This window comes from Amycolatopsis sp. cmx-11-12 (assembly GCF_046269425.1).
In the GTDB taxonomy this organism is placed as follows: Bacteria; Actinomycetota; Actinomycetes; order Mycobacteriales; family Pseudonocardiaceae; genus Amycolatopsis.
On the sequence record NZ_JADNQM010000037.1, the window covers coordinates 1 to 57,671 of the forward strand.

The following is a 57,671-nucleotide window of genomic DNA, read 5'->3' on the forward strand; positions in this document are numbered from 1 at the left end:
TCGCCCGCGACCGAGCCCACGACTCCAAGACCGCCCGATCCTCACCACTGATCACCAAACCCGACGAAGGCATGACCCATCATCGCAAACCCACGACCGTAAACCAACTAACGACGCGCGACACTAGGTGGGTGGCTCTGGCGGCGGGGAGCCACCACCTCGCGGTCTCAGATGTAGCCGTTCGCCTCCATCGCGGCGACGACGGTGCGGAATCCGGCGATGTTGGCGCCGCTGACGTAGTCGCCGGACAGTCCGTGTTCCTCGGCGGTGCCGAGGCATTCGGTATGGATGTCTTCCATGACCTTCCGGAGAGTCCGGTCCGTCTTGTCGAAGGTCCAACGGTCGCGTGCGGCGTTCTGCCTCATCTCCAGTGCGGAGGTGGCCACGCCGCCCGCGTTGGCTGCCTTGCCCGGCGCCAACGCGACGCCCGCTTCGCGGAAGATCTGCACCGCGGCGGGAGTGCAGGGCATGTTGGCGCCCTCGGCGACCGCTCGGACGTCGTTCTTGACCAGTCTGAGCGCGGCCTGTTCGTCGAGTTCGTTCTGAGTGGCACAGGGAAGCGCGACGTCGCAAGGCACGTCCCAAGGTGACTCGCCAGTGAAGAATCGCGCGGACGGTACGTGTTCCACGTAAGCGGACAACCGTTCGCGGCGGGCGACCTTGAGGTCTCGGAGCACCTCGAGGTCGATCCCGGCCGGGTCGTGGACATAGCCGCCCGAGTCCGAGCACACGACGGGTACCGCACCGAGTTCGCGGAGTTTGGCGATCGCGTGGAAGGCGACGTTTCCGGATCCGGACACCACGGCCGTGTAGCCGTCAAGGGACTCTCCTCTGGCTGCCAGCATCGCCTGAAGGAAGTACACGGTGCCGTACCCGGTTGCTTCCGGGCGGGCGGGGATCCCACCGAGCAAGGGATCCTTGCCCGTCAGCGTGCCGGAGTCGTAGCGATTGGTCAGGCGCTTGTACTGACCGAACAAGTAGCCGATCTCGCGTGAGCCGACGCCGATGTCGCCGGCGGGTACGTCGGTGGCGGGACCAATGTGCCGGTGGAGTTCGGTCATGAATGCCTGGCAGAAGCTCATGATCTCGGTATCGCTGCGGCCGGACGGGTCGAAATCGGATCCGCCTTTGCCCGCACCGATACCGAGGCCGGTGAGAGCGTTCTTGAAGATCTGCTCGAAGGCCAGGAACTTGATCGTGCCGAGTGCGACGTCGCGATGGAACCGCAGTCCGCCTTTGTAAGGCCCCAGCGCGGAGTTGAAGCCGACCCGGAAGCCGCGGTTGACCTGGACACGCCTGGAGTCGTCGGTCCAGACGACACGGAACATCAGTTGCCGCTCCGGCTCGCACAGCCGTTCAAGAACCGCCGCGTCGCGCAGTTCGGGGCTGCGGCGCAGCGCGGGCTGGATGGCGTCGAGGACTTCGTAGACGGCCTGGTGGAATTCGGGTTCGGCCGGGTTCTTCCGGACGATCGCCTCGTACAACGTGCTCGAAACGCTGTCCAGGGTCATGACTGTGCCTCCACGTCAGGGCAGGATGGGCGGGTGGTAGGGCAAGGTCGCCGACAGCAACGTCAGCAGTCCGAGCACGATCGGGAACAACGCGATGAGGTAGACGAACGTGTAGCCGACGATGTCGCGTGCCTTGAGGGAAAGAACCCCGAGTAAGGGCAACATCCAGAAGGGGTTGATCAGATTGGGCAGCGCCTCGCTGGCGTTGTAGATCTGAACCGTCCAGCCGAGGTGCACGTGCGCGTCGTTCGCGGCCTGCATCACATACGGCGCCTCGATGATCCATTTACCGCCGCCTGAGGGGATCACGAAGCCGAGCACCACCGAGTAGACGCCGATCAACAGCGGAAACGTGGTGTCGTTGCCCGCGGAGGTGAAGATCGCGGCGAGGTGATGGGAGATCGACGTGCCGGCACTGTCGGTCGCCTTGGTCATGATCGCGGCGATACCGGCGTAGAACGGGAACTGGATGAGGACACCGCCGGTGGCGGGGACTGCTTTGGTGACCGCCGAAAGGAATCGGCGGGGGCGCCAATGCAGCAGCAGGCCGAGCGTGAGGAACAGCAGGTTGTAGGTGTTGAGGCCGGAGATCGCGACGATGGGGTCGTTGTCGGCGAACTCCTGAACGGCCCAGCCTCCGACCAGGGCGACGACAACGATCGTCAGCAGCGGGCTGTACTCGAGCCATTCGCCGGGGCGTGACCGCGGAGTGTCGTCCTCGACGGGATCACGCGGGTCGATGCCCAGATCCGCCGCGGTGCGAGCGGCCGAGGCACGAGGAGCCGTCAGGAACGCGACGATCACGCACACGACCACGATGACCGCGGCGAGCAGGAGGGACTGCCAGGTGAAGATGGTCTCTCGGAAGGGGATGACGCCGGTGACCGGTAGCAGCGATTTGGGGATACTGGCGGGGTTGGCCTGGAGTTGCGCGGCAGAGGAGCTGAGACCCAGTGCCCAGCTCCCGCCGAGGCCGAGATAGGCGGCGGCGGACGCGGCCCGATAGTCCATGCGCAGGTCGTGCCGTTCCGCGAGCCGCCGCACCAGAAGCGCGCTGAAAATGAGGCTGAACCCCCAGTTCAGGAGCGCTGACAGCAGGCTGACCGCGGCGACCATGGCGATGGCCGCGCGCGGGTTGCCGGGGACTTGGGCCAGCCGGGTGATGGCTTTGCGGACCGGCCCGGCGGTGGCGACGACGTAACCGCCGATGGCGACCATGGCCATCTGCATGGTGAAGGGGATCAGATCCCAGAACCCGTCCCCGAACACGGTCGCGACCTTGGCGGGTGACGAACCGATCCCCATCGCGGCGACAGCGACGACCGCGACGGTGAGCAGCGCGAAGACGAGTGTGTTGGGGAACCACTTTTCAGACCACGCCGCACTGCGGGTGGCGATGCGTGCCAGACGGCCGCGGGGCGGCTCGGTGATGAATGGTGAATCGGACGATGTCATGCGGAGCTCCCAGAGGGTCAGCCTGCTGGCTGGACACGGCTGCGATGGACGAGGGCTGCGGCCGCCAAGTCGGCCAGCGCTGTTCCCACTGCCTTGAACACGGTGATCTGGTGGTCGTCCCTGCGGCCGAGTGCTTCTCGTCGGCAGAGCTGCGGGAGGGTGCCCGCGACGGCATCGCGGGTGATGATGCCGTCGAGGAGGGGCTGGGTGAGGTCGCCGGACTCGTCGAGTGCGATTTCGCTGTCGATGTACAGCGTTCCGCGGGTCAGGCAGGTGTCGTCGGCTTCGCGCATGTCCCGGCGGAAGCTGCCGACGAGGTCGAGATGCGTGCCAGGGGTCAGCAGCTCACCTCGGATGATCGGGCTGGTGGCGAGGGTGGCGCACGAGATCACGTCGGCCCGGGGGATCGCCGTGTCGAGGTCGTCGGCGATATGGGCGTCCACACCGGACTCCTGGAGCCTGGTGACCAGTGCGGCGGCGGCTTCGCGACGCTGGTCGTGCACGAGGACGGTGCGGATGCCGAGTACGGCCGCGTGGGCCTCGGCGGCGAGCGATCCGACATGGCCGGCGCCGACCACGAGGTGAACGCGGCTGTCCGGACGAGCGAGGTAAGAGGAGGCGAGTGCCGCGGTGGCGACCGTGCGCCGACGAGTCAGTTCGTTCCCGTCGATGACCCCGAGGTGTTCCCCGGTGTCCGCACTGGCGAGAACGTAAGCCGAGGACAGCGCGGGGCGGCCCCTCGCACTGTTTTCGGGGAAGACGTTCACCAGCTTGACTCCGAGCAGGCCACCTGGGCGCCAGGAAGGCATCAGCAGCAACGTGGAGCCCGCTGTCTCGTCGATCTGGTGGTGATGGCGTGGGGGCGTGGTGGCACCGCGAGCAAGACCCTCGCGAAGGGCGGGAATCAGCGCGCCGAACGGCAATGCGGCGGCGGTTTCCTCGGCGGAGACGGTGTACACGGTGGTCCTTTCTCGTTCACGCGTCGAGCACAAGGTCTGAGGTCGGCACGGATTGGCAGGTGAGGCAGTGGTCGTCAGGGAGATCCTCGGATGGCGTGACTAGATGCGAGACCGTCCCGTCGAGCACCGGGACCGAACAGCTCTCGCACTGGCCGACGCGACAGCCGCTCGGCATCGAGATCCCGCTCTTCTCGGCCAGGTGCAGCAGCGTGCCGTCGGACTTGGCCCAGGTGACCTCGCGTCCGGTACGGGCGAACCGCACGATCGCGGTGGCGTCATCGGGAATCCGTATCGGCGCGGGTCGCGCGTGGAACTTCTCACTGAAGACGTCGAACCGTGGGACTCCTCGCGAGACGAGCCCGGAGGTCACCTCGTCAAGCATGGTCTCGGGTCCGCACAGGTAGAAGCGCGCACGCTTGCGGATCAGTGCGGCATCGACACTTTCGGCCGAAATCCGCCCACGTGCTTCATATCGGTCTCCCGGGGCAGGCCGGCTGTAGTGGTCGACGACGTGGACTGTGGGGAGTACCGCGGCAAGTGCGGCGAGCCGCTCACGGAACGCGTGGTTCGCGCTGTCCCGGTTGCCGTAGTGAAGGACGACCTCGGGTGCGGTCGCAGGCAGCTCGGTGAGGGTTTCGAGGTAGCTCAGGAACGGAGTGATGCCGATACCGGCGGCCAGGAGCACGATCGGTCGCGTATGGACGAGTGGGATGGCGAAGCCACCGGATGGTGGAGTCACCAGCACCCTTTCACCGGGACGCAGCCGCTCGTGGACAGTCGGCGAGAATCGGCCGCCGTCGACCCGTCGTACTGCGAGCGCGTACGTGGTTCGTGCTCCCGTCGCGGCCCCGATGAGGGAATAACTACGGGTGAGGCCGGGATCATCGCGCCAGGCGACCGTTACGTGCTGCCCGGCGCGGAACGCCGGCAGCGGGCCGTCATCGGCGGGACGCAGTTCGACGGACATGATCTCGTCCGTTTCGAAGGCGGTGTTCTCGACCACGAATTCACGCTGGGCCGTCCAGGGCGCGAGCTCGTCCGCTTGGATGTCGCAGAAAGTCGAGCGCATGCCCACGGAGCCACTGATCGGGTCGCGTGCCTCGTCGCCGATCAGCAGGTTGTAGTTGGTGCCGCCGTCGTCGAGTGGGTCCGAGCCCGGCAATGCCAGGTCGGGCGCGGGTTGCCACCAGCCGTATTCGGCGACGACGACGTCGCGGTGAAGCGCCGGGTCGATCCGCGCCCGCATCCGGATGGTGGCTCGCGAGGTCGTGATGCCGATCCATTGCCCGTCCACGATCCCGCGGTCGTGGGCGAGCTCGGTGCTCAGCTCGACGGTCGGTTCGGGAAAACGCTTCCGTAGCGAAGAAATCCCGTGGTGCTGGCTATGGCAGAAGTAGCCGTTCTTGGCGCAGGTGAGCACGAGCGGATACCGGGAATCGGGTGCCGGCGGGTGCGCGTCCGGAACGGGTGACTGCCCGTACTCGTCGAGCCGCTCGGAGTACAGCTCGACCCGGCGCGTGGGCGTGGCGAACCCTGCCACGGACCCATCCTCCGATTCCTCGGCGTACTTGCGGTGGCGGGTCCTCAGCGGCAGGTCGATTCCGCCGGACCGGTGACGGAGTTCTTCGACGGTGACGCCGAGCGGGCTGAGCTGGTGGTTCCAGCCGTCCTCGACGTGGCCGCCGAAGAAATCGTCCTCGAAGCCAAGCCGTACCGCCAGGTCGAAGACGATTTCTGTGTCCGAACGCGATTCGCCGACAGGGGCGGTCATCTGTGGTCGCAGCTGGACTCGTTCCTGAGCAGCGCGAGTGATCTCGAAGCCCACCTTGATCGCCTCGTGTTCCCAAGGCGTCTGCACAGGGAGAAGAAGGTCCGCGAACCGCGAGGTGGGGTTCTCGAAAAGGTCGAGGTGAACGCCGAAGTCCAGGCTGCGTAACGCTTCCGCGGTCCGCCGTGGATCAGGTTGCGACAGCAGGAGATTTCCGCCGAACGAAACCAGTGCGCGTACCGGGTAGGGCTCACCTTCGAGGACCGCGTGACAGAAGTCGCGTGCGGTGATCCAGCCTTGTGCCGGCGGGCCCAGCGGGAACCGGCCCAGCCCCAGAGCCTTGGCTCGTTGCGGCTCGCCGAGCTGATCGGGCGAGGTCACCGGGTTGACGGGAAGCTTGGGCAGGATCACGTTACCGCCCGGGACATCGAAGCTGCCGGTGAGCGCGTAGAGCGTGGCGATCGCTCGCTCGGTTTGCGTGGCGTTCGTGTGTTGGCCGACGCCGGACCACGCGGCGTAGGAAACCGACTGAGCAGTGGCGAGTTCCGCGGCGAAGGCTTCGATAGCGGCCGGGTCGACCGTGGTCACGGCCGCGGTCCGGTCCAGCGACCAGGCACTGCACGCCTGGGCGTAGTGGTCGAACGCGGGCACGCAGTCCACCGGCCCGGTCCGGGTGGCCACTCGTCGACGTCCGGTCAGAGCGAAACGCTCCGGTACGGCGGCCGCCTGCGTGGTGTCGAACGGTTCGGGGCGTCCCGACAGTTCGTCCCAAACCACATAGCCGGACAGCTCGGGATCGACGTCCTTCGCCTGGAGGAATCTGCCGGTGTCGATCCGGACCAGCAGCGGTCCGTTGGTCCACGCCCGCACGAACGCCTCGTCGTGACCTCGCGTGGAGAGTAACTGCCCGGCGACTCCGAGGGCGAGGGCGCCGTCGGTACCGGGCCGGACTCGCAGCCAATGGTCGGCTTGGAGCGCGCTCGTGGACCGTCGAGGGTCGATCACGACGAGTTTCGCCCCTCGGGCGCGTGCTTCAGCCAGCGCCGCGGATTGAGCCAGCCAGGACTTCGCCGGGTTGTGACCCCACAGGACAGCGAGATCGGTACTCGCGTAGTCCGGGACCGGCAGTCCGCTGCCGAACGTGAAGGCGTGCGCGAAGTCCTTGTGCCAGTTGCAGATCTCAGTCGAGTACAGCGTGTTCGGGCTGCCGAAGCGCCGGATGAACCGTTCCACCCAGTCGATCGAATCCGACATCGGTGTTCCGCTGGGGGAGGTCACCGAGAAGGCGACCGCCTCGGCTCCATCGCGTGCTCGGATCGTGCCCAGCCGTTCTTCGACCTCGGCCAGGGCTTCCTCCCAGCCGATCTCTCGCCAGCGCGGGTCGGGATCGGATTTGGGGGTGGTCCGCCGCAGAGGACTGCGCAAACGTTCGGTGGAGTGCACGAGTTCGGGAGCCGCCCTGCCCTTGGGACAAAGGGCGGCCCCGGTGGGGTGGGCGGGATCCGGCCGGGCACTGACGAGCAAGCCGCTGTCGACCGTGTAGACCGCACCGCACCGCGAGCGGCACAACGTGCAGTAACCCCGCAGGTCAGACGCCTTTGCCATAAGTTACTCCTTAGTAACCGGCTACCGGTTACCGTTCACCGGTAACGAGTAAGATGCGCCAAGAGGATGCGGAAGTCAAGCTCTGTGGAATGAAGGGGGTGGGGTCTTGACGGAGAACGGAGTGGTTCGCCTGCAGCACACGAGCCTGCGGGACCAGGTTCTGGAGGTGGTTCGACAGGCGATGGTGTCCGGTGAGATCCGGCCTGGTGACATCTACTCCGCGGCCGCGCTGGCGACGCGACTGGGCGTGTCCAGCAGCCCGGTGCGGGAAGCGTTGTTGACGCTGGTGAACCAGGGGCTGATGGAACCTGTGCGGAACCGGGGCTACCGGGTCGTCGCGATGGAGGAGCAAGACCTCGACGAGATCTACGAGATGCGTCAGCTCCTCGAGGTGCCGGGCACGTTGTCCGCGGCGGCGAAGGCGGGTCCGGCTGACCTTGAGCGCCTCGGCGACCTGGCCGGAGAGATCGAGCGCGCCGCTCGCGAGGGTGATGTCGCCAGTTTCCTTGAAGCGGACAGGCGGTTCCACTTGGCCCTTCTCTCGCTCGCGGGCAACCGCCGGCTACTGGAGAGCATCGCCAACCTGCGCGACCAGACCCGGCTGTACGGCCTGGAGAAGCTGGCGGAAAGCGGCAGGCTCACCGGAGCGGCCGGTGAGCATCGGGAGATCCTCGCCGCGATCGCCGCGCAGGACTGGGACGCCTTGGAGAACCTGATGCACACCCACTTGCGGCACACCCGCGCCGACTGGGCGGCCGGGTGACGCACGTGTGACGTGCCGAACGAAGTCGGCACGCCGGCTCTAGGGGCAACTGGCTCCGGAATGTCACTGAAGCCTCAGAAGCACCGTCAGCCACGATGATGGCGCGTGAAGGCCCCTTCCTTGCGCCTAGTGTCGTGCACCGGAAGTTCGTGCGTCGGATCAAACCCCGCACTCGTGTGCTCGGAGCCGTATCTCGCGTGCTCAGAGGCGGATCTCGCGAGTTCGGCCTCCCAGCACGCGAGATCCGCCTCCAAGCACGCGAGTCACGGCTCTGAGCACGCGAGTTCGGCGAACGGGATCACCGTGCCTGGCCGCGTACTCACGACACGAACTTCGGACTCAGGACCCTAGGTACAGGAAGGGGTCCTTCATGTACTTCAGGCGAAAGTGGGGTGAACCGTCCGGAGGTCGGCGTGCGTTAGCTCCGGTGAAACGGTTGGAGGTTGTCCGTGCCCATCAAGGTCGATCGCAGCGACTTCGGCGACGTGCCGGAGTGGGCGCGAACGCTCCTTGAAGTGCTCGGCGTCTCGTGGCCCGCCGCCAACCAGCACAAGTTCCGCAAGTCGGCGGAGCTCTACGACGATCTCACCGGCAAGCTGACCGACCTGCCGAATTCGATCCACCGGGTCAAGCGGGGGATCGACGAGAGGCTGTCGATGCCCCAGGCCGGTGAGGCGTTCGACGCCAGTATGAAGCCGCTCACCAACGGTTCGCCGAACCTGATGGACGAGCTGGCGACCGGCACGAAAGGCATCGCCGACGGCTGCCGCAAGATCGCGTTGGACGTCGAGTACGCCAAGTATTCCGCGATCGGCCAGCTTTTCCTGCTCGCCTACGAGATCGCGATGGAGTACGCCCTCGCGTCCGTCACCGCCGGGGGGTCGCTCGCGAACCTCACCTGGCATTACGCCCTCACCCGCGGCTATCTGCTCACCCTGTTCAAGATGCTCGTACGGGCGATCGTGTTCGAGACGTTCATCGGGATCACCGGCGGGCTGCTCATCGACGCCGCCGTCCAGCGGCTCCAGAAGGAACGCACCGAGTGGGACGACGATGCCACCACGCAGACGCTGATCTCGGGCGCGGTCGGCGGGGTGCTCGGCGGCGCCGTCGGCGAGCTCGGCGAGAAGCTGGGCCGCAAGATCGCCGGGCTGCTGGGCCGGGACTTCGGCAAGATCGCCACCGACGACCTGATGAAGCTGGTCAAGGATCTCAAGCTGCCGGGTGGCGGAGACCTCCCCGACAACTGGCTGCGCGACGTCGGCCGGACCTTGACCGACCGGGCGGGCAGGCAGCTCAGCGATCCGGCGTCGGCGTTCACGAAGCGGTCGGTCAACGGTTTCAGCGACGAGATGGCCGACCGCTTCGGTAAAGCGTTCGGCAAGACCCTCGGCGACGACGCGGCCCGGCAACTCGGCCGCGATTACGCGCGCACGTTCGTGGACAACTGGAGCAAACACGGCCTCGACGGAACGGGGGCGTTCAACGGCAGCCTGCACCGGGTGCTCGATCCGTTCAGCGACAAACTCGGCAAGGACGTCGTGCGCACGTTCGCCGACGACGTGCCGGATGTGCTGTCCCGCAACGTGGGTGACCGCCTCGGCGGCAACCTGGCGGCGAAGGCCTTCGAGTTCAGCACCGTTTTCCTTTTCGAGGGCGTGTCCGGGGTGATGACCCAGGCGGCCATGGCGGCGATCACCGGCGATTCCGTGTCCGCGGAAGAGTTCGGGATGGGGTTCGTCGGCGGCGTGGTCGGCGGGGCCGTCAGCCACAAGATCGAAGGGATCGGGGAGAAGGGGCTCGACGCGGCGGTCACCTCCATCAAGGAGAAGTTCGGGAGCATGTTCGACGGCGGGAGCCCGTCCGGCACCGTCCCGGCAGGGCTCTCACTGGACACCAAGAGCGGGTCGGACGCCGTCACGGTGCCGACGGGAACCACTACAACGGCCACTCCCGAAGCCAAAGCCGCTCCCGAAGCCAAGTCCTCCACGGAGACGAAGTCCACTTCGGACAGTAAATCGGACGTCAAGACGAGTTCGGCGGCCAAAACGACCGCGGACGTCAAGCCGACGGAGTCGAAGACCGGGCCCGCGACCGTGCGGACCACCTCAGACGCCAAGTCCGCCCAGCCGGACGAGGAACGCCCGCGCACTCGCCCGTCCCCGCTGCGCACCACTTCCACGGAAAGCCAGGCCGCGCCGATCGCGCCCGTCCAGGTCGAAACAACAGTGGCCGAAACAACAGTGGCCGAAACAACAGTGGCCGAAACAACAGTGGCCGAGACGACCACTACCGAAACAACCACCACCGAGACGACGACGATCGAGCCGGAGCGGGTCGCCGTCACCACCGAATCGGTCGCCGAAATCCCGGCGAACGACGCTCCCGTCGAAACGCAGGCGGAACCGCTCGTCACCGAGCAGGCCGAGATCGTCACTGAAATCACCGAGACCGAGCAGACCACCGAGACCACCGAGACCACCGAGACCACCGAGAACGACGAGACCGAGGAGGTCCTGAAACTCGCGGACCTGCCGCCGTTCCTCGCGGACGGCCAGGCCATCGGGTCCGCGCCGGTGCTCGACGTCGAAGGGGTCGGCGAACTCCGCGACGAGCTGGCCCGGCTCGTACCCGGCGCCACCCCGGATCAGCTCGACGCGATCGGGAACGCCGTTAGCGACGACTTCGAATCGGTGTTGAGCGGTCTGCACTTCCCCGTCCGCACAGCCAAGGGCTGGCGCGAGATCCGGGTGCGGGCCGCCCTGCGCGGCGACCCGGTGAGCGAGCCGCGGGAGAAGACCAAGGCGGATCTCACGGTCCAGGGCGGCACGTCGACCGCGGAGAACCTCGCCGTCCTCCACGCCGGTGACCTCGGGATGACCGGCACGGTGCAGGCGCCGGTCGGTCCGTATCTCACGGTCGGCGGCAAGGCCGCGCTGGCCGCCCCCGGTACGGCGCAAGTCGTCGCGATGTCCACTGTGGACCAGCGCGCGATCCGGTCCGGTGAGGGCTCCCGGCAGGTCGCCATGGCCGTCGAGTTCACCGTCAGCGTCCACGACCGGGCAGGCGCCGAGATCGGCAGGCCGAAACAGGTTCCGGGCCGGGTCACCCTGCGGGTCCCGGACGATCTGGTCCGGCTCACCCCACCGTCCGGGCTGACCGCGAAGAACCTGGACGCCGACGTTGGGAGCAAACTCCAGAATCCGGTGCCCGAGGCGGTCACCGACCTGGGGGAGGTGTTCTCCAAGGCCGCCGGCCTGCTGCACGGGTCGGTCACCGAGTTCGGTGCCCCGGGCCGTGACGCGTTGCGCGCGTTCCTCGGGACCGCGAGCCTGCGCGAGAACTTCGGCGCCATGCTGGAAGGCTGGGTCGGTTCGGCCGCGCTGCTCAGCGCGGACGGCGGACGGGTGGCCGCGGTTCGGATGAAGGCCGTGCTGACCAAGGCCGAACTCGTCGGCCCCACGACCGAGACACAGTTGCGGCTGCACGAGTCCGCGACCACCAGTTCCTCCCTTTCCGCCTCCACCAGGCGCGGGTTCGACGCCTCGGTCGCGTTCGGCTACGGGGCGGGTGTCGCGGGGGCGCGCGTCGCGGGCGGTCTCGGTACCGGCTTCTCCTCGCGGAACGTGGACACGGCCGTGTCCGGCCGGTCCTCGACCGTGAAGTCGGGGATCCAGCTCAAGGGGGACATCGGGCTCTACCGGTTCGATGCCACGATCGTGGTGCAAGGCCTGGACGGTGAGGAAGTCACGACCACGGCGGCCGTCTACGCCAGGGTGGGGATGGCGGAGGCCGCGGCGCGGGGACTGCCTGTGCCGGAGGGCACCGGTTCCGGGCTCACGGGGGCGTCGGAGAAGAAGTTCCCGCCCGCGCATCTGGCGTCGGGGCTCGCGGCGGGCAATGTGCGGGTGGGCGAGTTCGACGGCGCCGAGAAGGTGCTCACGGAGATTCGCGGCAAGCTCCGGAAAGCGGGCCGGTACGCGGATCTGCTGCCCGGCTGGGGCGGCGAAGAGGACGGTGTCGCGGCGAAACCCGCGAACGCGGCGCGGACGCTGGAGATGCTGGCCAACGAGCACCGGTTGCAGGCCGCGTTGTCCCCGTTGGCCTTGCGTAACCGGATGGACGCTTTGCTGGGCGCCGGGGTGTCGGTGACGCTCAAACGCCAAGGAGCTTTCCGGCAGGACTACGTCACCGTCACGGTCCGGCTGGAGTCGAAGTCGGCCGAGCATGTCGGACGGACGAAGGGCCGGGTGGTCCGCAACGCCACCACGTCCGGTCCGGCGCTGGGCGCGTCCTCCGCGTCGAACAAGGGCTGGACCGCAGGGCCGGAGGGCAAGGTGACCTTCGGGGCGGTGGGGACGGCCGCGGTGAAGTACGGCCGTGGCGGCGGTACCCGCACCGGAGCGGGACCGGTGGTCGAATCGACCTATTTGAACATCGGTAGCCCGGATTCGGAGGTCTTCGAGCACAAGGGCCGGTTCGTCGTCTCCATCACCGGTTTCTCCCGTTCGCAGGCGATGGTCCGGCAGCTGCTGCCGGGTCTGCCGGGGACCCAGGTCCCGGACGTCCGGTCGATCTGGACGACCCCCGACGAATCGGACGAGTACCTGCTCCCGGCGACCTTCACCCTGTCGATGTCGGACAGTGTGACGCTGCCCGCCGACCCGGCACGGTTCGCGCCCGGTGCCCCGAAGGTGCGAACGCTCGACCCGCCGCGGTCGATCACCGGTCACCTCCAGGCACTCGCGCGGCCCGAGGTGAGCGAATGGGTCGGCGTGGAGACCATCGTGTACACCGAGCACGTCAGCGCGGCGGCGATGGACGCGCTGGTGGAGGCCTCGGACGGCGACCGCGCGCTCACCCTTCCCGGCAGTGACGCGTGGACCAGCGTCCAGGCGATGCTGAGCAACCAGAACATCAAGGCGGCGTTGCGGTCGTTCACCCGCGGTGCGCTGAGCACCGACCTCGTCTATTCCCGGCGGCTGGCCGACCGCGTCGGCAGGCTGGGTGTCGTCGCGCGGCTGAGCAACCCCACCTTCGTCCGGGTGGCCGACGACGCGGGCGCGGAACGTTCCACCTCGGGTGGCTACCGGTTCGAGAGCGGCAAGAGCAAGAGCAGCGGCCCCGCGGTGACCGTCGGTGTGGCGGGGACCGGTTCGGCGAGCGGCGATCCCGACAGCTCCGGCACCGGTGGCGTGTCCGGCAAACCGTGGGCGAAGACGACCACCACGGGCGACGTTCTCGACATCTCCGCGACCGTCGACCGCAACGTGACCACGGCGGCCGGTACGCCGCGGGTGCTGGCGCGGTTCGACATCGCCTTCACGGTGCTCGCGGAGTCGCGGCAGCAGACCGCCGTGGTGCGCCCCGACGCCAGGGGCGCCGCCCGGTTCGTGGACCTTCCCGGCGCGGCCTTCGTGTGGCTCACCGAAGAACAGGCCCGCGAATACGGTCTTCTGCCCGCCAAGCCGACGGGTGCCCGCGTGCGGGAAGAGCGGCTCGCGGCGCCCTTGACGCTGCCGACGGGGAAACCGGGCGCGCTGGGGCTCGGCGCCGTCGAGCGGCTGCCCGACCTGTCCGGTCTGGTGCCGGAGCTGTCCGCGCGGCTGGCCGAGGCCAAGGTGCCGCTGCTGCCCGGCGTCTTCTTGAACGACGCGATGAACAACTGGGCGAGGCTGACCGACCTCGTCTCGCCGGACGGCGTGCAGGGGCTGGTGGACAGCGCGCTGGACGGCGGCATCCCGCTGCACGCGCATCTGCCGAAACTGTTCACCGACAGCGGTTACCAGGTGCTGCTGACCGCGCGCACCCTTGGCGAGCCGCGGTTCCGCGAGGTCGTCAACGACGGCCGGACCGTCGAGCACAGCACCGCGCGCGCGATCCGGACCACCACGACGGACGGTACGGCCACGTCGTGGTCGGTCGCGTTCCGCGCGGGCGGGCAGGAGAAGTTCCGCGATCCCGGTGGCGCGACGGTGACTTCGGTCGGCGGCGCGATCACCGGCGGTGTCGGCGCCATCAAGATGACCAGCACCAGCGAGGTCGCCTCCAAACAGGAAACGCTGCTGCGGACCGGTACCGGACCCGCCGCGCGGTTCGACGTCCCGATCGAGTTCACGCTCGAGATCCGGCGCGGCGGCGAAACCGTGGCGTCCGCCAAGACCGGCGAGCGGACACTCGGCGTCCGGCTGCTGGCCGACAACCTGACCGCGGACACGAAGGCCGACAAGAAGAAGCCGTTACCTGACAACGATTCCGGGCCGTCCCGGCGGTCGCCGGACGACGCTTCCCCTGCCGCGTTGCGGAAATGGCGACAGGGCAGCGTGGCGAAGCTGCCGGAAATGGCGTCGGTCGAATCCGTGCGCGCCGCCGCGCGGCTGCGCGAACTCGTGCGGGACACGCTCACCGTGGCCGGCGCGGACGGCGGGATCACCGGCTACGGCACGGGCACGATCAACGCCCTCTGGTCGACACTGAGTCCTCAGGTGCTGCAAGCGTTCCTGCCGTCGATGACGACGGCGAGCCTGCCCGTGCCGGCCTTGCGCGAAGCGGCCGTGCTGCGGGGCAAGCGCGCGAACGTCGAGGTGCACGCGCGTCTCACCACACCCCGCCTGGTCGCGCTGAGCGACGGCGTCAACCTGGAGAACCCGAAGAACGCGACGGTGGCGCGGTCCGCGGAGCGGAAGGTGGTCGAGGTCGGCGAAGTGGCCGTCGCCGGACCCTCGGCCATGCCCGTCAACGAACAGGCCAACATCGGAGGCCTCGTCAGCGGCGTGGAGACGCGCTGGACAGGTGAGCCCGCCGACGCCACGGTCGACGGCACGACCGTGTCCGCCATCGCGAACCTCAAACCGGTCGGCCGCACCGCGCTGGTGCGGTTCGACGTGGACTACCGGATCGTGGTCGAGGTCGGCGGCCGCACCGAAGTCGTGGACCTCTCGGTGCCCGCTTCCGCGGACGTGCGGATGCCGATCGCCGATCTGACCGACCTCCCTGGGCAGAAGGTGCCGCGCGTACTGAAGTCACGTCAGGCGAGGGTCGCCAGGACGGCGAAGGCCTGGCGGGACGCCGAGGTCGGCGCGGAACGCCATCGCTACCAGGCCGAGCAGCTGGTCAAGCAACTCGGTGTCGGCATCGACTGGCGCGCCACGGTCGACGCGGCGCGGGTCCGGCGTCCCGGCACACTGGAGGAACGGCACCACAGTTTCGCCCGCGAGACCGAGAAAGCCTTGCGGGAGGCCGAAACCCTCGCCGAAGCCGCGCGACTTCAGCTCGACCGGGTGACCGCGGCCGACGACGCCGCCGAGGCCCTGCGGTCCGGTCTGGAGACCGATCTCGACGACCTCGCCCGTGGCGCGCGGGACGCGGCCCGGACGTTCCAGGTGCTCTCGTCCGAACTCGCCGCGGCCAAGCAGCGCCTCGACGTCGCCGACGGCTTGGACGCCAGGCTCATGGCGTACGACGAAGTACAGACGCTGACCCGGGACCGTGCCGAGGCGAAGCAGCGCCGGAACCTGTACCGGGACGTCCTCCAGGAGCAGCGGCAGACGCTGGCCGACGCGGACGCCGCCGTCACGGAGGCCCGGGAGCAGCGCGCCGCCGCGACCGACGAAGTGGCCGCGTCCCAGGCGGTCCTGCAAGCGGCGTGGCTCGATTTCGCCGACACGAAACAAGACGCGTGGTGGCTGGCGAAGGGCGCGCTGGACGCCGAGTTCACCCGGCTGGCGGCATTGCCGCGGTCTCCCGAGGACGAGGCGTGGCGGCACAGCCGGGCCACCGACGCGCCCTGGTTCACCGTGGCGAATCCGCTCGACCCGGCGCAATGGGAGCCGAAGCGGGCGACGACGCCGAGGCGGGCGGTGTCGACCGAGACCGCCGACGTGCTGACCACGCTGCTCACTGAGGACGCCAAACGGTACGACGGGGTGATCCGGTACGGCGTCAGCCGGTTCGAGGTCGGCGGACGCGGCGTCGCCGAGTTCACCGTGCCGATCAACCTCGTGCCCGGCCCCGGTGTCACCGGCGAACAGCTCGCGCGGCTGCGCGAGCGGGCCCGCGCCGGCATCGAGGCACTGGTCAACAAGCGCTACGGCCTGCCGAACGGCGACCAGTTGCACGTCCGCGTCGAGTTCACCGACGACCGGCTCACCGACGACGACGGGGCGCTCCGGTACCGCGCGTACGACGTGGTCGTCCGTGACGACGAACGCACGACCCAGACCACCTGGCGATCCGACGCCACGCAGGAGGAACTGGCCCACGAACTGCTGCACTACCTCGGAGCCGCCGACGAGGAACACGACCGGGACCGGGTCTTCCTGAGCCGCGAGGACGACGGCACCTCCGGTGTCGTCACCGGCGACGGCAGCGTCATGGGCGCCGACGTCGTCAAACCCGGTGTGACACCGAAGCTGCTGCCTCGCCACACCTGGATGATCCAGCACGTCCTGCGGAGCCAGCTGGGGCCGGGGGCCCGCCTCGCCGACCCCGGGCAGGACGCGCTCCCCGGTGTCCCGCGACCCGTCGAGACCGAGCAGGGCCCCGGACTCACCGATGTCCAGCGGGAAACCCTGACCCGGGAGCGCCGTGAGGTCGTCCAGGTCGGTGGTGACACCGTCGCGTCGAATCTGGTCGAGGCGATCGTCCAGACGTCGGCGCCCGATTCCCCTTCGCGTCAAAAGGAATTGCGGGACCTCGGAGCGTCTCTGCGCCACGCCACGCCGAAGGAGGTGGCCTTCGCGCTGGACGTCCGGTTGCGGGTGCTGACCGAACGCGGGACGACGATCCGCCTCGGCCCCGCCTACGGCGATCCGGTGCGCGTGGTCCTGTCGTCTTCGGCCGACTTCCTGGCGACCCGTCGCGTCGCCACGCCAGTGCACACCGGTCTCACCAGCGAACAGCGGGATGCCTTGACCCGGCTGGGGAAAGCGGTCGTGCCGGTCGGCGGCGAGCCGGTCACCGGGAATCTGGTGGCGGCCATCGCCGCCACCGTCGCGCCGGGTTCGCCGACGCGGCAAGCGGAGCTGAGGGCGCTCGGGGCGACCTTGCGGAACGCGACCGCCGAGGAGGTCGCCGAAGTGCTGGACGTCCGGCTGCACGTGCTGGGCGAGGACGGCGAGGACACCGATTTCGGTCCCGCCGGCAGCCGTCCGGTCCGTGTCGTCCTGACGCCGACGGGTGATTTCCAGGCGACTCGCGACGCCGAGACGAGGCCGTCGACCAGGCCCGTCCCGAACCGGCCCACGGCCGAGGTGGCCGCGCCCGCTGAGCCCGAGGTACCGAACACCACCGAATCGGAACAGATTCCGGCCGAGGGAAGTGAGCAGCCGCAGGAATTCGTCGCGCTGGGCTTCCGCGACCGGCCGACGAACTTCCGGCTTGACGAAGCCGCGTCCGTGGCCATGACGGGCGCGAACAACGAGGTCGTCGGGACTTCGTTCCCCAGCAAGAAAGGCGACGAGCGCGTCGCCAATATGTGGGCGTCGAGGAGCACGACCCGGCCCGTCCGGGAGTACAACGTCCTCATTCCAGCTCCTGCGCAGTCGCCGGAAGCACAGCCGGTTCCGTCGGCAGCGCAGCCGGTCAAGTCGGTCACCCGGCAGGCCCCTTGGGCTACCGAGGACGCCGCCAGGCAGCCGATCTTCGTCTACCTGCATTCCGGTCCCGAAAAGTTCAAGATCAAGCTGGCAGGCCGCACCCTCCCCGTCCGAGTCGAGGGTGGCGTCCTCGCAGAGCTGGTCCTCGACGACGCCGGTTTCCGGCAGGCGATCGAGGACCGGCCCGAGGCGCCGATCGTGTTGCTGGCCTGTGAATCCGGCAAGCGCAACGAGCCGGGCGGAGGTGGCTACGACTTCCGCCGGGTGCTGCGGGAGCGGGGCTACCACAGGACTGTTTTCGCGCCCACCGAGACGATCAACCTCGTCCCCGTGCTCGCCGACATCAACGTGGACAAGGAAGGCGTGTTCGTCGAGATCGCCGAACACCCGCACGAGGTGGACGAGCCGATCATTCCGGCCGTTGACACCACGGAGGCGAGTGCTCCGGTCGTTGACACCGTGGTCAGCTTCGCCAAGAGGTCACGGGTACTGGACGCGGACGCCCAGTCAGCGGCCGAGCGATTCGCCGCGTGGGCATCCGCGGCGGCCGACGCGATCGTGTCGCGCAACCCGCAGGCACAGCCCTCCATCCGGCTCACCGGCCATGGCAACGCACTCGTCGGCGGCTCCGACACGGCACTCGCCAGGGCGAACGCGGTGGCGGAGGTGCTGCGGCCGCTGCTGACCGGGTCACCCTTGACGATCGTCCCCGTCGCCGCCGACCGGAACAGCGTCCCGCCGCTGGTCTCGGCCGACCCGGCGGCGCGGCGGCGCAGCGTGACCATGGCGCTCGTCGAGAACGCCGACGACACCGTTCCTCAGCTCGGGTTCCAGCCTGGCGAAACGGTGACGTCCTGGCTTTCCCGGAAGGCGACGCTGTTCGGTCAACCCGCGGACCTCTGGGCGTCGTCCCCGCTGGTCGCCTGCATCGAGCTGCACCGTCAGGTCGGTACGTCGCGGGTGCAGACGATTCTGATGCGGCTGTCGGTCGATCCCGGCACTCCGGCGCCGAGGCGCGCCCAGCTCGTCGGTGCCCGGGGCCACGCCTGGGTCGAGTTCGTGTTGCCGGGCCACGACAACGAAGCGATCGGCTTCCACCGGACGGGAGTGCGGTTCCAGGACGTCGGCCACACCGCCGCCGCGAGCTACGAGGTGTGGATCTCGGCCGAGGACGCGGTGCTGGCCTTGGATCATTCGCTGCGCCATCTCGGGGTCGAGCACCGGACACTCTCGTTCAACGCGATGCATTTCGCCCGGGGGCTGGTCGAACGCGTCTCCGGCGAGCCCGCCCCGTCGGCGGGCTGGCTGGCGACCGGGCCCGGCGACCTCGGCAAACGGCTGCGCGAGATGATCGGTGCCGCCGGGCCGACGGCCGACATCGGCCCGCTGGACCCGTACGTGGACGTTCTCTTCACCTCCGGCGCGGATGCCGTCGAGGGAGTCGCCCTCGGTGAGCTGCGGAGGTTCGTGCGTTCGGTCGTGGACGAGATGGGCACTCCGCCGCCTGCCGGTGCACGGATCGAGATCGTCGTGAAGCGCGGGCAGGACACCGCTCTGGCCGAGCGCCGGGAGCGGAGCCTGGCGGCCGCGCTGAACACCGTCCTGCGGGCGGCCGAGGCGGACCACGGCGTCGACCTCGGTCACCTGCGCGTCGTGACCCGGTCCCAGCAGGACGACACGAGAGCCGAGTCGGCGACCCTCGGTTTCGTGCGGACACCACCGGCGGACGGCACGATCCCGGCCGGGATGACGGTCAAGAGCTGGCTGAACGACCGGGTGCCGGGAACGCAGGTGCGGCAACGTACGGCTACGCAGTACCTCATGACGTCCGATCTTCTCGACGCCCTCGACCGGATGCGGCTCTTGAACGCGGATCGGCCGGTCTTCCGGTTCCTGGTGAAAACCCGGCACCGAGACCTGAGTGTTCAGTACACCGGCCACGCGTGGATCGAGATCCACGACCCCTTCGGCGGCGAAACACTCATCGACTTCGCGCCGGAGAATCCTCCCTCGCCGCCGTGGGCGACGGTACCGGGCACGGTCTACGCGGGCCGGGCGCGCGACAAGCCCACCACGTACAGCGCCGAATACCTGGCGAGCGCGAACGACATCATCCGTGGGCTGGAGCGGGTGATCGCTCTCTCGGACCGGCAGTACAAGCTGATGAGCAGCAACTGCACGACCTTCGTGCAGGACGTGTACTCGGCCGTCTTCGGGGCACCCGCTCCCAACGCGGGCCGATGGGTGCAGGGGCCGACCGATCTCGAGCGCACGCTCCGCCGCCATTCGTCGCACATCACGGCCCGGCCGTCCGATGTGCCGTTCCCCACCGCGCCCGCCCCGGCCGCCCAGCCGCGTCGCGCCGACCCGGTGCCCGCCGCGAGCATCGTGGCGGGCTACCACGCGAGCACCGCCGACCTGCCGCATTTCCGCTTGTCCGACAACGACTTCGACACCGCGCTTGCCGAGTTCTCCAGGCTGGCGGGCACGGGTGACCTCTCGTTGCCTTCCGGTCCCCGGTTCGGTGACTCGTTGATCCGGCTGAACGACGCGCTCGCGGCGGTGGACGCACAGGCCGATGTGGCGGCGTCGGCCGCGGAGAAGTCGCTGCTGAAGCTGCGCGCACGCCGGGCGCGGGCGCTGGCGAACGACGCCGTACTGCTGTCCGCGACGGTGCCGACGCGCGACACGGCTCTGGAACCGCTTTCACCACAACGAGTCCAGCGGATGCTGACCGAGGTCGCCGCGATCCTCCACAGTGGACGAGACCCGTTCACCGATGCGGGTTCCCCGTGGCACGGTCTCGACTACGACCGGAACGCCCCGTTGCCGCGCAGGCTGGTCGAACTCGTCCTGATGGACACCCCGCCGGCCGTGGCCGGGGCCCTGTGCGACGATCCGCTGTTCCAGGATCTGCTGACCGACCCGGAGGCGCTGGCCGACGCGCTGTTCACCGCGGCAGGCGGTCTTCCGGCGGCGTTCGCGGCGGCGGCGCTGGACGAGAACGGTGTCCCGCCGTCGGCGACCCTGACCAGGGTGCGCGGTGCGGTCGTCCGGCGGCTGGGGACGGCCGACCTGGACGTGGTGACCGAACTGGCGGCCGTCGAGAACGCGGGACGGGCGCTGGAGAACACGAACGCCTCGCACGACGAGCTGGCGGCGCTCGGCGACCGGTGGGGTACCGCCATGCGGGCGCTCACCGGCGACGGGTCGGGCGCGGTCGCGCTGCTGCTCGCCGCGCCGGTGCCCGCCGATCCGGAGCTGCGGATCGCGGTCGGCGGGGCACCGCGTCGTCCGGTGGCCCGCCCGGCAGGCAGGTCGTGGTCGCGGGAAGACGCGCGACGGATCTGGTGGCAGACGGCGGATCCGGCCGTGACCGTCGATCACGTCGTCACGAACCCGGTGTCCCGCCAGGACGTTCTCGAGTCCGTCCGGCAGACCCCGGCTGTCCGTGTCCGGTCCGAAGACGGTGGGCTGAGCCGGAAGAAACGGCCGTGGCAGGCGACGATCGGCTACGACCTGCGCCGGTTCGAGGTCGCCCGTGACGGCGAGCCACCCACGCGGGTGCGGCTGCACACTGTCCGGCTGAGGCTGGACGACCCTGGACGGTCCGAAGTGGACACCGCGGCCTTCAAGGCCAAGGTCGAGTCCTCTGTGGACACTTACTTCAATCAGGGTCACCGGCTCCCTGACGGCGACCAACTGCTGGTGGAGGTGGAGTTCACCGACCGCGAGGACGCGCACGGCGAGGTCTTCGTCACCGTACCGGGCACTCCCGTCGATCAGCGGCACTGGCCGTCGGACGGGACCGAGGTCCAGTTCGCGCACGAGATCGGGCACTTCCTCGGCCTGTACGACGAGTACTTCGTCGATTCACTGGGCGGTACCAGGGACACTCCCGTCTTCCAGCACGTCGACGGCGCGGGCCGGGTCGCCACCGGGCCGGGGCTGATGACCGCGGCGCCGGTCACGACCCCCGACGTCGTCCTCGAACCACGCAACCTCCACCTGCTCTGGGACCGCACCCGTTCCCTCGTCGGCGACGATCCCCGGCCGTCGCCGCCGCCTCCGCGAAGCACCGAGCGAGAGCCGGGTTTCCTGGCCACGGCCGAAGACGAGCGGGAGTTCCGCGCCCGGCCGGAGATGGCCGAGTACCTGGAGCAGGTTCCAGGGGTCCTGAAGGAACATCCGCATCTGGCATCGACGGGTGTCGCGGAACTGGCCGCCATCCGCGCCTACTCGCACACGCAGTACAGCGCCATCGACAACTACCTGACGAACGCGGAAAGCCCGAAGTACGCGGCGTCGCTGACCCGGCTGCTGTCGTCCGCGGTGACCCGTTTCCCCGCTCGCCACACCGGATCGGTGACGCGGGTGATGAGCCTGCCGGTGGCGGCCGCCAAGGAGCTGTTCAAGGTCGGCGAGCGGTACGCCGACCCGAGCTTCTTCCGGGCCATGCAAGGCGGGAAGCGGCTGTTCCCGGAACGGAAGGTCGTCGTCAGCGCGCTCGTCCACGACGGTGCGTCCATCTCGTCGGCGTCCAACCGCTCCAGCGAACGCGAGGTGCTGCTCCCGCCGGGGACGGCGTTCGAGGTGCTCAAGGTCGCGGAGGTCGGCGACGAGCTGCACGTGGAGTTGCGTCAGGTCGAGGCCACGCCCACCCGTATCGCCCCGCCGTTCGCGGGGTCCACCGGGCCGGGGCCGGAGCGGGACGGCATCGAAGACCGGCTCGCGCTGGCCAAGATGATCAGGGAGGCGCCGGAACTGGCGTCGGACCTCGCGACCCGCGACACCCGGGCGTACCGCGACCAGGTCGTGCGATCACGGCGACGAGCCGGGGAAGACGCCACGGCGCGGAGCGAGATCACGGTGACCACGTGGCGGTCGGCCGCCGAGCTGGCCGCGTACTGGCCGGGCGGGACGATCGTCGAGCCGACGATGCTGGTCACCGGGGGGCGATCGGGCAACGTCACGTTCGTCATCGACGGCCCCGCCGTGACAGGGCACGACAGCGACGGCGCCGAGGTCAGCGTCCTGCCGCCCGGCTTGACCTACCTCGTCACCGAGGTCTCCAAGGCCGCCGAGTGGCACGGTCAGACGACGATCCACCTCCGTGAGGTCGAGCCGGTCGCGGAACTCACCCCGACGGCACCGGGCTTCCCCACGATGCCCGATGACGACTACACCACGGCGGACGAGCTGGTGGCCGGCCTGCTCACCGATCCGTCCTTTATGGACACTCAAGCCACGCCGCCCGCCGCCGCACCGCGATGCCCGAAGGATCCGGAGGTGCTGCTCGCGGCGGCGGCGGACAAGGACGTGTTCGTCGACGTCGGCTATCTCGAGATGTGCTACGCCCTGTGGCGGACCTCGGACGAGCCGCTGTACCGGTACGCCCCCCAGCCTCCGGAAGAGATCTGGGAAACGGGATTCCCGCCCCTGCACACGCGGGACAACGATCTGGTCGGCCGGATCCTGGCGGACAAACCGACGATCTACGTGTCCACGACCAGGTTGGCGAACCTGCACGAGGCTCCCGACGCCCCTTCCGGGCGCTATCGGTACCGGTACGAGATCGCGGCTCCCGGCGGGGTCGACGTGAACCAGAGCGACGCGCGCAGCGACTTGTACGAGCACGAGGAGGAAATCGCCTTCCCCGGCGGGATCGACCGGCGGTTCATCCGGGGTGTGCACCTCATCGAAGACGGTGTCCTCGGCGAATTCGTCCCGAATCCTCATTTCACGGGAACGGTCGAGAGCGCGGGCGGACGGGAACAGACCGCCGAACTGACCAAGAACGTCGTCCGGGCCCTCGCCGACGGACTGCGTGAGCGAGACGGCGACCTGCACCTCAACGCCGTCGAAGCGGTCGTGAACGAGCACCCGGATCCGGGTCTCGTATGGCACGCGGCGCTGAAGTTCATCGCCGACAGTCCGGAGCTGGCGGACCAGGTCCGGTCGATCACGTTCCAACGGCGGGACGGCGCCGGGTCGCGGGCGGTCACGCTGCCGGACGCCGTCTGGGGTCTGCTGAACTTCCCGGGACACTCGGTGGAATCGTCCGGCGACGAGTACACCGAGCCGGTGACGATGGCGCCCGCGCCCGACCTGGCCCCGGAGCCGTCCGTCCACAGTGAACCGGGCCCCGATCCCCGGGCCAGCGTGAAATTCGCCGCCGAGAGCGCCGAGCTGACCGCGGAAATGGACGCTCGCCTGGTCGAGCTGGTGGACAAGGTGGCCGGAAGTCTCCGATCCGGCCGGACGGTGGAGGTCCGGGTCGAGGGACGGCCGGGCAACAACCCGGTGCGGTCCTCGGCGCGACGAGGGAACGAGCGGGTGGCCGCGGTCGCGGGCCGGATCGGCCGATTGCTGACCGAGCGCGCCGTCAGCGACGACGTGACGATCGTAGAGAAGGTCACCGACGGGCCAGGACGTGGCTTGCTCGACCGGAGCGGGACCCCCGCGTTCCAGGCTCGCCGGACCGTGCACGTGTCGGCGGCCTCGATCGGCGGCACCCTCACCGAGGCCTGGCAGCGGGACGCCGCCCAGCGGCGGCAGATCCTCGACGATGACGCGAACGGGCACCCCGGCCCGGATCCCGCCCGGACGGCGGTTCCCGGCTTCCCGGGGACGCGGGGCGAGGCGTGGGCGAACCTCCTCGCCGCCCGCCAGGAACTCGGCCGGGCGGAGGTCGCGCACGCGGAGTTGACGGCCCGGCTCGCGGAGGGCGGCGGCGGAAGCTCCCGTGACGGCGAGCGTCTCCCGGCGTCAAAGAGCACGCTCCGCGCGGCACGGGACCGCGTCGAGCGCGCGACCGCCGATCTCCGCGCCTGGGGCAACGAGCCGCGGCGGCTGGACAGGGCGTATCAAAACTGGCACGCGTCCTCGGAGAGGGAACGTCCCCGGCTGATCGGCGGGGCAGGCGACCAAGAGCCGGCCGGACGGGAAACCGTTGCCAGGCACCGTGTCGAGTTCGCTCCCGAGTCGGCGGCCTTGACCGCGACGACGGAGGGCGACCTCGGCGGGCTGGTCGACAGCGTCGTGGGCCGCGCCTTGCTCGGCGGGACGCTGGAGATCCAGGTCGTGGGCCGGACCGGGAACAATCCGGTCCCGTCGGCGGCGAGCCGTCGTGGCCGGGAACGGGTCGCCGCGGTCGCCGACCGGATCACGGAACTCCTGGCGGCACACCCGGTCGGCGACCGCGTGACGGTCGTACAGGAGATGACCGGCGGGCCGCGGCGTGGACTGCTCGAACGTCGTGGCACTCCGGCGTTCCGGAACCGCCGGTCGGTCGACGTGACCGCGCTCGCCGCTGCCACCGCCGCCACTGAGGACACGACGGACGACGACATCGACGTCGTGGCGTTCGATTTCGCCGTCCCGGTGGACCACACGTTCGCGGGGGTGGACGACGGTGGCCTGCCCGAGACGACCGGCATCGGGGAGGAGAACACCGACTACGAGTCGGTCGACGAGCTCGCCGCGGACCTGGCGGCTTCGGCGCTGCCGGGCCCGGACCTCTTCGGTTTGCTCGCGCCGCCGCCGCCGGATTTCCTGGCGGGACACGACTTTTCGACCTTGGCGGCGGGGAAGTCGTTCGCGTTCTTCGATCGGCTGGACATGGCGTCGGGTCCGTCGCCGACGGCCGGGTCCATGGATCCGGCGGGGCTGCCCGATGATCCGGCCGGGGTCATCCGGACCGAGCGCCCTGACGACGAGCTCGGTGAATGGGCTCCGGGCACGGTCGCGCCGCTGCCGAAGGTGACCGAGCTGCCGTCGATCCTGCACGCGGTGTGGCTCGGCGGTCCGCTGCGTGACGCGGGCTTCTTGGCCGAGTTCGGCAAGGCCGGCCGGGTTCACGGTGGCGAGCGGCGGGTGGTGTTGTGGACCGACGTCCCTCGCGGCCGGTTCGACGCCGCCCGCGCGACACCCGCACCCGCGGCGGGCCGCCCCGACCCGCTCGCCGACGTGCGCGCGATGCTGGAATGGGCCGAGGGCAACGACATTCGTCTGGTCAATGTGGACGAGGTGTTCACCACCGAGTCGCCGATGCACCTGCACGACCTTTACCGGGTGGAGTCCGTCAAGCAGGCGGCCGTCGGCTACGCCGCCGCGAGTGACATCCTGCGGATGGAGGTTCTCCACCGGTTCGGTGGCGTCTACACCGATGGCGGCAACCGGATCGGCGACGAATGGAGCTTCGGCGAACAGGCCGCGTCGAAACCGGCTTTCGGTGTCATCACCGACGATGCAGGCGGGAATTCGGCGTTCGTGATGCCGAAGGGTCATCCGTTCGCGCGGCTCTACCTGGACGAGATCCGCGAAAACCACGGCAAGCCGCCCCGAGAACAGCTCTCGGCCGCCATCGGCATCGTGGCGGGTCAGGGCGGTCGCGACTCGGTCGACCTTCGCACCGGCCCCGGCGCGCTCGTCGGTCTGAGCACGAAACTGGGCTACCAGAACGGAATTACGGACTATCCGGGAATTCCCGGGATCACGAAGAGCGACGGCGGTCTGCCGGAGTCCGTTACCGGCGCGACGCCGCATGATCGGGCCGCCACCGCGGAGCTGACCAAGAAGATCGTGCAGACCTTGGTGCGCGGACTGCGTGACCGTGCCGGTGACCTGCATCTGACGTTGGTCGAGGAAGCCGTCGGGAAACATCCGCGGCCGGAGCTGATCTGGAACGCCGCGCTGGGTTTCCTCGCCGCCCGGCCCGAATTGGCGTCCCTCGTCCGGACACTCACCGATGGCAGGCAGGCCTCCGGGGCACGGCACGACGTCGTCCTTCCCTCCGCCGCCCGCGCACTGCTCACGGTCACCGCCGGTACCGAGCGTTCGTCGCTGGGGGAGTACCGGCGGGAAGCCACGCTCTCCGCCGCCACGACGGCGTTCCGCGCCGCCGCGGTGTCCGGCGGCGACGGCCGGTACCTGACCAGGGTCGACCTGAACGTGGCCATCACCGACACGGAGCTCAAGCTCGCCAGGGTTTCGCGGACGCTGGCCGGGTGGACGTTCGAGCATCCGGTTCCGGCGGTGCCCACGGCCGAGACGGTCGAGGCCGTGCGGGACGACATCGCCCGGCTCACCGCCGAGATCACGGCGGGCCGCGCGGAACTCGGACTCGCATACCAGGACCTGCGCCTGCTCATGGCCGGGGAGCGGCGGGCGGAGCAGTCCCAGGTCGTGGCTTCGGAGACCCAACGGCTTTCCCCCGATCCTCGCTTCGGCCGCGTGCGGCTGAAAAGTGAATGGGACCGCGATGACGCGGTCGCCGCTCGTAAAGTGGCGGCTGATCTGGTCGCGCGCGCGGAGGAACGGCTGAGCGCCACGCTACGGAGCCGGATCGAGCGCCGGGCAAGGCTTTTCGAACTCGAAACCACACTGTGGCGGGCCGCGGTCGCCGCGGAGGAGCAGCAGCTGGCCGCCCTGCCAGCCGCCGTCGGGCCGGTGGTGTCGCCTGCCCCGGACGCGCGAGCGGTGGCGCTCGCCGACGAGCTCGTGCGGCTGCGAGGCAGGCTCGCCGCACTGCGGGCCGAACTCGCCGACCACACCACGTGGTTGCGGCAGAACGTCGATCACCGGCCGGATCCGCGGTTCTGGGCCGAAGTTCCCGATCCGTGGCTGCGCGGCAACGCTCAGGTCGAGACCGTGCGCGTCGCCGGCCCGGGGAGCCCGTCGCGGGTGCGTGCGCACCAACGGTGGCTGGCCGCCCGCGACGAACTGATCGCCAAGGGGCACCCGGTCGCTCATGCCGAGCGGTTCGCGACCGAACTGCGCACCCTCACCCTCGGCGAACCGTCGTCCTCCGGGCCGGATGTGCTGGGCCCGGCGATCGAGGTCCGGCGGATCCAGGTTCCGCTGTACGAAGTGGTCCCCGGCCCGCCCCCGGCCTCCGTGCACATCGGCAGTCAGTGGATCACCGAGTTCACCGCGAAGCTCACGGTGATGCCGCTGCTCGGTGTGCTGCCGTCGGAGGTCCACGACGCCTGGGACCGGATCACCGCGGCGCAGAACCTGCTCAACGCGGGCTACCTGTTGCCGGACGGGTCGCAATTCCGCTTCGAGATCGACGACGTCTCTCCGGCGCCGGAATTCACCTTCACCGTTGGCGACGTCGGCGGCCCGTGGCAGGCGGACCGGCATCTCACCGGTCAGCTGACCGACGACGACGTCGCCAGGCGGCTGCTGGAACTGCTCGGGGTGACGGTCGGGGGGCAGGGGCCGCTCTCGTTGGAAGCCGAGGACATCGCCCTGCTCGACCGACTGCTGCCCTTGCGGCTGAAATCCGCCTCGCCGACGCTGTTCTTCGGGACACCGCAGCGGACCGAACGCAGGCCGGAACTCGTGTACCACCTGGCGCCGGGCCCGAACGCGGCACAGCAGCAGAGCGACACCACGGAGTTCGCGAGGGAGCTGGCTCGTCAGGTCACGAGGTCGCGCGCGCGGAACGCCGCGATGCCCGTCGTGCGGGTCGTGGTGGACGACGGGGACGCGGACGCGCGTGACCTGATCGCGAACATGCTGGCGGGTGAGGTCCGCCGGATCCTCGGGGATACTCAGCCGGGCGTCGGCACCGGTCCGCTGGCCTTCGCGCAGCCCGACGATCCCGCGATGCGCCCACTGGCGGGCAGCGTCCAGTTCTTCGTCGACTGGGATCCGGACGGCGCACCCACGCCGAGCGAACGGATTCCGCCCGGCAGACCGGACGAGGACTTCGACGAATCGCTGACGGCGCCGGCCGTCCAGCCTGCCTCTCGGGTACTGGACGACGAGAAGACCTGGGCGCACAGCACCGCCACCCCGGCCGACGAGGCCGCCGCGTGGTCCAAGCTGAACGATCCGGTACACCCGTGGGACTGGGAAAACCTCCGGACGAGCGCCCACGTCGTGACGGTGAACCGGCTCGGCGCCCACCTGCCGATGCGGTCGTACGAAAACGACGGCGGGTCACTGGGCGGGGTCCGGAGCCACATCGCCTACGACCTGCGGCGGATGAAGGTGCGGGGCCGATGGGTGCAGGAGTACACCATCCGGTTCTTTCTGGCAGGTGGCACACCCGAAGAGCAGGACGGGTTGCGCCGTGACACCCGTCGCGGTGTGGAAGCGCTGTTCAACCACCGTCACCGGTTGCCGAGTGGTGACCAGCTGCATGTGCGGGTCGAGTTCACGGCGGTCGAAGAGGACGCGCATTCCACCATCAAGGTGATCCCTGCCGGCCGGGCGCGCCAGAACACCTGGCCACTGGACGCGCCCCGGCGCGCGCTCGCGCACGAGGTCGGCCATTTCCTGGGCATCGAAGACCAGTACGAGATGGTCCAGACCGAGCCGGTCGCCTACGTCTTCCAGGATCGTGACCCCGCCAAGAGACCGCATCGCCTGATCCGCCCGGCGGCACCCGGCGCGACGAAAACTCGGGAGACCGTTCCGCTGCTCAACCAGATCCACGACGACCACGGCCTGTACACCGCCGGGTCGCCCGACCCGGGTGTGCTGCTCCCGCCGCGGGATCTCTGGCGGATCGAACGAGTGGCCCGTGGCTACGCCGCCGTGCGTGACTCCGTTGAACTCGACGATGCACAGCCCGCCGCCGAAGCGCCTGCCGAACCGCTGTCCCCGGAGCAGCTGACCCGGTTCGTCGACTCGATGCTGGACGTCGCGGTCCACCTCGACGGCGATTCGGGGATCTGGCTCGCCGACCCCTCGGCGGACGTGACCACGTTGGAGCAGCAGGAAACCGTGGTCCGCGGTCTTCCGGCGAACGGCCACTTCTTCACCGTGGTCGCCCACGTCGGCCCCTCCGGGACACCGGAATTCCTCGGCAGGCCCATCACCCCGGAGGTGATGTCCGCGCTGCTGGCCCGCCTGCACGACGAGGGCAGGTGGCCGCCCGACACCGCACTCCGGTTCGTGTCCTGCGGACTGGCCGCGCCCAACCCCGACGACTACGTGCCCGCCGTGCTGCGCGGCGTCAACCTGGCGACGGGACGGGCGCCCGCCGTGTTCGCGGCGGACACGCTGGTGTGGGGGACCCCGAACCTGAGCGGGCACGGCAGCTCCCACGACCTCGTGGTGGCGAGCAGCGTCGGCTACGACCTCAACGGCACGCCACTCGTCACGGGTGACGGCCGATGGACGCGCTTCGAACTCGACGAGGACACGGGAGACGTCAACGAGACGGGCGAATTCTTGGGCTACCTGGGCGTCGACCAGAACGGCGTGGTGACCAACGACGCGGCGCCCGCCGGATATCGCGTCGTGGACGTGGCGACCGGCGCGCGCTCGATCAAGCGGTTCATCCCCGACTCCATGCCCTTCGGCGCCTCGGCACCGCCCGGCACCCGGTCGGCGGACGAGTTCGCGGAGCGGTACGGCGATGTCTTCGGCGGGCTCCCGAATTTGGCGACCGGCGATCTGGGGACCCGGCTGGAGGAGTTGTCGCGGATCGCCGAGGGAGGGCGGCTGGAGAACCACACCGGCGCGGTGCTCGGCTCGCTCGAGATCTCCGGCTCGCTGACCGAGATCGACCGGAATCTGCACCGGGTCACCGACCCGGGGACGCGGGCGATGGTGCGGTCGCTGGTGAACGACGCGGTGCTGGCGGCGTCGCTGGTGCCGGCCCGCGAACGGGACGTGCCGGACAACTCCCGGTTCCGCCTGGCGACGGTGCGCGACCGCCGGGTCGTCCAGCCGCTGTCGATCGACCGGCTCCAGCAGGTGCTCGGCGACCTCGCGGTGAACCTGAAGCACGGCCGCGACCCGTTCGCCGCCGACAAGTCGACAGTGCAGGGGATCGACTACCGGCCAGGGCAGGGGCTGCCGCAGCGGCTGGCCCGGCTGGGACTGACGAATTTTACCGCGGAAGCCCGTGTCACGCTGCAGAACGATCCGCTGTTCCGCGCGCTGCTCGACAACCCCGTCGCGTTGACCGACGCGTTGTTCATGGGCACCGGTCACGACGAGCAGCACTTCATGAACACCTGCGCGGCGGCGGCCACGAACACCTACGTGCGCGGTGCCGTCCCGACCATCGCCGGCCTGTTGCTGGTCGGGCACGGCGTCATCGCCGCCGTCGAACAGGAGCTGGACAACGCGCCGGAACACCAGCTGGCCAAGAAGGACCGTCCGCTGGGCAGGACGATCCGCGATGTGGCGCTCAAACGCGTCGCCGAGGCGACGGAGCGGTTCGCCGGTATCGAGGCACGGGCGCGGAAACTCGCGGTGGCGAACCGGACGAGCCCCGCCATTCGGGCGGACTGGGCCCGGCTCGCCACCGAATGGGGACGTGCCACGCAGAAACTGGCCGGGGTGATCTGGCTCGACCCCGGCACCGACGCCGCCGTGCCGGTGCTCACCAGGAAAGTGGTCCCTGGCACGTGGGAACCGAACTATCCGTTCGTGCTCCCGCTCGCGCTCGACCGGCGTGCCCGGCGCGAGACGGGAATCGAAGACATCCCGTTCCGTACCGCCGTGTCACGGCACCTGGCGCTGGAGCCGCGCGAAGAGACCCGAGGCGAGCTGTGGTCCGATCGGGAGGTATCGGTTTCGGCGCGGCTGCGATCCGCCGAGCAGATCGCCGGTTTCTGGGCGCGGATCCGGTCCGGCCAGGGTGTCCGGGTCTCCACCCCGGATCACCAGATGTTCCTCAAAGCCGCCGAGGTCGACGGCGAGCCGGTCTTCGTGCTGAGCGACCCGATCAAGTCGCAGTTCGACTATCTGTCGCTCGGCGACTTCGCGAGCTGGGCCGGGAAGAACGGCATCACGGCCGAGCGGACCACGTTCGACAACTACGCCATCGTGGTGCCGTCCCCACCCGGGCCGGTGATCAGCGAGATCGAGCCCGAAGCCGAAGACGTGCCCGCCGACCGGATCCCGCCGCCTGCCGACTCCGTGCTGGACGCGGCGGAGCGGTTCGGTGACGACTCGGGGATCTGGCTCGTCGACCCTTCGGCCGACGCGGCCGCGCTGAATCGGCAACGGCACGCGATCCAGAGCCTCCGCGACGATCATCGGTTCTTCACGGTGGTCGCGCACACCGGCGACGGCGGCGTGCCGGAATTCCAGGGACAGCCCATCACGCCGGAGGTGATGGTCGCGCTGCTGGCCCGCCTCGCCGGTGAGGGCGTCTGGACCGGTGGCAAGCCCTTGCGCTTCGTCGCGTGCGGATTGGGTTCGCCGGATATCGAGGGCTACGTGTCCACCGTGCTGCACGGACTCGCCGACGAGGGCATCGACGCCGCCGCATATGCGGGGAACACGGCCGTCTGGTCCACTCCCGGCACAGGGCAGGCCGAACTGGTGGTGGCGAGCCGGATCGGGTTCCAGGCCGACGGCAGTCCCGCCGTCACCGGCGACGGCCGGTGGCTGCACTTCCGGTTCGCCGACGGCGGGCGTACCGAGGTCGAGGTGACCGAGCACGGCTCGTACCTGGTCGCCGGGGACGACGATCCGCCGGTCTTCCGGCGGGCACCCGACGGCTTCGACGTCGTGCCGACGGCCGAGGGACACCTGGTCGACCTGCACATCCCCGAGTCCATGCCGTTCGGGTCGGTGCGGGAGAACGGCATCGGCCTGCCGGAAACCGTCAAGGCGAACCTGGCCGAATTCGCCGGGATGATCGCGGGCCTGCCGACGCCGCCGCAGGTCCAGGTGCGGGGCCGGACCGGGGATTCGCGGTTGCCGATGATCAGCCGGGAGTTGCGGTCGGCGTTCGCCGAACACGGCGCGAGCGACGACGTCCGCGTGCGGGTGATCGCCTCCGGCGCGGAGCCCGGAGTCCTCGTGTCGATGATCATCCCGGCGACGGCTGACGTCCTTCCTGAGTCCACTGAGTCCACTGTGGACACCCGCATCGGCCAGTCGGTGTTCGACGTACTGACAGGGAAAACGAGTCCGGTCGTTTCGGGGGGCACCGTTCCGCTCGACGGGAATCGCGGCATCCGGCTGGACGACCCGCGGCTGGCCGGTGTGGCGGACGGGTTCCCGGTGGACGACCGGTTCTTCACCTTCCTGGCGCATGGCGACGCGAACGGTGTCCCGGTCCACCACGATTCCGGGACGGGGAGCGCACGGCTGAGCCCGGCCGAGGTGGCCACGATGCTGGTGCGCGCCAAGGACGAGAACCGGTGGGACGGCGTGAAGCCGTTGATGTTCGCGTCGTGCGGTGCCGGTAGCGGCGGCTTGACGTCGTTCGCGGCCCAGGTGCTGGCCGAGTTGCGGACGCGCGGTATCGACGTGGCGGCGGTCGCTCCCGACGGTCCGGTGTACTTCGTTCCCGGCCAGCTCGCGTCGGGTCCGGGGCAGCTCGTGGTCGCCGGTCGGGTCGGGGTGGACGCGGCGGGACGGCCGGTGGTGGAACCGGGCGGGGCTTGGGTGCACCTGCCCGCCGGTGGCGAGGCGGCGACGCCGGTCGGCGCGCACGTCGTGGTCGAGGACGACGAGGCCTGGCGAACCGACGACCTTCCCACCGGTTATGAGACCGGCGTGCCCACGGCGGACCTGGCGGGTGCGGTACGTCTGGCCGACGTCGACCCTTCCCGAGGCGAGATCTTCTTCGAAGAAGGCGACAAGGAGCTTTCCGCGATCGCTCTGTCCACTGTGGATCGTATCGCGAGATCCGTGGCGGAGGCGGCGATTCATCGGCGTGGCCGCCGTCTGCCGGTGCCGACGGTGAAGGTCGTCGGATTCGGCAACGGTGGCAGGCTGGGCGACAGGCAGGCGCTGCGGACCGGGCAGACTCGCGCGGACGTGACCGCGACGGCTCTGCGCACGGCCCTCGACCGCGAGCTGGCGGCGGCACCGGGTGTCGCCGCCGAGATCGTGATCGTCCCGGAGTCCCGTGGCCGCGCTCTGGGAAGTGAGCCGCTGCCGGAAGACGTCACCCCGGAGCTGGCTCGTCGTCGCGCGGTGATCACGGTCGATCTCGCCCCGGCGTGGAACTCGCCGGAAGCGCCGAGGCACGACCAGGCGCCGGTGGACGAGGAGGGCTTCGCGATCGCGGGCCAGCTCGCGGCCGAGCGGCCGGACCTGTTCGAGGCCACCGAATCCCACGACGACGGCCCCGGACCTCAGTGGTACGAAGACCTTTCCGTCCCGGTGACGGTCGATTTCGCCGCGGGTTCGGCGGACCTGACCGACCCGCAACGGGCCGAGCTGAGCCGGATCGCGCGGCAGGTGGTCGAGGTCGTCCATCAGCATCGTCAGCAGCCGCGCCTGTTCTCACCGGTGCCTTCCGTCGAGATCTCCGGCCTTCGGACCGTCGATGAGGACCTCGACGAGCTTCGTAACGGAGCTTTGGAGGACGCGATAAAGGAAATGATCGTCGAAGAGATCCTCGCCAGAACAGATCTGACTTACGACGAGCAGACGGAACTCGCCGACGAAATCGTCGTCTCCACCGAGTCTGCGGCGTCAGGGGAGCCGGGGCGATACCAGGTCCGGATCGAGGGTGACGACATCTCTCTCGCGTACCTTCGCGCCCCCTTGTCGAACCTCGTGGTGACGGACTCGTTCCGGATCGAAAAGGGTGTGGGCGATGAACCGGTCTTCACCTTTCCGTCCGAGTACACGTCGGAGGTGACTCCCAAGTCGGCGCCCTTCTCAGCCCCGGCCCAGGAACTCGTGAGCACGGAAGACCTCTCCTTGACGATCGCCGAAGACGCTTCGATCGCTGTCGGCGCCACGAAGGGCAAGGAATTCTTCGCCGTGCCCGAGGTGGTCGCGAACGCGCGAGCCGCGCTTCTGAAGGCCAACAGCAACATCGAACTCGTCGTGCACGACGTCGTCCTGGTCGTCGAGCGCGAGGGTGTCGAGCACAGACTGAACCGGGTGACCGTCAAGTTCTGGGACAAGCCGTCCGAAATCTGCCGAGACCTCGCGCAGGAGATCCTGGGCGGACTGCCGGACGCCGCCGTCTTCCGGGACGCGCAGGGGACGGCGGCGATCGCGAACATCAGTTCCACCAACGGTATCGAGGTGACGGGTACCCGGATGCTGGCCGAGGCGCTGGTGACGACGGCGGACGGCGAGCCGGGGGATCTCGACCTGGTCGACCCGCGGTGGGCCGTCGGGCAGGTGGCCAAGGACACCAGGCCCACCGGAGGGGGACCCGGCGCACCGCGGCCGGGCCGCGAGTACGGCGACGCGATGAGCTACCGGCCCTCGAACGCGGCACGCAGGGCGACGGTGGACGGGCTGGCGCGGAAGATCGGCGTCAACGAGTCCGTATGGCCGTCGGTCGGCGAAGCCTACTGCGCCAACTCGATGCCGTACGACGACGACGAGGGGCTCGCCTCGATGGACCGCGACTACGCGAAGGGAATCGCGATCAACGGGAATCCCTGGGGCTATCACTTCGCCGCGGTCGTCGCCACGAGCCTGGACGGCCGATTCAACGTGACGCTGGAGAACACGCCGCACACCGCGTACCGGACTCCCGCGGTCGAACAGGCGCTCGTCGATGCCCTGCGTGACCACAACAGGAGCTGGGACACGCTCGAAGCGGATCTGACCGACGCGCTGGAAAGGGCGAAGAGGAGCAAGGACCCCGGCGCCGGCAATCTGGAGTTGCGGCTGCACGCGGTCAAGAAGTTCAAGACCCTGGACGAACTCCTGCTCGCCAACGGACACGAGCACCCGCTCGTCCTGGCGGCGTGGGACGAGGCCCAGGGCGCCATGTACAACCTCGCGAGCTGGCCGAAAGAGCGCGACAACTGGAACTTCTCCCTGTATGGAAAGGAACAGGGGAACACGTTCCACGAACGGTTCGCGGCGTATCACTACCCGCACGCGGCCGGCCTGGCGAACATGCTGACCGTCGCGGTCTCGGCAGGCCAGGGCCCGGCCACCGACTGGTCCGTCCACACCTCGTTCGACGAGGGGTCGGCCGAGCCGCGTGAGGCCGACGCGCAGACCTTGCGATCGGCCGCGACCCGCGTGGCGAGAGCGGCGATCTGGCGGAGCGACAACCAGTTGCCGATGCCGCTCGTGACGGTCACCGGGTACGGGAACGGCACTTGGGGCTCGACCGGTCAGGCGATCAAGACGGGGAAGAACCGAGCGGACACCATCCGGGACCAGCTGGTGCACGAGATCGGCGAAGAACTCGCCCGCCTCCAGAAAGACCACCAGGTCGTCCAGGTCGCCTCCGACACCGACCCGGTCCCCGAAGGGACACCGGCGATCCGTGTGTCGGCGCTGTCGAAGGGACGCGATCTCACCGAAGCCCCGGACGACCCGCGAGCGACACCGGAGGAACGCCGCCGCCGCGCGATCATCACCGTGCGGCCGGAACCAGACGACGCCTGACGAGAGCCGCTGTCCGGTCCCGATGCCGGGCCGTGTCCCTCACTGTGTGGATTTTGGTGCGTTGGATGATGCTGTTGGCGAATTCGTGGGGCGGGTTCCACCACGTGTTCCGCGTCCAATCACGCAAGTTCTCCGGCTGGACACGCGTGATCTCCATCCAGTCACGCGTGTCCTCCCTAAGACCACGCGACAACGAGGGGGGATCCTTTCGCGCGGCCACGAATTCGCCAACAGCATCGTCAGATGCCCCAAAATCCACACGGTCCCGCCCGAGGAGTCCCTGTGACCACCGGATCCGGAAGGGGGTGTGTGGAAATAGGGACACTCAACGTCCCTATTTCCACACACCCCCTCACCTGGCCCACCTTGCCCTACTCCTGACGAGAGCCGCTCGGCGGCGGTAGCTGGTCGTGGGTCGTGAGTGGCAAGTCGGGCCTTCAGGCGACCCGCCCCCTCCACAACCGGAACTGCCGGAGGTTTCTGCCGCCGCTCCTGCATGGTGCCCGCCGCCCGGATGAGATGTGCTGATCAGGCAGAGCACGCCCCCTCATGAGGAGGAAACCGGTGACCACAGCGGAGGAGTTCACCCTGGCGAGGGTGTTCGACGTCGTCGACCCCGAGACCGGCCCGGCCTTCGCGTCCGACCACCCGCGCGTCGAGGACCAGGAGGAACTCCAGGCACTGGTCGCGTACCTGGCCGGGGGCACCCCCATCCTGGTCACGCCGTCGTTGCTGGACGACGTGGTCGACCCGGACCGCACCGCGGTCGTGCCGACGAACTTCGTCACCGACGGCGAGTGGATCTGGACCGACACCGTGACCTACTACCTGGAGCGCCACGGGCTGGCTCCGGAACCGCGGCTCCTCGGCCACATCCGGGAGCGTGGCCAGGTGGCGGGGCCGGTGGCGGCGGACGTCGTCCAGCGCGCGGTCGGCTTCGTGCTGGAGCCGCCGTCCGCCGACCGTCGTCCGGTGTGGAGCGCGGGCTGACCCGGAGCCCTGGCACCGGAAGAGACTTCCTCCGGTCGTTCTGCTGGTCGTTACGCGTGGTCGCGGAAGCGCCGGCCCCGTTTACTGGAACAAGAGTCGCAGATCCGCTCAACCAAAGGAGTTGACGTGTCGCTACGAATCCAAGGTTTCACCGCTCGTCCCGCCCGGTCGGAAGAGGACATGGTGGCCGTGTACGTGTCCCGCGACGACCTTCGCGACATGGACGCGACCGAACTGGGTGGCCGGATCGCGGCCGCCGCAGGTCGGCCGCAGGCCCGGCAGGCCACCATCGCCGAGTTCGAGCCCACCCCCCGCTACACCGTCCAGGACGTCCTCCTCGGGCACATCACCTGGGAGGAACTCACCCGCACTTCCGCTTGAGGGGCTTACGAAGCGTTGAGGCGTTCGGTCAACCTCTCCCGCAGCTTCGTGGCCTCGGTGCTGCTCAGTCTGTCGCAAATGGACAGTGCGCGTTCTCGCTCGCCCCGCGCCGACACCGGGTCGCCCGCCTCGTCGGACAAGGACGCCAATTCACACAGAATGTCCACTTGAGACTGTGGATGCCCGATCCTTTCGAACAACGCGAGCGCCTCCGACAGCCTGCCGCGCGCGTTCGCGTGCTCTCCCCGCCGTCGCAGGAATCTGCCGCCGGCTTCGAGCGCACGGGCCTGGCCCATCGTCGCGCCATGCGCCCGGAACACGTCAAGCGCCTCTTCGCATTGGCCGAGCGCGTCGTCGAGTTCGCCGAGCGCGGCCAGGTTCTGCGCCGAGCGCAGCAGCAGGTACGCGTAGTTGGTGTCGTCCACCAGCGTGCGAGGGCCCTCGCACGGTCGCCGGAAGTAATGGACACAGGTCCCGAACTCGGCCGCCGCCTCGGCGAACCGGCCGTTAGCGGACCAGTGGGTGGCCCGGCTCATCCGCGCCATATGAAGCCCGAGCGGATAGCCCGCCGCGTCGAACAACGCCACCAGATCATCGAACAGGTCAGGGGAATCCGGCAGTTCGCCGCCACGGATCCGGGCACTCAGGAGGTAGATCTTCGCCCAGCCCTGTTCACGCAGATCGCCCACCTCCACCGCGACCGCCAAGGCCTGCTCGGCCATCCGCACGGCGTCGTCCGCCCGGCCGAAGAGCGTGGACAGCACCCAGGACAGGTAGTTGCGCTGGACGGCCTCGTCACGCTTGCTGCCGATCGCGAGCGCCGACTTCAACGCGAGATCGAAGACGCCGTGCCAGGTGACCGCGGCGCCACCGATCTCCGAGTACCAGTGCATGGACTCGGCCAGGTCGATGACCTGCCGGTGATCGCCCCGGGCGGCGACCCGCTTCAAGGCGGCGAACCAGTTCTTCGTCTCCACCTCGAGCCACCGGCCCGCACCGGCGGGACCATCGAACGACAGGGTCGGCACCGGGGGAGCGGTCAGCTCGCCGGAGGGCTGGAAGTAACGTCCCGCGGCCGTCGCAGTCCGGATGAGCCACTGATCAAGACGGCCCTCCGCCGCCTCGATCGCCTCGGGCGGTTCCTCCTGCGCGAGGCGTTCCGTGGCGAACACCCTGAGCAGGTCGTGGAACTGGTACCTGCCGACGTCCTGGGACGTCTGCAGCAGGCTCGCGTCGACCAGTTCCTCCAGGTAGACGGCCACGTCCTCCTCCGGCGCCTCGATGAGCGTCATCGCGGCGGCGTCGGAGAAATCGGCCGCCGGTACGAGCGAAAGCCGTCGAAAGGCCGCGGCGGCCGTGGGGGAGAGCTGACGGTAGGACAGTTCGAAGACGCTCCGGACGTTGAGGTCACCGGCGGTGAGCGTCGTCAGGCGCCTGCCGCGATCCCGGAGCTGGTCGGTGAGCCGCGACAACGGCCAGGCCGGGCGACTCGCGAGCCGGTTCCCGGCGATGCGGAGCGCGAGCGGCAACCGCCCGCACAGCTCGACCAGCTCGATCGCCGCCGCGCGTTCCTGCGCGACCCGCGACGGCCCGACGATGCTCGCCAGGAGTGCGACGGCGTCGTGCTGTTCGAGCACGTCGAGGGTGAGCCTGCCCGCCCTTTCGAGCCCCACCAGCATCTGACGGCTGGTGATCAGGGTGAGGCAGCGTTGCCCGCCGACCAGCAGCGGCCGCACCTGCGCTTCGTTGGCCGCGTCGTCGAGGACGATCAGGGTGGCGCGGTCCTTCAGCAAGGACCGGCACAGGCTCGCGCGGTGCTCCAGCTCGGCGGGGACCTGGACGGCGTCGACACCCAGCGACCTCAGGATCAGATGCAGTACGTCCGCTGGATCGTTCGGCTCGGCCGACATCCCGCGCAGCTTCAGGAAAAGCTGTCCGTCGGGGAAGTCGCCGGCGAGATCGTGGGCCGTTCTCACCGCGAGACTCGTCTTGCCGGTTCCGGGCGGCCCGCTCAGGACCGCGACGTGCCCCGACCGCCGGTGGTTACCCCTCAGATCGTCGGTGAGCGCGCGCAACGCGTCGAGATCGCGCTCGCGTCCGGTGAGGTCGTCGAGGTCGGGGGGCAACGCGCCGACGAGAGGCGGGTCGTAGATCCCGGCGGGCGCGGCCAGAACGGTGACCGCCGGCTGAACGCGGCCCTGCTTCGCGATCTTTTGCAGATGGGTCAGCTCTTCGTCGGTCAAGGCCAGGGGCGTGGCGAGCGCCTCGATCGTCCGGCGCTGCGGGCTCTTCGCGACCCCCCGCTCCATGTCGCTGATGGCCCGGACACTGACGCCTGACCCTTCGGCGAGCTCTTCCTGCGTGAGGTCGGCGCGAACGCGGTAGGTCTTCAGGAGCGCCTTGAACGTCGCGGAAGCCTCATCCGAAGGCGCGTTCGTCATGGGGCGAATTATCCACACCGACCCCCTTCGCTCAACTCGACCTTGGCGCCGACCTGGGGTTTTCCGAACCCCGCCGAGACGCTCGCCTGCGGGACGAGGGCCTGCTCGGGCGCTTGCCAGCGGAAACGGATCCCGCGAGTCACCGTCATGAAACACGTCACAGGACGGCTCGGCTGGCACTTGGCGGACTGGAGGCGACGCCTCCCGGAATTACGTCAAGGTGTCGTGTGCGTGAATGGCGGATTCGTTCGGAAGTCTCGCGGGGCCTTCGGGCGCGGTGTCGTGACCGGTCCCGCTGCCGGACCGCGTCCCTTACTGTGTGGATTTTGGTGCGTTGGATGACCCGAAATCCACACAGCCCCGCACGAGGGGTCTCTGTGACCACCGGATCCGAAGGGGTGTGTGGAAATAGGGACACTCAACGTCCCTATTTCCACACACCCCCTCATCCGATCCCCTCAATAGCCCGAACCCGTTGGCAGAGCTGGGAAAACGACCGAAAACCACCTCGTCTTCAGTGCGAGTGATCTCTGTGCGAACAGGAATCCGCGGTCACGAGCGGGTGGTGCCGTCCACCGCGCTGACCGGCGCACCGCCGTTCGTCACCGCCAAGACCGTGTCGCCGCAGCGGACGAGGTCGCCGGGGGCGAGCGGGACCGGTCCGGTGATCCGCTCACCGTTGTGGAAGGTGCCGTTGCGGGAACCGAGATCCGTCAGGACGGGATCGCCGGCCTCGACGATGATTCCTGCGTGCTCGCGGGACACGGCGCCGTCGTGGCGCAGCGCCACGTCGGCACTCGCGTCGCGGCCGATGACCAGCCGCCCCAGCGTGGGCAGTTCACGCAGGCGGGCCCGGCCCGCGCCATCGACCCAGGTCAGCGCCGGTTGCCCGGATCCGGCGACGCCGGGGGCGGCGACCCGCAGCAGGGTCGCCGTCCCGGCGTGGGCGAGGACAGCGCGTTCCAGTTCCCGCAACGCCGGACCCGGGTCGACACCCGCTTCATCGGCCAGCACCCGCCGCGCCTGCTGGAAGCGGTCCAGCGCCTCGGCTTGGCGTCCGTCCTGGTAGAGCGCGACCATCAGCTGACCCCAGAACCGTTCCCGCAGCGGATGTTCCGCGACCAGTTCCTCGAGTTCCCGCACCAGTCCCGGCACGTCGCCCGCGCGCAGGTCCGCGGCGATCCGCGCCTCCAGCGCCTCCCAGCGCATTCCCGCGTAGAGCGTGCGCGCGGGGTCGAGAGCGGTGTGGTCGGGCAGGTCGGCGCAGAACGGGCCCCGCCACACCTCGAGTGCCCGCCGGTATCCGGCCGCGGCGCCCCCGATGTCGCGTGCCCGTTCGGCGGCCCTCGCCCGGCCGATCCGGTCTTCCGCCTCGCGGAGGTCGGCGCGGACGCCGAGAAGCTGATAGCCCGCCGTCCCGTGCCGCAGGGATTCTCCGTGCGGCCCCAGGGTTTGCCGCAGATTGTGCACGTGGACCTGGACGGTGGAGCGCGACGCGGGTTTGCCGGTGTCGGAGTAGATCGCCTCCGCCAGTTTGTCCGCGCTGACCGGCGCTCCACCGGAGGCGGCCAGCACGGCGAGCACCGCGCGGGGCCGCAGCCCGCCAGGGGTGGCGGGCACGCCGTCGACGGCCAGCTCCACCGGCCCCAGCAACCGCACCTCCACTGTCACGTCACGATCATCGCAGGCTAAAGCGATCTTGAATCGGGATGGGCTTAACTGACCATCATGACCACATTGACCGCACTCGAGAACGTGGTGGACCGGCACGGACGCGACGCGCTGTCCGACCCGATCGTGCTCACCGGCGCTCTGCGCAGCCTTCCCGACCCGCCACCGGACGCCGAGATCAGCGCGCTCGCCGCGGCGGCGGGGGCGGGCGCGCCCGCGCGGATGCGTGCCGTACTCGAAAACGGGGGTGCCCCGGCCGAAGCGCTCCGGGTCGCGACAGCGGCCTGCGGCGGTGGTGCCGGGGCGGAATGGGCCTGCGGGCACCTCGGCGCGGCCCTCGGTTATCTCCCGAGGGATACCGGGGCCGACGAGCCGACCACCGCGTTGACCACCGTCCTGACCAGGGAAAAGCCGAAGCGCGGCAAGCGGATCGCCGTGATCGCCGGTGTCGTCGTCGTGGTGGCCGCCCTCGCCACGACGGGCGTGACGTTCGCACTCAGCGGTGGCGACGAGCCGAGCGCCGCCGACAAGCCACCGGTCGCGCCGCCGCCATCTTCGTCCGTGCCCTCTTCGGGGCCGTTGGGGTCGGCGCCTCAGGGGGAACCCTCTCCGTCCCCGGTTCCCGCCGAAGCGGCCGCGGCCTTCGAGGATCCTGAGTTGCTCGCCGCGGCGAAGCCGTACCTCGATCGCCCCGACGTCCGCTGCAAGCGGGCCGAATCCATCGTGAGTGTCCGGGAAACCGTCAACTGCGACCTGGGTTCCGGCATCATCGCGAGCTTCCGCGTGCTGTTCTTCCCCAAGCAGCTCACCTCGCTGCGCAAGGTCCTGCAGACCGACAACGACGGCGCGCGGCCCGGCTCGATCCGGACCCTGCGCTGGGAGTACGTGCCGGGGCAGCCGGGAATCCGCGCGGGCATCCCGGTCGGCACCCCGCGCGAAGGGCACGGCACCCGGATCCGGTTCCTGGAGCCGGAAAACGGCTACGCCCGGCTCTACTTCGACGAGGACTCCACCGGCGTCGCGGTCTACATGCAGGCGGGTACCGACGATCAGCAGGTGCTCCGCAAGTTCTGGGCGGATCCGGACGCGTGATGGACGACCAAGACCCTCGCCTCGCCGAAGTCGCGCGCCGCTTCGGACGCCATGCCCTGACCGATCCGGTGGCGCTCCGGTCCGCGCTGGAGCAGTCAGGAAACGCCTTCAGCCCGGCGGAAATCGACTCGCTCGTGGCCGCGCTGCGCGGTTCGGGAACACTGGAAGCGTCGCTGCCGCACGATCCCGACCCGACCGGGCCGCCGCTGAACCCGACGCTCGTGGAGAACCGGCTCACCTGGGGCGGCCCTCAGGACCGGCCGACACGGCAGCTTCCTCCTCGCAGCCGCAAGAAGTGGTTCATCGGCGGCGCCGTACTGCTGGTGGCCGCGATCGCGACCGGAGTGGTGCTCTTCGTCCAGGGCAAGGAAGAGCCCGCGGCACCACCGCCGGATCGGTACGCGCTCGACCAGGTCGCCGGTCGCTACCGCGCGCTCGGCGCGCGTCTGCTCGACGGCGCCGTCCGGTGCGCGCAACAGCCCGCGAAACCCGGCGAAACGGAACGAGTCGGCTGCGACGCCGGGCTGTACGCGCTCACTCTGGTCACCTACGACGTGCCGGGCAGGCTCACCGAGTCACGGAAACTCGCCGACACCGCCGGCGCGGTGCGCGCGGCGAGTACTGAGGGCGCGGGGGCGGCGTTCGCGATGCGGGAACTGGCCTCCGGTGAATCGACGATCTACTGGGACGTCGACAGCCCCCGCGCGGTCAGCGCGACACTGACCGCGGCCAAGACCGGACTCCCGGCCTTGGCCGAGTTCTACGACGCGCGGAAGTTCGGGGTGCTCAAACGTCCGGAGGTGCCGGGGGCCGCGTTCTCCTCCGGCAAGCTGTGGGAGCTCGCGCAGGCGCACGTCCTCAACGAGCGGTCGGCGGAGTGCAAGGCGGTGCCCGCCACCACCGGCACGGCGGAGACGGTCAAATGCCCGCTGGCCGATGGCGCGATGCTGGTGTTCAGTACCGCGTCCGACCACGAGGCCCTGATCAAGCTGCGCACGGAGAACTCCTCCAACGGTGGTGTGGTGCCCGGCACCGTCGACGTGAGCACCTGGAACCGGCACGGCGGGCCGGTCGTCGGCCAGTTCATCCGGTTCGTCACGGCGGACGACCGCAGCCCCACCCTCTATTTCGACGACGACGCGAAACTCGTCTACGGCTACTACTTCGGCGCGCCCGGTTCTTCACCGGAGGCGCTGCTGGAGCGCTGGCAGCGTGGCTCGCGGTGAATCAGCCCTCGCGGTTAATGAGGCAAGCGGAGCGCCGCGAAGAAGTCCTCGACGGCGCGGAGGTCGGCGGGATAGGGCGTGCCGACCTTGCCGTCGAGCACCGAGACGGTCGCGTGTTCGTCATCGGTCCAGGCGTACCGCGTGGTCGTGCCGAGCACCGTGCACACGAGCGTGCCCTGGTGCCCGTCGCGTGACCAGGACTGTTTGGCCGGCAGGTCACCGGGGCATTTGCCCGCGGTGAGCCCGGCCGGATCCGCTCCCGCGCCGGTGCGCAGGTAGGCGGTGGCCGCGTCGGCATCGTCGAGCGCGGAGATCCGGAGCTCACCGGTCTCGCCGCCGGTCTGGCAGACGGCCTGCGCGCGGACGCCCTCGTCGGCCGCCGTCACCGGCGTGCAGGTGAGCCCGGTGGGCGTACTGCGGCCGACGCGGTCAGCGGCGGGTGCTCCCGGCGACATCAGGAAGACCGCGGCGAGGACGATCGCGACGATCAGCGCGGCCCCGGCCACGAGGCCCGCCACCAAACCGGTCCGGCGGCGTCGAGGCGGCTCGACGGCAGCGGCGGTGGCGGCGAGTGGCGCGTCCGCGCGGACGGCCCGGATGCGGTCGCGTACTTCGCGCACCGTCGGTCGGTCACGAGGATCCTTGGCCAGCAACGACTTCAGCAGATCGTTGACCGCCGCGGTGCGCGGATCGCCGACCGTGAGCTGCGGGATCGGTGCCCGGTCGTGCGCGACGATCACCTCGGGCTGGCTGCCGCGATAGGGCAGCTCACCGGTTAACGCCACCCACAGCAGACAGCCCACCGCGTAGACGTCCGAAGCTGCGGTGGCGGGTTCGCCGCGAAGACGTTCGGGCGCCATGTAGCCGACGGTGCCGATCACCCCGCTGGTCTCCGCGCCCTGATCGATCTCGGCCGAACGCGCGATGCCGAAGTCGCACAGATAGGCGAAGTCCTCGTCGTGGTGCTCGGCACGGGGCCGCAGCAGGACGTTGCCGGATTTGACGTCCCGGTGCACGACGCCGATGGCGTGCGCGTCGCCGAGCGCGGAGACGATCTGGTCCACCACCGACAACGCCCGATCCGGGCTCATCGGCCCGGCTTCGAGCACCTTGGCGAGATCGGGCCCGTCGACCAACTGCATCGCGAGGTACAGGCAACCTTCCACTTCGCCGTGGTCGTGGACCGCGACGACATGCGGCGAATCGAGCCGGGCCAGCGCCGCCGCCTCGCGGCCGAAGCGCTCGCGATAGACCGGGTCTTCGGCGTAGTGGGGCGGCAGGACCTTCAGCGCCACCGGCCGCCGCATGCGATGCTGCCACGCGCGATAGACCACGCCCATCCCGCCGCGGCCGATGATCCCGTCGATCCGGAATCCACCGAAGTCCTCACCGACCCGCGGCGTCATACGGTTCCCCCAGTCACGCGGGCCACTCTAACCCGCGGTGAGTTGCCGATCGTGGACCCGGCGCCAGATCAGCAGGGAAAGGACCGCGCCGCACAGGCAGAGGACCATGTCCCACTGCGTGTCCCAGACATCTCCTTGGGTGGCGAGGAAATCGTCCGCGCCCGATCCGGCGGCCAGCGCGCTGAACCATTCCACGAACTCGAAACTGGCGGCGATCGCCAGGCAGACGCATACGGTCAGGAACGCGACCCAGCCCCCGGGCCGCAGTGGTGTGCGGCGTAGCAGTACTTCACGCACGGCGATCGCGGGAACGAAGCCCTGGATGACGTGGGCGAACCGGTCGTAGTTGTTCCGCTGGGTGCCCAGCCAGTGCTGTACCCATTCCCCGGCGGGCGTCTCCGCGTAGGTGTACTGGCCGCCGTAACACAGCACGATCGCGTGCAGTACCAGCAGCCAGCAGAGCAACCGGGTCAGGGGAAAACGTGTGCGCAGCGCCACCACCAGCGGTAGCCCGATCAGCACCCAGACGACTTCCAGCAGCCAGGTGCCGGGCGATCTGGCCTGGATCCCGGTCGCCGCGAGCACCGCGAGCACCACGCCTGCCAGCAAGATCCCTTCGGTCCGGCCGACTCCGCGCACCATGGGAAAACCCTACAGCGGGGCGAAGATCGCCGCCGGTTCGTCAGTCTCGTGAGCGGTTGGCCGTGAGATGAGTTCCGGAGCTGTCGGGCATGTCGCGAAAGCCACTTTCGCGACGTCAGACGTCCCGAAAGTGGCTTTCGCGACATGAGCACGGGCCCAGGCTGTGAAAGAACGGGCACCGCGGAGGAATCCGGTGATGTACAGGCCTTCCGGATCCCACCCGGGCCCGGCGCCGAACCGCACGGACGAGCCCAAGTGCACGCCTGTCGCGATCGAGCACGGCCTCGCGGCGCGAACCGGTCATCGGCATCGGACTGTCCACAGTGCACAGTGAACGTCCGTCCCGCAGGTGCCCGGAGACTCGTCCTCGACCGAGTCTCCGCGCGCCAGGCGTGTTGATCGCCACACTACTTCACTAACCTAGTTAGTGACTTATCTAGTAAGCTTCCTGGCATGACTTCAGCAGGCTCGTGGCAGGTCGACTCCCCAGGCGTGGGCAACTCCGTGATGGAGCGGCTGCAAGAGGTCGGGACGCTCACGCGGGTGATCGAGAAGCGCCTGAGCGGAGCGCTAGGGATCAACTCCACCGACCTGTCGGCGATGGAGCACCTCACCAGCGAAGGACCCCTGACGGCGAAGGATCTCGCGGACCGGCTTCGGGTCTCGACGGCGGCGAGCACTCACATCGTCGACAGGCTCGAGAAAGCCGGGCACATCGTCCGGAAGCCGCACGCCACCGACCGCCGCAAAGTGCTGGTCGAGCCGGTGCCGGATTCGATGGCCAAGATCTTCGAGCAACTTCATCCGCTGCTCAGCGGCGTGGAGAGCCTCGTCGAGGCGCTGAGCCCCGGAGACCGTGACGTCGTCGAAAACTTCCTGACCGGTGTCGTGCGGATCTACACCGACACCGCGGATTCCCTGCCCGAGAGCTGATCTTTCCCCGCACCAGAATTCGGAGTGAACGAACCATGTCGGTACCCGAGGAGAAGACGTCTCCGCGAGCGGTCTGGTGGCTGCTCGCCACGGTGCTCGTCGTCGAACTGATGGACCTGCTCGACTCGACGATCGTCAACGTGGCGGGCCCGTCGCTGGAAAAATCGCTGGGCACGACCCCGGTCGGCTTGCAGTGGGTGATCGGCGGCTACGCCCTGACCCTCGGCGCGGGCCTCGTGCTGGGCGGACGGCTCGGCGATCGCTACGGCCGCCGCCCGATGTTCCTGTTCGGACTCGTGGCCTTCACCGTCGCGTCCCTGCTGTGCGCGATCGCGCCAAGCGTCGGCCTGCTGATCACCTTCCGCCTGATCCAGGGCGTGGCGGGGGCGATGATGCTGCCGCAGGGGCTCGGCATCCTGCGGGACAACCTCTCGCCGCGCGACCTCACCAAGGCACTCACCGTTTTCGGCCCGGTGCTGGGGCTCGGCGGAGTGCTGGGTCCGGTGCTGGGTGGCGCGCTGGTCGACTGGGATCTGTTCGGCCTCGGCTGGCGGCTGGTGTTCCTGGTCAACATCCCGGTCGGGCTCGCCGCACTGGTGCTGGCCTGGCGGCTGGTTCCCCGCGGCGCCGGAACGCCGGGATTGCGGGTGGACGTCGCCGGAGCCGTTCTCGTCGCGGCCGCCTCCGCGCTGCTGGTCCTCCCGCTCAACGAGGGACAGGCGGCGGGATGGCCACTGTGGACTTGGCTGTCCTTGGGGGCCGCGGCGCTCGGCTATGTCGCGTTCGCGTTGTGGCAGCGGCGGATCGTGCGCCTCGACCGCGCACCGCTGGTCACTCCGGCCCTGTTCGGCAAACCCGCGTTCACCGTCGGGCTGGCCGCGGTCGCGTTGTTCTTCGGCGGCCTGATCGGCACCCAGCTGGTGCTGACGTTCTTCCTGCAGATCGGCCAGGGTTTCACCGCGGGGGAGGCCGGGCTGGGCAATCTCCCGGTCGCGCTGGGCACCGCCGTCGGCGGCGGTATCAGCGGGGGACTGCTCGCCGCCAAACTCGGCAGGGCCGTCCTGCAAGCGGGCGCCGTCGTCCAGTTCGCCGGTGTGGCCTGGCTGTGGATCGCCCTGTCCGGCACCGGCGAGTTCACCATCTGGCGGATCGTGCCCGGCGGTGTCGTCGCCGGGATCGGCGCGGGCATCGTGATCGCGGCGGTGTTCAACACCGTGCTCGGCGCCGTCGCCGACGACGAGGTCGGTTCCGCGTCCGGAGTGCTCACCGCCGTCCAGGCGATCGGTGGCTCTGTCGGGGTCGCGGTGTTCAGCACGGTGTTCTTCGCCGACGTCACCCAGCCCACCGAGAGCTTCCGCGACGCGCTCGTGGTCCAAACGGTGGTCATCGGACTGTTCCTGCTGATCTCACCGCTGTTCCCGCGCCGGGCCCGGCCCGACGAAACCGAAGCCGTCGTCGCGGCGGTACCGGCCGGTGCCCGATGAGTGACGTCCTGATCTCCGGCGCGGGCATCGCCGGACCGGCGCTCGCTTTCTGGCTTCGCCGCCACGGCATGACCGCGACCGTGGTCGAACGCGCGCCGGAGCCACGGCTCGGCGGGCAGACCGTCGATCTGCGCGGCGCCGGCCGCACCGTCGTCGAACGCATGGGCCTGGAACAAGCCGCGCGCGACCGCGTCACCCACGAGGAGGGACTGCAGTTCATCGACCGGCGCGGTCGCGTCCGGGCGTCGTTCGGCACCGATTCCCTCGACGGCGACGGGTTCGTCACCGAACTGGAAATCCTGCGCGGCGAACTCGCCGACCTGCTCTACCGGAGCACCCGCGAGGACACCGAGTACGTCTTCGGCGACGAGATCACCGGCCTGACCGACACCGGCGACGGCGTGGACGTCACCTTCCGCGCCGGTCCCGGACGGCGTTTCGACCTCGTCGTCCTCGCCGACGGCCTGCGCTCGCGCACCCGCGACCTCGTGTTCGCCGACATCGCCCGCACCCGGTCGTTCGGCCTGTACACCGCCTATTTCACCGTCCCGCGCGAGGAATCCGACGGCAGCTGGGCCCGCTGGTACAACGCGCCCGGCCGCCGGGTCGTCGTCCTGCGTCCCGACAACCAGGGCACCACGCGTGCCTCGCTGTCGTTCCGGCTCCGGCGGCCGGGGCTCGAACGGCTGAACTTTTCCGCACAGCAAGAGTTCCTGCGCCGTCACTACGCCGACGCGGGCTGGGAGACCCCGCGCGTGCTCGACAAACTGGGCGGCACACCCGACTACTTCTTCGAATCGGTCGGCCAGATGCGCCTGGACCAGTGGTCACGCGGACGGATCGCCGTCGTCGGGGACGCCGCCTATTGCGCCTCGCCGCTCAGTGGCATGGGCACCAGCCTCGCTCTCGTCGGCGCCTACGTGCTCGCCGGGGAACTCAGCCGTCACCCCGGCCACCGTGACGCCTTCCGGTCCTACGAGACGATCATGCGGCCCTACGTCGCGCAAGCGCAGAAGGTCCCGTGGATCGCGCCACGGCTGGCGGCTCCGAAGAGTCGCGCCGGTATCGGCCTGCTTCACGCTCTCGCGGGTCTCGCGGCCGGTCCGAGGGCGGGCCGTATCGCGGCTCGCTTCACCAACCCACCCTCGGACGCCATCGCTCTTCCCGGTTACGTCAGTTGAGTTTGCGCATGTCGGCGGGCAGGCCGCCGCCGGCGTAGACGTCCTCGGCGAGCTTCGCCAGCGCGGTGAGCGCGACGTTCTGGCTGAACGGCCCGTAGGACACCCGGGAGACACCGAGTTCCCGCGCGGTCGCCAGCGGGATCGAGCCCGGGACGCCGATCAAGTTCACCTTGCGCTCGCCCAGCGCCTCGACCAGCCTGCCGACCTGGGTCTCGTCGAGCTTGCCGGGCACGAAGACGTTCGACGCGCCCGCGTCCAGGTATGCGCGGCCCCGGGTGATCGCCTCGGCCAGCACCTCCTCGGGGTCACGGTCGCCTGCCCTGAGGAAGGCGTCGGTGCGGGCGTTGAGCACGAAGTCGATACCTGCGGACTGGGCGGCGGCGACCGCGGCCTCGACGGCCTTGACGGACTCGTCCAGCGGCTTCATCTGGTCCTCGAGGTTGCAGCCGACCGCGCCGGCCTCGATCGCGCGGGCGACCGTGCCGCCCGGGTCGCCGTAGCCGGCTTCCAGGTCCGCGGTGACCGGCAGGTCGCCCGCCGTCCGGACGATGAGGGCGACCTCGGCGATCATCAGGTCACGGGGGATCTTCTCGCCGTCGGGATAGCCGCGGGCGGCGGCGATGCCGTGGCTCGGGGTGGCGAGCGCCTGCGTGCCGGGGGTTTCGGCGACGACCTTCGCGGTGATCGCGTCCCAGACGTTGACGACGAGCAGCAGTTCGGGGGCGGCGTGCAGTTCCTGCAGCCGGGTGGCCTTCTCAGCGGTGGAAACCATGCCCTCAATCTAGAGGTGGGCAGGCGTCCGCCGCACCCAATGTGGCATTGGAGCCGCTCAACGCCCCCAATGCCACATTGGGTGCACTCACGAAGTCGCGGTAAGCGCTCCCAGCCCGCTCGCCTGAGTCCGCCAGTCGGTCTGGTTCGGCGTCCCGCCCGCCCAGCGCTGGCCGATCCGGTTCAGCGAGTCGCGATCGGCCACCCAGAGCGAGTCCGCCTGCCGCCGCGCGAAGTCCCGGTACTCGGCCGAATTCGTCGCGTGCGCCAGATCGGCGAGGAAGCGCGTGAAGATGCCCTTGAACTGCTTTTGGTTGTCATCACAGGAGTTCTGGCCGATATCGCAGGACTCGGTGAGCACCCCGCTCCTGGTCAGGACCGGGCCGGTCACCGCCGCGTCGGCCAGTCGCCGGGCGGCGTCGAGCCAGCGGGTTTCCCCGGTGGCACGCCAGACTTCGACGAGACCGCCGATGCCGAGGCCCTGGTTGTAGGTCCAGACCGTCTGTCCGTTGTTACGGCAGTCGCGGGTCAGGCCGTCGTTGACCAGGCCGGACTCGTTGATCATCCCGCTGGACAGGTACCAGTCCGCCGCGGTCCGGGATCGTTGCAGCCAAACGGAATCACCCGGCGTGCGGCGGTGCACGGAAGCGGCGAGCCGCAGGTACAGACCACTGGTGACGGCGTTCTTGTAGGTCCGTTCCCGATCCCACCAGACACCGCCGCCGCAGGACCCCGGATCCCAGTACTGGTGCACGTACGCGGCGATCGAGGTCGCCATGGAGAGGTAACGCGGATCGCCGGTGTGGTCGTAGGCGGCCACCCAGGCCAAGCCCCACCAGGCGCTGTCGTCGATGGCGCGGCTCTCGAAATTCCCTTCGATGGCATCAGAACTTCGGACCCCGGCGGGGAAAACGCCGCGGTTCTGCTCGAAGGTGCGGGCGATGACCCAGTCGTGACGGCGATCCCCATGGTCGATGACCGCCGTCAGCGTCGTCGCGGAATTCCACCAGCTGCTCGGCCACCAGCCCGGATACGGATCGTAGGAGTACAGGAGCGCGTCGGCCGCGGCCTGGGCGCGAGCCGGTGCCGGGCGGGCCCACGCGGTACAGGATCCTTCCTGGTGCCCGGCTTCCCTGCCGCACGCGCGGACGGCGCCGCCGTAGTGACGGCCACGGGGATCACGGGTCGCGAACAACGACGTCCGGCCGGTGCTCGCGCCCGCGGCGACCGACGTCCGGCCGAGCGACGCACCGCCCGCCCAGCCCGCGCCCTCGTCCCATGAGCGATCCAGCCAGATCTCGTCGCCCCGCGCGCCGGATTCGATGGTGCCCCAAGCCATCGCGTTCCGGTCCACGTGCAGGCGGATCGTGCGCCCGAACAACGTCGTCGGCGGAACCGGCTGGGTGTCGCCGTCCGCCTGGTTCGTGCCGTCACTGACGACATCGCAGACCTTCGGGTAAATCCATTCCGTACAGGTGACCCCGGCGGCGTCCCCGCACGCACGGAGCACGCCACGCCGGTGCTTGCCGGGATCGGTCACGTTGTACATCAAGGTTCTCGTGCCGGTCCAGGTGCCGGGAATGCTCGCCTTGCCCAGCAGTCCTTCCCAAGTCGCGCCGCCGTCCCATGACCGGTCGAGCCAGATCGAATCACCTGCCACGCCGCGATCGATGCTGCCCCAGGCCATCCCGTCGGCATCGGAGACATGCAGCCGAATCTGGCGTCCGTTGAGCAGCTTGTCCGGAACCGGAAAGGTGTCCTGCTGTGCCAGGGAAGGATCGAGCGTGTCGCAGGACAGCACGCAGACCGCGGCCACCGGTTTCGCCGCCGGTACGGGAATCGCCGTCAGGATCAGGGAAAGGACGAGATGGATCAGCGATGACATCGTTGTCCGCCCTCGGGATCGGCCCACCATCGGAGCTGGGATGCCTTTCATGATCCGGGTTTCATCACCGGCCGGTCAACGGGAACCACCGGTCAGATCTCAGGACAGGATTCCTGTTACGCCCTGAGCCCAGGCCGCGATGTCTAGGGATGTCACTTTCGAGTGGAGGTCCCGTGGAGCTGACGATCAACGCCGCCGGCGACGAACAAGGGCTGAAAGAGTTCTATAACTGGCTTCGTGACGACGCCGATGTGGCCCGGTCCGCGACGATCAGCTCCGCGGGATCATCGGATTCGGGTCATATGGGGGCCTTCGAGGTCATCTGCATGTCCATCGGCTCGCTGACCGGGCTGGCCAATCTCGGCATCGCGTGGGGCAACTTTCTCCACTCCCGCAAGGAAACACCCCCGTTCACCATCACGATCGAGGACACGTTGACCGCCGAACAATGCGCCATGCTCCGGAACCTGGACCTCCCGCTGGCCCACCCGGAGGACGTCGAATGACCGGCGCCCCTCAGCTCCTTCGTCGCGAAACAGGCGGACAATACAGTAAGAGTGCCCGCTACTCGATCGAGTGAAAATGGACTGCAAGTGCTAACGAAGTCTTCCTGCCGCTGCTCGGCTCCATCGACCGTTGGGCGCAGGGCGGCGGGAACGCCTGGCCGGTTCAGAAGACTTCCGCCACGGTCGAAAGTGCGAGAGCGACTCCCACCGGCAGGTGATGACTTGCTGTCGCGCATCCATGATGGACCGATCGGTGAAAAGGCGGATGAGCTCGTGGACGTGCTCGACCAGGGCGGGCTGGAATGCGCTCCCAAGACCACCTTGGGGGTTGCCTTGCCGGACTGCGTCTCGAGCCGGCTCGAGATTCTTCCGGTGCGGGGCACGACCCGGAGCGCACCAGGCTTGCCGGGCGACACCGAGTACGTTCCCCGTGACCTTGATGGAGACCTCCGGGCGAAGATCTCGCCGGTAGTCGGCGGTATGAGTGGGATATTGACTCTCATCAGCGAGTCGACGGCGGGTAAGAAACGCTCGGCCTGGGAAGCGATCCGGTGGGTACGGCCAGGGGAGTGGGATTCCTGGATGGCCGACTGGCGGCTTTGGCCGAGCATCAGCCCCAGTGATCCGCTCGAGTTGCTTGACTCGCTCGGAAAGGTCGGACCGCGAACGGTCATCTGGCTCCCGAGGGCCGAGCGATATTTCAAGGATCCCGGCGCCGGTGTGGGCAACAGGATCGCGAAAGCCCTGCGAGAACTGCTTCACGATGTCCAGCGCGCTCCGGTGCTGATCATCGCGACGCTGCGCACGAAGTATTGGCGGCAGCTGACCGTGCACCCGGCCGAGGGTGAAGACGCCTTCCCGCACGTTCGTCTGCTTTTCGCGGGTAGTGGTGTGCTCGTGCCGGACTCGTTCAGCGGTGCGGAGGTGGACAGGGCTCTGTCGTCCACCGATCCGCGGCTGGCGGAGGCGGTCTCGCGTGCCGAGGCGGGACGCGTGATCCAAGACTTGGTCGACGTTCCGGAGTTGCAGGAGCGGTACGACACCGCGCGTGCGGACGAACGAGCGATTCTCGAGTGCATCGTGGACGCCCTGAGCGCCGGTCATGGCACCTGGCTGCGGCGCGACTTGCTCGAAAGCGGTGCGCCTCTGTATCTGTCGCATGGTGCGAGCGGGGGCCTCGGCGACAGGTGGGTTCCCGACGCGATCACCGAGCTGACCCGCCGAGGGAATGGCGGGAGGAGCGTCCTGATCGAGCGCGCACCCGTGTCGGAGGGTGACTCGCCTTCCTATCGGTTCGACGACTATCTGGAGCGTCGCCAGGTACGCGACATCGCCAGGCCGCGTCTGCCGGACAAGCGCCTCTGGAACGTCCTGATCCGGTACGCGGACCAGGGGAGCCTGCCCGCTATGGCGCAGGAGTGTGAAAGGCGAAGCCTTCTGGAGCAGGCGGCTCGTCTCTACCTCAGGGCAGCGAAGGAAGGTGCGGAGGAGGCCCGGCTCGATCTGGCAGGCCTGCTTCATCGTGCCGGTCGTATCGATGAAGCGCTCGAACAGTACGCCTGTTTCGGCGCCGACCACGACGCGAACATCACCGCTGCCGAAATGCTGCTTTCGGCGGAGCGGCCGGAAGAAGTCATCCACCGCCTCGAGCGCCTGGTTGAGCTGCGGGACAAGCGTGCGACCGCGTTGACGGCCATGGCTTACAACGATCTGGGGCGCCGGGACGATGCGTTGCGTCTCTACCGCGACCTCGCGCAGCGCGGTGACGGCCGGGCAGCCGCCGTGGCCGCGGACATGCTGGCGGTCACCACCGGCGTGCCTTCGGCAGTGGAGTGGCTGATGTCCCTCGCCAACCACAGCAGCCCGGAGATCCTGCAAGCCGCGGCGGACATGCTCACGGATCACGAGGAGATCAAGTTCGCACTGAGCACGCTGCACAACCTGGCCGTGGCGGGGAACCATCACGCCTACCTGCTCGGCGCGGAGATCTTGGTCGCGCACAATCTCCTCGAGGACGCACTGGACTGGAGTGAGACAGCGGTCGGGCACGAGGTCCCGTCCGGGTTGGCTTCCGCCGCACGGATCAACGCCTTGGCCGGATTCTTCGACGTGGCTTTGACGTACGCCACGACCGCAGCGGCGAACGGGAACCCCGAAGCGTTCACTGCCGTCGGCGACGCCCTTGCCGCCAGAGGGCTGATAAGGCGCGCGCTCGAGTGCTACCAGCAAGCCATCGACGAGGGTGACGAATCCGCGCTGGCGACAGCCGCGACGGTGGCGGCGGAAGCCGGGTGGGTGACCGAGGCCATCGGCTTCTTTCGCGGTGCCCAGCGATCCCAACGAGCGCCACAACCCGAAGAGCTGGCCAAAGCGCTGTGCCGAGCAGGGTGTTACAAGGAGGCTTTCGAGTGGTACATCAAAACCGTCGAAATCTCGCCTCCGGATATTCTTGTTCCGCTCAGTGATTCCCTGCTCTGCGAGGGGGCGGTGGCTCACGCGGCGACCAGCTACGCGCGACATGCCAAGGTCGGCATGGGGCAGGCACTGTGCTGGGTCGCCGAGGGTCTGGTCGCCGCGGGCCAGGCGGAGGTGGAGACCGATACCCGCCTGTTCGAGAGAAGCCTCGGATCGGTCGCCGTGCGCAGCAAGAAGTTCCCTGCCGCCGTGGATGTCTTCACCACTGCGGCGGCGGCGGAAAAATACGCGCCCGCCAGGATGCGTGCCGTCGAGGTGCAGTTGCACCTCGGGCGCCATCACGACGCCAGACGTCTTCTCGAGAAATGCGACCCCGCGGATCCGCGTTACGCCACGAACCACATCCTCGCTCTGGCGGGAGAAGGGGAATTCGGCGAGGCGATGGTCGAACTCGAGAAGCAGCTCGCGAACTCGAACACCTCTGCCGTCGCGTCGATCGCGTTGTCGCTCCTGGCAAGGGAGGAGGATAAGGAGCAGGGCATCGCGCTGCTCGAACGGGGTATCGGCGCCGGAGACATGAAGTCGCGCGTATGTCTCGCCGATCATCTGCGTCGCGAGGTTCGGTACACCGATGCCCTGGACCACTACCTCATCGCGTTGGTGCATGGGCACACCGAGGCGAGGGGCAGCATCGAAACGCTTTTCGCGAAGATCAAAGACCGCGGAGGGCACCAGCGGTTGCGCAAGTACGGGGTGACACCTGACGGGTGCGTCTCACCACCGTGGTGGGTGAGCGATCTCGAGTGAACCCTGCGGTCGTTTCAGCGTTCGGAGTGTTCTTCGGCTTCGAACGCCAGCGCCCGTTCGGCGCTGTCCACCAAGTCGGCGAAGGTGATCACCTGAACTCGGCTCAGGTGTGCGTTGTAGGAGCGGATCGTCTGCTCGACCTGTTCCCTGGTGACTTCGTCGGACGCGGTCAGCTCCGGATGCCCGATGATGACTGTGCCCTTCGCCCGGCGAAGGTCGTAATCCAGACCGAGTTCGTTGTGGTAGTAGGTCTGGTGCGAAGCGCCCAGTTCGTCGAAGCCGCGAAGATAGTTCATGCATTGGGCGACTGCTTCGTGGACGTCGTTCGAGACGATCTGGTGATTGCGGTGCTTCCTGACGAGTTTGTTCTTGGGTCGTTTGAGTTCGATGACGTGGATGCTGCGGTCTGCGCAGATCAGCGGTATGTCATGTTCGTCGAGAGAGATGATGTCGCGCTTTTCGAGCACGCCGATGTACTGCCCGCCGAAGATCCAATAGCGTTTCCCGATCAGCTTCTGGATCTCGAGTTCGGTAGTGGCCGGGTCGAGGACCAGTTGACGCAGCTCCGCCAGGATCTGCCGTCGCCGTTGGATGACGTCGAGATCCACGGCCGCGCGACCGGTGTCGACGGAACTGATGCCCGCGACGACACCGGCGATGTCTTCGCGTTCGGCGATTTCCCTGCCGAACTGCATGTCGTCCCGCTGAGCGAGAAGCTCGGTGAGATCGGCAGCGCTGAGGTCTCCGCGCTGCCTGGCATCCCGTATCTCCTCGATGCGCTTAACCATGGTGTTGACGAATGCCGTGAGCCCCAGCTCCGGATCAGGTTCGCCGACCACCGCGTCCGGTGAGTTTCGCGCTGTCAGATACCAGACGGCGTCGTACTGGCCGTCGCGGTGCAGACGGCGGAAGAAGGCCGTCAGCTCATCGAGCACGGAAATCGGTTCGGAGTCCCTCAGGTTTTGCCGCTGTCGCGCGGTTGTCGACTGGTCTGCTTCTTCAAGCAGGAACACCTGCCCGAGTGCCGGCCTGAACGCGCGAACCGTCGGATGCTCGTAAGCGCGGGCGACATTTGCGCTCTGCGCCAGAATGTCGTTCATGCGATTCCGTAGATTCTGACGAAAAGCGCCACCGGTCTGTGTCGTGATTTCGATCGCGGCTATCGGGAAACCATCATCGCTGACGAGGATGTCCCATCGCTGTGACGAGCCGTGGTAGGAGCCGGGCATCTGAAGCTGTGCCTCGGTGTGGATGGACGATGGTTCCACACCGCCGCGAATCAGTTCGTCTACTACGACCTTGACTATAGGCCCACCGGGGTTTCGGCGGTTGATCGGGACAGCTCTGGCGGAGAACTGATCATTTTTATTTCGCCAGAACTTTCGAACTGCTTCTTCCGCCGGATGTCCCGTCACTACCCCTCCACAGTGCTGATCGACGGCGCCATCCTGCCGCATACCCCCGACAGTTTCACGCGCCGCTCCCCAGCCACCGCAACGTCTCCAATGCGACAGCCACGTTCACCGCGTTCTCCGCCAACGGCCGGGGGAGCAGCTCGTCGGCCCGCGCCAGCCGTCGGACGACGGTGTTCCGGTGGGTGTAGAGCCGTTCCGCGGTGCGCGTGGTGTTGCCCAGTTCGTGCACGTAGGTCCGGACGGTCTCCCGGGTTTCGGCGTCCGCGTGCCGCAGTTCGCCGAGGGTGTCGGCGACGAATTCGTCGGCCTGGGCGGGGTCGACGGTGAGCAGGGCGAGCAGCTGGATGTCCTGGTACCGCGCGATCTGCTGTGGTGAGGTGAGCCGGGCGAGCATCCGCTGGGTGGCGGCGGCGTCCAGATGGCTGCGGCGGAAGCCGTCGATGCCGCTGCCCGGCCGTCCCA

General features: G+C 69.0%; 23 protein-coding genes (1 of these 23 running past the window's edge). 11 read left to right on the plus strand and 12 right to left on the minus strand.

Annotation, left to right across the window (positions count from 1 at the left end; all coding sequences use genetic code 11):
- Positions 1-167 precede the first annotated feature (167 nt).
- From gdhA to ACLARN_RS35515, 4 genes are read right to left on the minus strand one after another with little or no spacing between them, the layout of a single operon-like run.
- Entirely contained in the window at positions 168-1,511 is a 1,344-nt protein-coding gene (gdhA, locus tag ACLARN_RS35500) for an NADP-specific glutamate dehydrogenase (protein WP_409495845.1), read from the minus strand.
- Between the two features lie 15 nt (positions 1,512-1,526).
- Positions 1,527-2,966, minus strand: a complete 1,440-nt coding sequence (locus ACLARN_RS35505; RefSeq protein WP_409495846.1) for a short-chain fatty acid transporter — start codon at positions 2,964-2,966, stop codon at positions 1,527-1,529.
- Between the two features lie 17 nt (positions 2,967-2,983).
- Complete coding sequence (locus ACLARN_RS35510; RefSeq protein ID WP_409495847.1) at positions 2,984-3,925, minus strand: ornithine cyclodeaminase family protein; 942 nt, start codon at positions 3,923-3,925, stop codon at positions 2,984-2,986.
- 16 nt (positions 3,926-3,941) lie between these two features.
- The gene (locus tag ACLARN_RS35515; RefSeq protein ID WP_409495848.1) at positions 3,942-7,298 is read right to left on the minus strand and encodes a molybdopterin-dependent oxidoreductase; all 3,357 of its coding nucleotides are present in this window, start codon (positions 7,296-7,298) and stop codon (positions 3,942-3,944) included.
- Between the two features lie 106 nt (positions 7,299-7,404).
- On the opposite strand from ACLARN_RS35515, the gene ACLARN_RS35520 reads away from it, so the two are divergent.
- From ACLARN_RS35520 to ACLARN_RS35535, 4 genes are all read left to right on the plus strand, one after another.
- Complete coding sequence (locus ACLARN_RS35520; protein ID WP_409495849.1) at positions 7,405-8,061, plus strand: GntR family transcriptional regulator; 657 nt, start codon at positions 7,405-7,407, stop codon at positions 8,059-8,061.
- 449 nt (positions 8,062-8,510) lie between these two features.
- Positions 8,511-35,963, plus strand: a complete 27,453-nt coding sequence (locus ACLARN_RS35525; RefSeq protein ID WP_409495850.1) for a hypothetical protein — start codon at positions 8,511-8,513, stop codon at positions 35,961-35,963.
- A 564-nt stretch (positions 35,964-36,527) separates the two neighbouring features.
- Entirely contained in the window at positions 36,528-36,953 is a 426-nt protein-coding gene (locus tag ACLARN_RS35530; protein ID WP_409495851.1) for a hypothetical protein, read from the plus strand.
- A gap of 126 nt (positions 36,954-37,079) precedes the next feature.
- Positions 37,080-37,334 (plus strand): hypothetical protein, encoded by a 255-nt coding sequence (locus tag ACLARN_RS35535; protein ID WP_409495852.1) that lies wholly within the window; start codon positions 37,080-37,082, stop codon positions 37,332-37,334.
- A gap of 5 nt (positions 37,335-37,339) precedes the next feature.
- Here ACLARN_RS35535 and ACLARN_RS35540 read toward each other — a convergent pair whose 3' ends face one another.
- Together ACLARN_RS35540 and ACLARN_RS35545 are read right to left on the minus strand one after the other, a co-directional pair.
- Entirely contained in the window at positions 37,340-39,775 is a 2,436-nt protein-coding gene (locus ACLARN_RS35540) for an ATP-binding protein (protein WP_409495853.1), read from the minus strand.
- A gap of 552 nt (positions 39,776-40,327) precedes the next feature.
- Positions 40,328-41,446 carry a BTAD domain-containing putative transcriptional regulator gene (locus ACLARN_RS35545; RefSeq protein ID WP_409495854.1) on the minus strand — a complete coding sequence of 373 codons (1,119 nt, stop codon included), beginning with the start codon at positions 41,444-41,446 and terminating at the stop codon, positions 40,328-40,330.
- A gap of 57 nt (positions 41,447-41,503) precedes the next feature.
- On the opposite strand from ACLARN_RS35545, the gene ACLARN_RS35550 reads away from it, so the two are divergent.
- Together ACLARN_RS35550 and ACLARN_RS35555 are read left to right on the plus strand one after the other, a co-directional pair.
- Positions 41,504-42,538, plus strand: a complete 1,035-nt coding sequence (locus ACLARN_RS35550) for a hypothetical protein (protein WP_409495855.1) — start codon at positions 41,504-41,506, stop codon at positions 42,536-42,538.
- Positions 42,538-43,764: a hypothetical protein gene (locus ACLARN_RS35555; protein ID WP_409495856.1), complete on the plus strand. Its 1,227-nt coding sequence runs from the start codon at positions 42,538-42,540 to the stop codon at positions 43,762-43,764. The genes ACLARN_RS35550 and ACLARN_RS35555 overlap by 1 nt, the downstream gene beginning before the upstream one ends.
- 14 nt (positions 43,765-43,778) lie before the next feature.
- Here ACLARN_RS35555 and ACLARN_RS35560 read toward each other — a convergent pair whose 3' ends face one another.
- Both ACLARN_RS35560 and ACLARN_RS35565 read right to left on the minus strand, forming a co-directional pair.
- Complete coding sequence (locus tag ACLARN_RS35560; protein WP_409495857.1) at positions 43,779-45,170, minus strand: serine/threonine-protein kinase; 1,392 nt, start codon at positions 45,168-45,170, stop codon at positions 43,779-43,781.
- A gap of 27 nt (positions 45,171-45,197) precedes the next feature.
- Positions 45,198-45,812: a DUF2238 domain-containing protein gene (locus ACLARN_RS35565; protein ID WP_409495858.1), complete on the minus strand. Its 615-nt coding sequence runs from the start codon at positions 45,810-45,812 to the stop codon at positions 45,198-45,200.
- A 453-nt stretch (positions 45,813-46,265) separates the two neighbouring features.
- On the opposite strand from ACLARN_RS35565, the gene ACLARN_RS35570 reads away from it, so the two are divergent.
- From ACLARN_RS35570 to ACLARN_RS35580, 3 genes are read left to right on the plus strand one after another with little or no spacing between them, the layout of a single operon-like run.
- On the plus strand, positions 46,266-46,745 hold the full coding sequence (locus tag ACLARN_RS35570; protein WP_409495859.1) for a MarR family winged helix-turn-helix transcriptional regulator: 480 nt from the start codon (positions 46,266-46,268) through the stop codon (positions 46,743-46,745).
- 35 nt (positions 46,746-46,780) lie between these two features.
- A complete protein-coding gene (locus ACLARN_RS35575) occupies positions 46,781-48,229 on the plus strand; it encodes an MFS transporter (protein ID WP_409495860.1) in 1,449 nt (482 codons plus the stop codon).
- Positions 48,226-49,410, plus strand: coding sequence for an FAD-dependent monooxygenase (locus ACLARN_RS35580; protein ID WP_409495861.1), 1,185 nt, complete (start codon positions 48,226-48,228; stop codon positions 49,408-49,410). The genes ACLARN_RS35575 and ACLARN_RS35580 overlap by 4 nt, the downstream gene beginning before the upstream one ends.
- Here the strand turns inward: ACLARN_RS35580 and ACLARN_RS35585 are convergent.
- Positions 49,403-50,182 carry an isocitrate lyase/phosphoenolpyruvate mutase family protein gene (locus ACLARN_RS35585; RefSeq protein ID WP_409495862.1) on the minus strand — a complete coding sequence of 260 codons (780 nt, stop codon included), beginning with the start codon at positions 50,180-50,182 and terminating at the stop codon, positions 49,403-49,405. The two genes, ACLARN_RS35580 and ACLARN_RS35585, sit on opposite strands and share 8 nt — an antisense overlap.
- Positions 50,183-50,269: 87 nt before the next feature.
- Positions 50,270-52,066, minus strand: a complete 1,797-nt coding sequence (locus ACLARN_RS35590) for a glycoside hydrolase family 76 protein (RefSeq protein ID WP_409495863.1) — start codon at positions 52,064-52,066, stop codon at positions 50,270-50,272.
- Between the two features lie 173 nt (positions 52,067-52,239).
- Between ACLARN_RS35590 and ACLARN_RS35595 the strand changes: the two genes are divergently transcribed.
- A complete protein-coding gene (locus tag ACLARN_RS35595) occupies positions 52,240-52,572 on the plus strand; it encodes an effector-associated constant component EACC1 (RefSeq protein ID WP_409495864.1) in 333 nt (110 codons plus the stop codon).
- Positions 52,573-52,845: 273 nt separating this feature from the next.
- Positions 52,846-55,794: a tetratricopeptide repeat protein gene (locus ACLARN_RS35600; protein ID WP_409495865.1), complete on the plus strand. Its 2,949-nt coding sequence runs from the start codon at positions 52,846-52,848 to the stop codon at positions 55,792-55,794.
- A 14-nt stretch (positions 55,795-55,808) separates the two neighbouring features.
- Here ACLARN_RS35600 and ACLARN_RS35605 read toward each other — a convergent pair whose 3' ends face one another.
- Both ACLARN_RS35605 and ACLARN_RS35610 read right to left on the minus strand, forming a co-directional pair.
- Positions 55,809-57,251: a Shedu anti-phage system protein SduA domain-containing protein gene (locus ACLARN_RS35605; protein WP_409495866.1), complete on the minus strand. Its 1,443-nt coding sequence runs from the start codon at positions 57,249-57,251 to the stop codon at positions 55,809-55,811.
- Between the two features lie 13 nt (positions 57,252-57,264).
- Positions 57,265-57,671, minus strand: the final stretch of a protein-coding gene (locus ACLARN_RS35610; protein WP_409495867.1) for a PucR family transcriptional regulator. 838 nt of this gene lie beyond the right edge of the window; 407 of the gene's 1,245 nt are visible here — the last part of the coding sequence; the start codon falls outside the window, past its right edge; its stop codon occupies positions 57,265-57,267.

Excerpts from the sequence above, each read along its gene's own strand:
- ACLARN_RS35505 (WP_409495846.1), bottom strand. The coding sequence starts at position 2,966 with ATGACATCGTCCGATTCACCATTCATCACCGAGCCGCCCCGCGGCCGT.
- ACLARN_RS35580 (WP_409495861.1), top strand. The coding sequence starts at position 48,226 with ATGAGTGACGTCCTGATCTCCGGCGCGGGCATCGCCGGACCGGCGCTC.
- ACLARN_RS35570 (WP_409495859.1), top strand. The coding sequence starts at position 46,266 with ATGACTTCAGCAGGCTCGTGGCAGGTCGACTCCCCAGGCGTGGGCAAC.
- ACLARN_RS35575 (WP_409495860.1), top strand. The coding sequence starts at position 46,781 with ATGTCGGTACCCGAGGAGAAGACGTCTCCGCGAGCGGTCTGGTGGCTG.
- ACLARN_RS35560 (WP_409495857.1), bottom strand. The coding sequence starts at position 45,170 with ATGACGCCGCGGGTCGGTGAGGACTTCGGTGGATTCCGGATCGACGGG.
- ACLARN_RS35605 (WP_409495866.1), bottom strand. The coding sequence starts at position 57,251 with ATGCGGCAGGATGGCGCCGTCGATCAGCACTGTGGAGGGGTAGTGACG.
- ACLARN_RS35565 (WP_409495858.1), bottom strand. The coding sequence starts at position 45,812 with ATGGTGCGCGGAGTCGGCCGGACCGAAGGGATCTTGCTGGCAGGCGTG.
- ACLARN_RS35590 (WP_409495863.1), bottom strand. The coding sequence starts at position 52,066 with ATGTCATCGCTGATCCATCTCGTCCTTTCCCTGATCCTGACGGCGATT.
- ACLARN_RS35540 (WP_409495853.1), bottom strand. The coding sequence starts at position 39,775 with ATGACGAACGCGCCTTCGGATGAGGCTTCCGCGACGTTCAAGGCGCTC.
- ACLARN_RS35585 (WP_409495862.1), bottom strand. The coding sequence starts at position 50,182 with ATGGTTTCCACCGCTGAGAAGGCCACCCGGCTGCAGGAACTGCACGCC.
- ACLARN_RS35515 (WP_409495848.1), bottom strand. The coding sequence starts at position 7,298 with ATGGCAAAGGCGTCTGACCTGCGGGGTTACTGCACGTTGTGCCGCTCG.
- ACLARN_RS35555 (WP_409495856.1), top strand. The coding sequence starts at position 42,538 with ATGGACGACCAAGACCCTCGCCTCGCCGAAGTCGCGCGCCGCTTCGGA.
- gdhA (WP_409495845.1), bottom strand. The coding sequence starts at position 1,511 with ATGACCCTGGACAGCGTTTCGAGCACGTTGTACGAGGCGATCGTCCGG.
- ACLARN_RS35550 (WP_409495855.1), top strand. The coding sequence starts at position 41,504 with ATGACCACATTGACCGCACTCGAGAACGTGGTGGACCGGCACGGACGC.